Source organism: Bradyrhizobium sp. 61 (assembly GCF_023073075.1).
Lineage (GTDB): Bacteria > Pseudomonadota > Alphaproteobacteria > Rhizobiales > Xanthobacteraceae > Bradyrhizobium > Bradyrhizobium barranii.
On the sequence record NZ_JADPIU010000084.1, the window covers coordinates 286,671 to 344,341 of the forward strand.

The window sequence follows — 57,671 nt, forward strand, 5'->3', positions numbered from 1 at the left end:
CTCGCCGACTACAAGGTGCCCAAGCACATCGAGATTCGCACGAGCCTGCCGCGCGAAGACTCCGGAAAGATCTTCAAACGCCGCCTGCGCGATCCCTATTGGGAGCAGGCGGGGCGGAAGATTTGAAAGCCTTGTAGCCCGGATGGAGCGAAGCGCAATCCGGGGCGGTGCTCGCGTCAGAAAGACCCCGGATTTCGCTTCGCTCCATCCGGGCTACGAACACAGGAACGAATGATCATGACCGACGCCGCAAACGAAGTCCTCTATGAGGTCGCCGACCACACCGCGGTGATCACGCTGAATGCGCCGGAGCGCATGAACACGATCTCCGGCCCAATGCTGAACGATCTGGCGCGGCTGCTGACCGAGGCCAATGAGGACCGCAACGTCCGGGTCGTGATCCTCACCGGCAAGGGGCGGGCATTCTGCGCCGGCCTCGATTTGCGTCGGGAGCGCGACGGCAATGGCCTCAGTGCCGCGTCTTCGCCGACCACGATCAATCTGCGCAACACGCCGCCGACCGTGCTTCAGGCGATGGACAAGCCGACCATCTGCGCCGTCAACGGCGGCGCCGCCGGTTACGGCATGGACACCGCGCTCGGCTGCGATATCCGCATCATGGCGGAGTCCTCGAAGCTTGCGGCGGCCTTCGTCAAGCGCGGCGTCGTGCCGGAATCCGGCGGCACCTGGCTGCTGCCTCGGATGCTCGGCTGGGCCAAGGCTTCCGAGCTGATCTTCACCGGCCGGACGCTCAGCGCCCGCGAGTGTCTGGAATGGGGCCTCGCCAACGAGGTCGTGCCGGATCCCGACTTGATGGGCCGCGCCCGCGCCATCGCCCGCGAAATCGCAGCCAACGCGCCGCTCGCGGTGCAGGCCTCGAAGCGCATGATGCGGATGGGCCTCAACGAGAACTTCTCCGATCACGTTCACCACGTCTATCTCCAGCTCCTGCCGCTGTTCAAGACACAGGACATGGCCGAAGGCATGAAGGCGTTCATGGAGAAGCGCGAGCCGAAATTCGAGGGACGGTAGGCGCCGCCTGATCGCGCACGCTGGAGTAGCAATCAGTAATCGGCTCGGCTAGGTTGACGTTCCCACGCCAACCGCTTGCGATCGCCGATGCCCTCATACCGCGCCAGCTTCTTCGAAGTTCCTCATGCGGCCCTTTACGCGCTGATGACGGTGACCGTCCTGGCGTCGGGATTCTGCTTCATCCAGGCAGGCAGTCCGGCGGCGCCGGCAGAGTTGCTGTATCGCTATGGCGGCATGTATTCGGGCGCAATCGCGCGGCATGAATACTGGCGCCTGCTCGCCTATGGCTTCCTGCATGTCAACTTCGTCCACCTCACCATGAACATGTTGTGCCTCGTGCTGTGGGGCGGACATCTCGAGCGGCGAGTGGGACCGGCCTATTTCCTCATCATCTATCTCTGCGCGATGGTGTTCGGCGCCGTCATCGGCAATGGCATCCATTCCACGCCCTATTTGACCGTCGGCGCGTCCGGCGCCACGTCGGGCATTTTGGGTGCGCTGCTCTGCCTGTGGATCCTCGGCAAGCTCGACGTCAGGTTCGACTTCTTCGCCATCAACATCGGATTGAACATCGCGTTTGCGCTCGGCAATTCGCGGATCGACTGGGGCGTCCATCTCGGCGGCTTTGCGGCCGGATTGATCGCCTGCGCATTGCTGGACCTCATCGAGAAGGCGAATCCTTACGCGCTTCGTTGCAAATTTCCCGAAGCCGTGAAGGTCAATCTCACTCTGTTGGCCTGTGTTGCTGCTGCGTGGGCTTGGAGCGGTCAGGCCATCGCCGCCGGGATTTCCGGATGGGGCCTGGCCATCGTTGTCGTGGTCGCATGCTGTGCGGTCGTGAAGGTGGTTGATCTCGTCCTCTCCATGAAGAAGGGTCTTGCGATCGTCGTGGTCGCCCTGGCTGGAGCGAATGCTGTCACCATCCTGCTGTGCGGTTTGGCTCTGGCATCTTCTTGCAGTCCGCGCTGGCCAACCGGGTCCGTTCCACTCGATAATCTTCTCGTCATATTCTGTCCCAATCCTGTTCTGATCTCGGGGCTGGCCGCGATCGGTGCCGCCGCGGTGACGCTGTGGCTCTGCGCAAGGGAAATTTCGCGCGGGATCGAGGATGTCGGATTTGTCGGCACATCGCTGCGTGCCGAACGCAGCCGGCGTCATGGACTATGACCGCGGAGGTCGTGCTATAAGAGGGCTCATTGACCCCGGATCATCCCAAGGTTCCTAAATCTAATGGCCCCCGTTTCCATTCTGCTCAACGTGATCTGGATTCTCATCGGCGGTGCCTGGATGGCATTCGGCTGGCTGGTGGCTTCCGTCATCATGGCCATTACCATCATCGGCCTTCCCTGGGCGCGGGCGGCGTTCAACATCGCGGTCTACGCCCTGCTGCCGTTCGGCTCGCGCGCGGTCAACCGCGACGAGGTCACCGGTATGGGCGATATCGGCACCGGCCCGCTCGGGGTGATCGGGAACATTATCTGGTTCGTGCTGGCCGGCTGGTGGCTGGCACTCGGCCACGTGCTGACAGCCGTGATCTTCGCCGTCACCATCATCGGCATTCCCTTTGCCTGGGCCCATCTGAAGCTCGCGGGGATCGCGCTCTGGCCGATCGGCAAGGTGATCGTGCCGGCCTAGCCGCAAGGAGTGATCGTCCCTTTCAGTGTGCGCCGCCCCCAACTTCATCTTGCGCTGCGGCAAAAAACTTGCACACTCGGCTGAGCCGGGCAGCGAAGCGAGCTCGAACAAGGAAGCGAGCCATGTCCCTCCAGACCGTGCCACCCGACACCATTGACAACCGCGCGAACCGCGCTGAGGACGCCCAGGCGCTGGAGGCAGATGCGCGGCTGCGTGACGACATCCGCCTGCTTGGACGCATCCTGGGCGACACGGTGCGCGACCAGGAAGGCGCGGAATTGTTCGACCTGGTCGAGCGCATCCGCCAGACCTCGATCCGGTTCCACCGCGACGAGGACCGGCTCGCCCGCCGCGAGCTCGAGCAGATCCTCGACAGCATGTCGACCTCCGAGACGGTGCGGATCGTCCGCGCCTTCAGCTATTTCTCCCACCTCGCCAACATCGCCGAGGACCAGAACAACATTCGCCAGATGCGCGCCCGCAGTGCCGCCCAGAGCACCGGTTCCGGCGTGCTGGCGGAGACGCTGGCCCACGCCAGGGACGCCGGGATCAGCTCCGATATGCTGCGCAATTTCTTCAAGACCGCGCTGGTCAGCCCGGTCCTGACCGCGCATCCGACTGAGGTTCGCCGCAAGAGCACCATGGATCGCGAGATGGAGGTCGCTAGCCTGCTGGACCGCCGCGAGCGCGTTGCGCTGACCGCGGACGAGGCCGCCGCCAGCGACGAGCAGCTTCGCCGCGAGGTGCTGACGCTGTGGCAGACCAATCTCTTGCGCCGGACCAAGCTCACGGTGCTCGACGAGGTCGCCAATGGCCTGTCGTTCTACGACTACACCTTCCTGCGCGAGGTACCGCGGCTGGTCAACGTGCTCGAAGACCGGCTGGAGGAGGCTGGCGAGGCGGCTGCAAGCGAGCTCGCCTCGTTCCTGCGCATGGGCAGCTGGATCGGCGGCGACCGCGACGGCAATCCCTTCGTCACCGCCGATGTGATGCGCGGGACGCTGCGGCTGCAGTCGAGCCGGGTGATGCAATTCTATCTCAACGAGCTGCACGTGCTCGGCTCGGAGCTGTCGATCGCGGCGCACCTCGCCGACGTCTCCGAGGAGCTGCGGACGCTGGCGGAACGCTCGCCCGACACCTCGCCGCACCGGAGCGGCGAGCCTTATCGTCTCGCGGTCTCCGGCATCTATGCGCGCCTGACGGCGACGGCCGAAAAGCTCGAGGTCGAGATCACGCGCCGGCCGGTCGGCAAGGGCAGGCCTTACGAGACCGTCAAGGAGTTGCAGGCCGATCTCGACGTGCTGCACCGTTCGCTGATCTCCAACAATGCCCGCGTGATCGCCCGCGGCCGGCTGCGGCTGCTGCGGCGCGCGGTGGATTGCTTCGGCTTCCATCTGGCGCGGCTCGACATCCGTCAGAACTCGGCCGTGCACGAACGTACCATTGCCGAGCTGATGGATGCCGCGAACCCCGGCATGTCCTATCTCGCGCTCGGCGAGGACGCGCGCATCTCGCTGCTCACCAACGAGCTGCGCAGCACGCGCTCGCTGGTCTCGCCATTCGTCAAATACAGCGACGAGACCATGGGCGAGCTCAACGTCTTCCATTCCGCCGCGGAGGCGCATGCGAAGTTCGGCTCGGACGCCATTCCCCAATGCATCATCTCGATGTGCAAGGGCATGTCCGACATGCTCGAAGTGGCCGTGCTGCTCAAGGAGGTCGGCCTCGTCCATCCCTCCGGGCGCAGCGCCATCAACATCGTGCCGCTGTTCGAGACCATCGAGGATTTGCAGGCCTCCAGCAGCATCATGGATCGCATGCTGTCGCTGCACGATTACCGCCGCCTCGTCGACAGCCGCGGCAGCGTGCAGGAGGTCATGCTCGGCTATTCCGACTCGAACAAGGATGGCGGCTTCGTCACCTCGGGCTGGGAACTCTACAAGGCCGAGATCGGCCTCGTCGACGTGTTCGAGCGTCACAGCGTGCGCTTGCGCCTGTTCCACGGCCGCGGCGGCTCGGTCGGCCGCGGTGGCGGTCCGAGCTATGACGCCATCATCGCCCAGCCGGGCGGCGCGGTGAACGGGCAGATCCGCATCACCGAGCAGGGCGAGATCATCTCGTCGAAATATTCCAACGCCGAAGTCGGCCGCAACAATCTGGAGATCCTCGCCGCCGCGACGCTGGAGGCGAGCCTGCTGCATCCGCGCCAGAGCGCGCCGCGCCGCGAATATCTCACCGCGATGGACGAACTTTCAAATTTGGCTTTCAAGGCCTATCGCGGCCTCGTCTACGAGACCGACGGTTTCGTCGATTACTTCTGGGCCTCCACCGTCATCAACGAGATCGCGACGCTGAACATCGGCAGCCGTCCGGCCTCGCGCAAGAAGACCCGCGCGATCGAGGATCTGCGCGCCATTCCCTGGGTGTTCTCCTGGGCGCAGTGCCGCCTGATGCTGCCGGGCTGGTATGGCTTTGGCAGTGCGGTCGAGCAGTGGATCGCGGAGCATCCCGACAAGGGCATGCCGTTCCTGAAGGAGCTCTACAGGGAATGGCCGTTCTTCCGCATGCTGCTCTCGAACATGGATATGGTGCTGGCCAAGAGCTCGATCGCGATCGCCTCGCGCTATGCCGAGCTCGTGCCGGACGAGGCGCTGCGCGAAAAGATCTTCGGCCGCATCCGCCGCGAATGGCATTCCTGCATCGAGACGCTGCTCGACATCATGGGCCAGGACCGGCTGCTCCAGGGCAACCCGCTGCTGGAGCGCTCGGTGCGCCACCGCTTCCCTTATCTCGATCCGCTCAACCACGTGCAGGTCGAATTGCTGAAAGAGCATCGCGCGCAGAACCCGGACGAGCAGGTGCTGCGCGGGATTCAGCTGACGATCAACGGCATTTCGGCCGGATTGCGGAATACGGGGTAGTAGGGCGAGTAGCGAACAGAAGGCGTGCCGCTGCCGACTATTCGCTACTCACCATTCGCTATTCGTTGATGTTCACGGCTTTAGTGCGCCCTGCACACCGGTGTACACAGCATAGAGCGATGTCGAGCCACAGATATAGAGTCTGTTTCGCTGCTGCCCGCCGAAGCTCAGGTTGGCGACGGTTTCCGGGATGTGAATTTTGCCAAGCAGTTGGCCGTTGGCCGTATAGCAGCGCACGCCGTCTTCGTTCGGATCGCCCCAGCCCACCGAACACCAGACCCGTCCTTCGGTGTCACAGCGGACGCCGTCGGTGATGCTTGGCTTTGGCATCTCGGCGAAGACCTTGCTGTTCGACACTTTCCCCGCCGCCACGTCGAGGTCGAACACGCGGATATGCGATGGGTTGTCCGGTCCGTCCGTGAATCCGGTCTCGCAGATGTAGAGCTTCTTCTCGTCGGGCGAGATGGTGATCCCGTTGGGCTCCACAAAATCGTCGATGACGACCTTGACGTCGCCGGTTTTCGGGTCGACGCGGTAGACGTTCTTCTTCTCCTGCTCGGGGTCGGCCTTGATGCCCTCATAGAAGCCACCGATGCCGTAGGCCGGATCGGTGAACCAGATCGCGCCATCGGCGGTAACGACCGCATCGTTCGGCGAGTTCAGTCGTTTGCCATTGAATTTGTCGGCAATGATGGTGATCGAGCCGTCGAGTTCGGTGCGCGTCACACGCCGCCCGCTATGCTCGCACGTGATCAGGCGTCCTTCGCGATCGATCGTGTTGCCGTTCGAGTTCATCGAGGGTTGACGGTAGACGCTGGTATGACCGTCATCCTCCGAGAAGCGCATGATGCGATTGTTGGGGATGTCGCTGAACAGCAGATATCGTCCGGCTGCAAAATACACGGGACCTTCGGCCCATCGGAAGCCAGTTGCAACACGCTCGACCGCCATGGTGCCGGCGAAGGCCGGGAAGTCGGCAGGCCCGAACGTTGGCGGCCCCTTCTTCGCGGATTCCAGACGGGAGTCCGGGTAGCGGCTGCCGGGAAGCGGTCCCAAGGGCAACGGGGCCGTCGATATCGTCGGAGTGCCGGTCTGGCCGAACGGCGTGACGGAGGCCGCCAGGGCTGCGTTCATGGTGACGCCCGTCGCGGCTACTGCAGCCGCCGCGCCCTTCAAGAGGGTGCGGCGCCCGAGGCAAGGCTCGTCAGTATCGGCAGAATTGGTCAGTGATTTTGTCATAGTCGCCTCCCATTTTTTGTTGGAAGGAAACCATTCGCCCGCAATCGGGCGTAATGCGGGCGATCTCCAGTCGGACAACCGGAGATCGCAATGCAACAATTGCTGGGAAAACGGCTAGACGGGATCCCAGGGGAAGATGTCGGCGGAACGGTCGAGCTTGTAGAACGAGCCCTTCAGTGCCGGCATGCCGTGTTCCGCGATCGTTTGCGGCGTCCAGCCCTCGCTGCGATGAACCGAGCGCAACGGGCGGTTCTGGCTGAACAGGAACAGCTCGTTCATGCGCGCGCCGAAGATCTGCCCGGAGACGTCCTTGGCGGCATCGGAGAGCAGATAGGCGCAGATCGGCGCGATCTTCTCCGGGCCCATCTGCTTGATCTTCTCGACGCGCGCCTTCTCGGCTTCGGTCTCGGTCGGGATGGTGCCGATCATGCGGGTCCAGGCAAACGGCGAGACGCAGTTGGAGCGGACGTTGAAGCGGCCCATGTCGAGCGCGATCGACTTCGACAGCCCGATGATGCCGAGCTTGGCCGCGGCGTAGTTGGCCTGGCCAAAATTGCCGATCAGGCCCGAGGTCGAGGTGAAGTGCACGAAGGAGCCGCTCTCCTGCTCGCGAAAGATCCGCGCCGCGGCGTGGCTGACGTAGAACGAGCCCATCAGGTGAACCTTGATGACGGCCTCGAACGCTTCCACGCTCATCTTGTGGAAGATCATGTCGCGCAGGATGCCGGCATTGTTGACGACGCCGTCGAGCTTGCCGAAATGATCGGTCGCGGTCTTCACGATCTTGCTGGCGGGGACAGCTTCCGCCACCGACTCGAAATTGGGCACCGCGATGCCGCCGCGCTTCTTGATCTCGTCGACCACCTCCTCGGCAGGCGAAGCGCTGGAACCGGCACCGTCGGCGGCAACACCGGGGTCGTTGACGACGACCTTGGCGCCCTCCGCCGCGCAGAGCAGCGCGATCTCGCGCCCGATGCCGCGGCCTGCGCCGGTGACGATGATGACCTTGTCTTGCAGTGATTTTGTCATGTGAGTTCTCCGCTAGCCGTTCCAAATTCCGCCGTCATTCCGGGGCGCGCCACTTGGCGCAGGCCCGGAATCCATACTCCCGATCGTGGTTATGGATTCCGGGCTCGTCGCTGACGCGACGCCCCGGAATGACAGTCGTTACCTCTCGTTCGTAAACACGATCGTGCCACTTGCCGCGAACATGCCGCCGACGCCGTGGCACACCGAAATCTTCGCATTCGGCACCTGGGCCGGCGCAATCCCGCGCATCTGGCGCACGCTCTCCTGGAGCGCGTACATGCCGTACATGCCCGAATGCATGTAGGACAGGCCGCCGCCATTGGTGTTGAGCGGCAGCTTGCCGCCGGGGCGCGTGTTGCCATCCGCGATGAATTGGCCGGTTTCCTCGTGCGGCATGAAGCCGAGGTCGCCAAGGCCGAACAACGGCAGATGCGCAAACGCATCGTAGATCATGAGATGGTCGACATCCCGGTGCGCGATGCCGGCTTCCTTAAAGGCGAGGGGGCCGGCAGTCTTGAACGCGCGCGAGGAATTGAACGTTTCCATCTGGCTGACCATCGGCGTTTCCACGCTCTCGCCAGTGCCCATGATGTAGACGGGTTTTCTCGGAAAATCCTTGGCGCGGTCGGCCGAGGTCATGATCAGCGCGCCGCCGCCGTCGGTGACGAGGCAGCACTGGAGCAGCCGGAACGGATAAGCGATCATGCGCGAGTGGAGCACGTCGGCGACCGTGATCGGGTCCTTCATCATCGCGCGGGGATTTTTGGCAGCCCATTCCCGCTGCACGACCGCCACCGAGGCGAGCTGCTCATGCGTGATGCCGTAGGTCTTCATGAAGCGCAGCACGGGGATCGGGAACATGCTGGGTGGCCCGTAGACGCCGAACGGCGCTTCGAACTGCCCTTGCAGGCTGTCGGCGGGGATCGAGCGCGGCGCCTTGCCGATCATCGACTTGCCGCTCTCGGCATGCGTGATCAGCACGGTCTTGCAGAGACCTGCCTCGATCGCCGCCGCCGCATGGCGAACGTGCAGCATGAACGAGCAGCCGCCGACCGAAGTGCCGTCCACCCAGGTCGGCTTGATGCCGAGGTAATGGCAGACCTGCTGCGGCGTTTCGACCGCGGTGGCAAAGCCGTCGATGTCGGAGAGTTTCAGCCCGGCATCCGCGATGGCGTTGAGCGCCGCATCCGCGTGGAGCTGGAGCTGCGACATATTGGGGATGACACCGAGTTCGGTGGTCTCGGCCGCGCCGACGACGGCAACCTGGTTGCTGCGCATGGCCTATCCCTTCGCCGGACGGAACACGGGGAGGGTGATCTTGTCGTCGAGCGCCTGGAAGGCGACTTCGAGCTTCATGTCGAGCTCGAGCGCCTCCGGCGTCTGCGGACAGTCGATGATGTTGCTCATCATCCGCGGTCCTTCGGCAAGCTCGACCACCGCGATCGCATAAGGCGGCGTGAAGCCGGGAGCGGCGGGACGATGATTGATCACGTAGCTGTAGAGGAAACCCTTGCCGCTCGCCTTGAAGATGCTGACCTTGCGCGAGGCGCAGGACGGGCAGAACGGGCGCGGCGGGAAATAGACATGCGCGCAGGCGTCGCAGCGCTGCAAACGCAATTCGCCCGCTTTCGTGCCGTCCCAGAAATGCTGGGTCTCCGGCGTCGGTTTCGGGCGCGCGCGCTGCGGTTCGGCCATGTCGGAAAACCCTCCCAAAGGCAATTCTTGAAAAGGCCTGGGCTTCGCGCCTGCCTGTTTCGATCTTGATGCGACAATCGACCATGGCGCGTCAACGGTCCAGCAATGCGCATGCATGCCATCATGCGCACAATGCTTGTGTCGAACCGAGGCGGCGCTATAGATTGCGCGCGCAATATTCCGTGAGACAGACATGCCCGATTTTCCGACACTGGCGAAACTCGCCGACGACCTCGAAAGCGGCCGCACGACCTCCCGCAAGCTGGTCGAGGCATGCCTCGCCAGGATCGCCGACCCGGCCGGCGAGGGGCAGCGCACATTCATCCACGTCGACAAGGACGCCGCGCTCGCAACCGCGGATGCGATGGACGGCTTGCGCAAGGTCAAGGCGGCGCCGTCGCGCTATGCCGGTATCCCGGTCTCGATCAAGGATCTCTTCGACATCAAGGGCCAGGTCACCCGCGCCGGCTCCCGCGCGCTCGACGATTCTGCGCCGGCCGATCAGGACGCCGCGACGGTGGCGCGGCTGCGCAAGGCCGGCTTCGTCGTGATCGGGCGGACCAACATGACCGAGTTCGCCTATTCCGGCATCGGCATCAATCCGCATTACGGCACGCCGAAGGGCGCCTGGAACCGGGCCGAGGGACACGTGCCCGGCGGCTCGTCCTCGGGCGCCGCGGTGTCCGTGCTCGACGGCATGGCGCATGCCGCGCTCGGCACCGACACCGGCGGCTCCTGCCGGATTCCGGCCGCCTTCAACGGCATCGTCGGCTACAAGCCGACGCAGCGCCGCGTGCCGCTGGACGGCTCCGTGCCGCTGTCCTTCTCGCTCGACAGCATCGGGCCGCTGGCGCGGTCGGTCAGCTGCTGTGCCATTCTCGATGCCGTGCTCGCGAACGAGCCGATCGTCCCGCTGAAGCCGCGTCCGGTAAAGGGCATGCGGCTCGCAGTGCCGACCACGATTGCGCTCGACGATCTCGATGCGGACGTGGCCTCGACGTTCGAGCGCGCGCTCAAGAGCCTCGCCGATCACGGTGCGATCATCGAGCGGATCGAGATGGCCGAATTTCACGACATCGGCCCGATGAACGCCAAGGGCGGCTTTGCGGCGTCCGAAAGCTATGCCTGGCATCGCTACCTCATCACGGCCAAGGGCGACGTCTACGACCCCAGGGTCTCCGTGCGCATCATGCGCGGCGAGGCGCAGAGCGCTGCCGATTACATCGATCTCCTCAACGAGCGCCGCTCGCTGATCGCGCGCGTCAATGCGCGCGTCGCGCCCTATGACGCGCTGGTGCTGCCCACCACCGCCAACACGCCGCCGAAGATTTCCGATCTCGCCGATGACAAGGCGTTCACCAGGGAAAACCTGCGGGCGCTGCGCAATTGCACCCTCATCAACATGATCGACGGCTGCGCCATCTCGCTGCCCGCGCATCGCGAGGGTGACGTTCCCGTCGGCCTGATGCTGGCGGGCGCGGGCGGATCTGACCGTCGTATTTTCGAGCTTGCTGCCGGCATGGAGGCCGTAATTCGTGTTTGACCTGACTTTCACCGTTGACGCCCAGGACACCACCACGCCGCTGACATTGGCGATCGACCAGATGGTCATTGCGGGCTGGACCGGCCGCGATCCCGTCGCGCGCGACAAGCACATCGCCGAGCTGCAAGAGATGGGCATCGCCCCGCCGGCCTCGACGCCGATCTACTACCGCGCCTCGGCGCGCCGGCTGACCCAGGAAGACGGCATCGAATGCTGTGGCGGCGATTCCTCCGGCGAGGTCGAATTCGTGCTGATCGGCTGGCAGGGCCGCATCTTCGTCGGCTGCGGCTCCGACCATACCGACCGCAAGGTCGAGGCCTACAACGTCACGGTCTCCAAGCAGATGTGCGACAAGCCGGTCGCATCCACGCTCTGGGAGCTCGAGGACGTCATCGGTCATTGGGACAGGATGATCCTGCGCTCCTACGCCACCATCAAGGGCGAGCGCGTGCTCTACCAGGAGGGTACGCTCGAAGCGATGCTGCCGGTCGCCGACCTGATCGCGCGCGGCTTTGAGAGTGGCAAGTTCCCCGACGGCTGCGCCATGTTCGGCGGCACCTTTGCTGCCAAGGGCGGCATCCGCCCGGCGGACCGGTTCGAGTTCGAGCTCGAGGATCCGGTGCTGAAACGGACGATCAAGCACGGGTATGACGTGACGACGCTGCCGGTGCGGGGCTGAGGCGCCTCCCCACCGTCATTGCGAGCGCAGCGAAGCAATCCAGGCTGGTTCCGCGGAGGCAGTCTGGATTGCTTCGTCGCAAGGGCTCCTCGCAATGACGGGGAGATAATCGGGAATCGGGTGGCGGCGGGCGGATCGATCTTGCGAAAGTCGTAGCTATGACAGCAACAGCACGCAAATCGCCTCAATCGCCTCATAAGTCGGCCGTCGACCTCGCCGCCCACGTCGATGCCCTCGACTGGCCTCAAATCACCAGCGAGCTCGACACCCAGGGCTGCGCCGTCCTCAAGGGCCTGCTGACGCCGGACCAGTGCAACGCCGTCGCCGAACTCTACCCGGACGACGCGAATTTCCGCAGCCGCATCGTCATGGGCCGCCACGGGTTTGGCCGTGGCGAGTACAAATATTTCTCCTACCCGCTGCCCGATCTGATCGCGGAGCTCCGCCCGGCGCTCTATGCCCATCTTCAGGGCGTTGCCAATCGTTGGAACGAGGCGATGGGGATCGATATCCGTTATCCCGCCGCGCACGCGGCGTTCCTCAAGCGCTGCCACGAGGCAGGCCAGGCGCGGCCGACGCCGCTGCTGCTGCAATACGAGACGGGCGATTTCAACTGCCTGCATCAGGACCTCTATGGCGAGCACGTGTTTCCGCTCCAGGTCGCTATCCTCTTGACCGAGCCGGGACGCGATTTTACCGGCGGTGAGTTCGTGCTGACCGAGCAGCGCCCGCGCATGCAGTCGCGCGCCGAGGTCGTGCCGCTGATGCAGGGCGATGCGGTCGCTTTCGCCGTGCATCACCGCCCGGTGCAGGGGACACGCGGCACCTACCGCGTTAATCTCCGCCACGGCGTCAGCCGGATCAGGTCCGGCCAGCGCCACACGCTGGGTGTGATCTTCCATGATGCCAAGTGAGCGCTGCGATTGACGGGTGATCTGTTCGACACGGCCGCCGAGGCGCAGCCGTCGCGCGAGGAGATCGCCGACGGTGCCGTCTTGCTGCGCGGGTTCGTCAGGCCGATCGAGAGCGAGTTGATCGCCGCCGTGCGCGCGATCGTGACGCAGTCGCCGTTCCGCCGCATGACCACGCCGGGCGGCCACCTGATGTCGGTGGCGATGACCAATTGCGGCGAGCGCGGCTGGATCACCGATCACACCGGCTATCGCTACGATCCCATTGATCCGCGAACCGGCGCGCCCTGGCCCGCGATGCCGCCGGTGTTGCGCGATTTGGCCCGGCGCGCGGCGGAGCAGGGCGGGTTCACCGGCTTTGCGCCCGACGCCTGCCTCGTCAATCGCTACGAGCCCGGCACGCGGCTATCGCTGCATCAGGACAAGGACGAGCTGGATTATTCGGCGCCGATCGTCTCGGTCTCGCTCGGGCTGCCCGCGACCTTCCTGTTCGGCGGCCTGGCGCGCAGCGACAAGCCACGCCGCTTCCGGCTCGTCCATGGCGACGTCGTCGTCTGGGGCGGGCCCAGCAGGCTCGCCTATCACGGCGTCGCGCCGCTCGCCGATGGCGAGCACGCGCTGCTCGGGCGGAAGCGGATCAATTTGACGTTTCGCCGGACGCGCTGACCTTCCTTCTCCCCTTGTGGGAGAAGGTGGATCGCTGACGCGAAGCGGCAGCGAGACGGATGAGGGGTTTGTCTCCGCGGATAGAGACCCCTCATCCGCCTTCCCTTCGGGAAGGCACCTTCTCCCACAAGGGGAGAAGGGAAGAGTCTCGGTGCGACGATGCTTCGTTTACGGCTTCGGCGGATGAATGAACGCCCAGGGGCTGACTTCCGAATCCCGCGTCACTTCCACCGAAATCAGATATGGCCCGTCATGGGCCAGCGCCTTTTCCATCGCTGTCTTGAACTGGTCCGGCGCGGTGACGCGTGTGGCGGCAACGCCGAAGGACTCCGCGAGCTTGACGAAATCCGGGTTGACCAGATCGGACGCCACCACGCGGCCGTTAAAGCGCTCGCGCTGGTCGCGGCGGACATTGCCATAGGCGTTGTTGTTGAACACCAGCGTCACCACACCGATGTTGAACTGCACGGCGGTGGCAAGCTCCTGCACGCCGAACATGAAGCCGCCGTCGCCGGTGATCGCCACCACCGGCTTGTCGGGATTGGCGACCTTGGCGCCGAGCGCGGTCGGGAAGCCCGAGCCGAGCGTGCCCTGATAGCCCGACGTGATGAAGGTGCGCGGCTCGTAGATCGGAAAGCCGTACCAGGAGGCGAAGCCGAATTGCGACAATTCATCGGTGACGATCGCGTTGGCCGGCAGCACCTCGCGCAGGATGTTGAGATACGCCATCTGCGGCTGGATGCTCTGGATCTCTGCCAGCGCGGTCGCGGTGGCCTCGCGGATCGCGGCGCGGCGGCCGGCGGACTTGCTGTAGCCGGCCTTGCTGACCGCTTGGATCAGATCGGCGGTCGCGGTCTTGGCATCGGCGACGATGGCGGTGTCGGAGATGAAGCGCCGCATCTCGACGGGATCGATGTCGATGCGGATGCTCTTCAACCCGTCGGGCCGATACGGCCAGCGCGACATGGTCGGCAGCTCCAGCCGCGAGCCGATGCCGATCATGAGATCGGTCTTCGGCCATAGCTTGTAGGCGGCAGCCATCGTGAGCCCCAGCTCATGCGCGTTGGAGACGATGCCGCGCCCGCTGCGGAAGGCGACGACGGGTGCATCGATCATCTCGGCGAGCTCGAGGATTTCGTCGCGCGCCTCGATCGCGCCGCTGCCGACAAAGATCATCGGCGCCTTGCTGCTCCTGATCACCGCGGCCGCCTGGGTGATCAGATCAGGATCGGGCAGTGGCGCGGGCAGCGGCTCCAGCACCTTTGCGGCACAGGTGTCCGCGCGCTGGGTGAAGACGTCCCAGGGCATCTCGACCGAGGCGGGGCCACGACGGCCGGACGTCATTTCCTGGAAGGCGCGCGATACGGTCGTCGGCGCGTTGCCGGGCGTTTCGATGCGGTCGGCCCATTTGACATAGGTGCGCAAGGTGGCGAGCTGGTCCGGCATCTCGTGCAGATGGCCGCGGCCCTTGCCGAGAAACTGCGTCGGCACCTGGCCGGTGACGCATAGCACCGGCTCGTTGCAGCCGTAGGCGGTCAGCAGCGCCGCGCTGGCGTTGAGCACGCCGGGGCCGGGCACCACGCTGAACACGCCGGGCTTGCCGCTGGAGCGCGCATAGCCGAACGCCATGTAGCCGCAGGCTTGCTCGTGCCGCGCGCCGATCACCTTGAGCTGGGCCTGGTGGAAGGCGTCGAACAGGCCGTAGACCTGCGCGCCGGGCAGGCCGAACACGGTGTCGACGCCGTGGGCGACAAGGCCGCTTACGATCGCTTCGCCGCCGGTGAGGGTGGTCATTGCACTATTCCATTTCGATTGTTGTCAGGCTTCGTCGACGACGCCATTTCGTAGCATGCCGATGCCTTCGGCTTCGACCTCGATGACATCGCCAGGCGTCAGATAGCGCGGCGGATCGAACCGCGCACCGGCACCGGTCGGCGTGCCCGTCACAATGATGTCACCGGGGACGAGCGTTGCGAAGGTCGAGATATAGCTGATGAGATAGCGGAACGGGAACATCAGCCGGCTGGTGCGGTCGTCCTGCCTGAGCTCGCCGTTGACATGCGTGGTGAGCCTGATGTCGGCGATCTGCGCTTCCCTGGTGTAGGGCACCAGCCACGGGCCGAGGCTGCCGCTGGAATCAAAGTTTTTGCCCTGCGTGACGTTGAACTTGGCATGGCGCAGCCAGTCGCGCACCGAGCCTTCGTTGCAGAGCGTGAGCGCCGCGATGTGATCGAGCGCGGCACTTTCCGCAATGTGCCGGCCGGGCTTGCCGATCACCAGCACGATCTCGCCTTCGTAGTCGAGCTGCGCTGACGCGCGCGGGCGCACCAGCGGTGTGTCGTGGCCGACGAAGGAGCGGGGAGAGCGCATGAACATGCTCGGATATTTCGGTGCCTCCTGGCCGTCCTTGTACTCGGCATTGCGGTCGGGATAGTTGACGCCGATGCAGATGATCTTTTCCGGCGCGGGCACCGGCGGCAGCCATGTGATATCGCCGAGCGCATGATCCGGCGCGCGACTGGCGGCCTCTTCGGCAAGGCTCACGAGCTTTCCGGCCGCGATCACCTCGCGCAGCGTCGAATAGTCTTTTGCGTGGCGTGCGGAGAGATCGACGATGCCGCCCTCAAGGACGGCGCCGTACCTGGTTTCACCCTTGACGGAATAGGTGGCGAGGCGAGGGAGCTTCATAGGCAATCTATCTCTCTTGTCGTCCCTGCGAAAGCAGGGACCCATACCGCGTGATCTATCGATAGCGTGCGATGACAATCCCGAACGACCAACCTTCGCCAAACTCCTCCCTGTGGTTATGGGTCCCTGCTTTCGCAGGGACGACGGGGAGAGTTATTTTGCTTGTCACCGGCATCAATCCGCCACCAGCACGTCGGCGACGAACTTCGGCTCACGCACGGCTTGCCCGCTGAACGGCGAGCCCTGCTCGAACCAGGACCGCGGCGCCGGCGCGCCCCATAGCGTCTGGCGGCGTGGATCGCGCAGCGACCAGCGCAGCGGCTCGTGGTCGTGATCGCCGGTGAAGTAGTCGCTGGTGTAGAGTTCGAGGCGGTGCCCGTCAGGGTCGCGCACGTAGAGGAAGAACGCATTCGAGATGCCGTGGCGTCCCGGGCCGCGCTCGATGTTCTTGACGAAGCCTTGCGAGGCCATCACGTCGCAGAGATGGATGATGTTCATCGCTGTCGGCGTCCAGTACGCAAAATGGTGCAGGCGAGGGCCCTTGCCGTTGGTGATCGCAAAATCGTGGACATTGCCCTTGCGATGCATCCAGGCAGCCGCAATGCGCCCGTTCGGTCCATCCTCCTCGGCGTATTCGGTGAGACGGAAGCCGAGCCGCGCGTAGAACTCAACGGTGTCCTGCACCTCGGCGGCGAAGACGTTGAAATGGTCGAGCCGCTGCGGATGACATCCCCTGTAGAGATCGTAGCGGCGAAGCAGATGCGGGCGGCGGTCCATCGCGGCGTAGAGCTCGATCTGGAAGCCGAAGGGGTCGGTGAATTGCAGCGTGCGGCCCTGGAAAGGCTGGTCGACGAAGGCGTAAGAGAGACCGTTCTCCGAAAGGAAGGAGGCGGCCTTGTCGAGGTCTTTGTCGTTGCCGACCTTGAAGCCGAGCCGGGCGCAGGCGGGCACCGCCGCCTTGCGCAACACCAGCGAGTGATGCTGGTGCTCCTCGGCTGCGCGCAGGTAGACGACCTTGTCGTCGGCATCCTCGACATGCAGGCCGACGGTGGTCTCGTAGAATTCGCGGCTCAGCTTCAGGTCGGTCACGTCGAGCACGACGTGGCTGGAGCGGATGATGTTGAACGGCGGTTCGAAGATGTGTTGCGGTACGGGCATCGGCGTTTCCCCTCGGCTCGACGAGCGTCAGATTCCCAATTTCTGAATCTTGTGCGTGCCCCGCGCCAGCGAGACGTGCTTGGTTTCCATATAGAAGTCGAACGAGTAGTCGCCGCCGTCGCGGCCGATGCCTGAGGCCTTCATGCCGCCGAACGGCGTCGGCAGATGGCGGACGTTTTCCGAGTTCAGCCAGATCATGCCGGCCTCCAGCGCGTCGGCAACGCGCAGTGCGCGGCCGACGTCGTTGGTCCAGACATAGCCGGTCAGGCCGTAGCGGGTGTCGTTAGCGATCTCGATGGCGTCGGCCTCGTCCTTGAAGAGCAGCACGGTGAGGAAGGGGCCGAACACCTCCTCCTGCGCCACGCGCATCTTGCCGTTCGCGCCGGTCACCAAGGTCGGCTCGACGTAGTGTCCGCCGCCGGGGCCGTCATAAGCCTTGCCGCCGACCGCAATCGTGGCGCCGTCCTGCCGCGCGACGTCGAAATAGGAGCAGACTTTGGCCAGGTGCCGTTCGTGGATCAGCGGCCCGATCTCGGTGGCGGGATCGAGGGGATGGCCGACCCTCAGCGCTTTCACGCGCGCGGTCAGCTTCTCGATGAATGTCTCGGCAATGTCTTGCTGGATCAGCAGACGGCTCGACGACGTGCAGCGCTCGCCGTTGAGCGAGTAGATCATGAACACGACGGCATCGAGCGCGCGGTCGAGATCGGCGTCGTCGAACACGATCACCGGGTTCTTGCCGCCGAGCTCGAAATGCACGCGCTTCAAGGTCGGCGCGCCCTGAACCATGATCGCCGATCCCGTCGCGCTCTCGCCGACGAAGCCGATCGCCTTGATGGCGGGATGCTCGGTCAGGGCCTTGCCGGCCTCCTCGCCAAAACCGTGCACGGTGTTGAGCACGCCGTCGGGAACGCCGGCTTCCTTGACGAGCCTTGCGAGAATAGCGGCTGTCACCGGCGACCATTCGGCCGGCTTGTGCACGACGGTGCAGCCCGCCGCCAGAGCAGGGGCAATCTTCCAGGTCGAGAGCATGAACGGCGTGTTCCACGGCGTGATCACCCCGACGGGGCCGATCGGCACGCGGGTCGAGACGTTCCAGTGCTCGTCGCTCGGCGTGTTCTGGCCATCGCGCGCCTCGGCACATTTGTCGGCGAAGAAGCGAAAATTCTCGGCAGCGCGGATCGCGGCCTTGGCCATGAAGCGATAGGCCTGGCCGGTGTCGATGCATTCGAGCACGGCGATGTCGTCGGCATTGTCCTCGATCGCGTCGGCGACGCGGTGCAGCAGCTTCTTCCGCATCGCCGGCCCCATGTCGCGCCAGGACTTGAAGGCCAGCGCAGCGGCGGTGGCTGCGGCGTCGATGTCCTCGGCGTTGCCGCGCGCGACGCTCGCAAGCGTAGCGCCGTCAACCGGCGACTTCGTCTCGAATGTCTCACCGGAGATCGAGGCGACGATCTTGCCGTCGATCATGTGGCCGATGCCGTCGGCCCGCAGCTTCTTCAGCAGCGGCGCGGCGCGGTCGCGGTTGGCTTGGAATACATCGGCTTTCGGCGTGGGCTTATCCATGGGCAGCCTCCACTTTCAGGGCGTCGTGGATGTTGTTGCGCTTCCAGCTGGTGTCCTTGTCGTTGATCTGCATGTCGAACGACAGGGCGAACTTGCTGGCGGCGAAGACGGGATCGAGATGTTTTGAAAGCGCCTGGAAGACGTGCTCGCCGGCTTTCTGACGCGTGGGAAGGTCGCGGCCTTCGCCGATGCGCAGCACCATGTCGAGAAAGCCGTAGTCCTGTCGCGCGTCCGCGATCGCATAGTGCTCGCACCTGACAGCGCGGACGCGGATGCCGCCGAGCGGGAAGATGCCGGTCTCGACCGCCGCCTTCCGCACCACCTCGCAGACCGCGCCGATGTCGAGGCGGCCATCGAGATTGGCCGAATATTCGATGGTGAAATGCGGCATCGCGGTTTCACTCCCTGTTTTTTTGTTGGTCTAAGCGAAGTAGCAGCTCACCGAGCCGTAGGCGCCATAATCGGCCTGAATTGTGTCGCCCTTGCGGGTCTCGATCGGACGGATGAAGGAGCCGGCGAGCACGATCTGCCCGGGCTCCAGCGCAAGGCCGAGCGGCGCGATCTTGTTGGCGAGCCAGGCAACGGAAGTGGCGGGATGATTGAGCACGCCCGCGGCAAGGCCCGTCTCCTCGAGCTGGCCGTTCCTGAAGCAGAGCGCGCCGATCCAGCGCAGGTCCGCGTCCAGCGGGCGGATCGGCCGTCCACCGAGCACGATGCCGGCATTCGCCGCGTTGTCGGCGATGGTGTCGAAAATTTTTCGCGTGGCTTTGGTGCTAGGGTCGACGCGTTCGATGCGCGTGTCCAGGATCTCCAGCGCCGGCACGACGAAATCGGTGGCGTTGAGCACGTCGAACATCGTGCAGTCCGGCCCCGCGAGGCGCCTGCTCATGACGAAGGCGAGCTCGGCCTCGACGCGCGTGGCGATGAAGCGCTCGGTCGGGACGAGGCCGCCATCGGCAAAGAACATGTCGTCGAGCAGCACGCCGGAATCCGGCTCGTCGATATTGAGCGCGCTCTGCATCGCCTTCGAGGTCAAGCCGATCTTGTGGCCCTTGACGGTGCGGCCTTCCGCGAGCTTGAGGTCGACCCAGGCCTTCTGAATCGCGTAGGCGTCAGCGATGGTAATGCCCGGAAAATCCTGCGAGAGCTGCCGGATCTGGGTGCGGGTCTTCTCCGCCTGGTGCAGACGGTTCGCGCAAGCTTGGATATCGTCGTTGGAAAGCGCCATCTGTGATCTTACAAATCGTGGTGCCCGGCGATACTTAACATGTTAAGTGAATGCGTCAAACACAATTTGGGTTTGCTGCACTGCAAACATTTTGCGGCTTGAAAGGACGACATGGCGAAGAGACCGGCTGATCCCGCGAACGGAAGCGAGCCCGCCGCACGGCAGGTGCCGATGCGCGACTTCTCGCGCTCGCTGCCGATGTCGCTGCTCAGGGCACGTGAAGCGGTGATGCGGCAATTTCGTCCCAAGCTGCGCGAGCACGGCCTGACCGAGCAGCAATGGCGCATCCTCCGCGCATTGGCAGCCATCGAGGCCGCGGAGGTGACCGAGCTTGCGCGCACGGCATTTCTCCTTGGCCCGAGCCTGTCGCGCATCCTGCGCGATCTCGAGGCGCGCAATCTGATCGAGCGCAAGACCGCCAAGGCGGACCAGCGCCGCAGCATGGTCTCGATCTCGAAGGAGGGCGTGAAGCTGATGGCCGCGGTCGCCCCATCGTCGGAAGCGATCTACGCCGAGATCACGCAACGCTTCGGCGCGCGCAAGCTCGCCGAACTGCAGGAGATGCTCGGTCAGTTGGAATCGTGTCTCGCTTCCACGGGCGCGAGTGACGTCACGGATGAAACGTAACGGCAAATTTGCATGATCACTTTCCAACTACGCATGACTGTCATCATTGCATAATGCGTGGGCAGCGCGATCGCCGCGAAATGCGTGAAAAATGCCGTGAGAAATCGCCGAGAATAGACAGCCGTCGCGGGTGTTGATCACTATTGGGTGCGCGCTCTGCGCAGTTAGTCGATGTTGGCGCAATATCAATTTACTCGTATCGGCAGAATTCGTAAGTAGCATCCGGTTCTGTATTCAGCGATAGAGCCAAGACCAAGAAGGGCCGACAAGGATGCCCGGCCCCAGGGAGGAATGAATGAGACTGACGAGACGCGACTTCGCGGCCGGAATTGCTGCCGGCATTGCCGCGCCATACCTCATCAAGAGCGCGCATGCGCAAGGCGCCACCATCAAGATCGGCATGTGCGCGCCCGTCACCGGTCCCGCCGCTGAATCCGGCGGTTACGCCATCAAGGGCGCCAAGCTCGCGCTCGAAGCTGTGAACAAAGCCGGCGGTATCCTGGGAAAACAAGGCGAGTTGATCGTCGAGGACGACCAGACCACCAATCCCGGCATCGTGCTCGCTTTCTCCAAGCTCGCCGCGCAGTCCGACATCGTCGGGTTCCTCGGCTCGATCCGTTCGACCCAGGTGCACGCGATGGCGCCCGACGTGATCAAGCTTGGCAAGCCCGTGATGATCGGCGGCACCGATCCGAACCTCACCCACATGGGCAATCAGTGGCTGTTCCGCTGCCGCCCCAATGACAGCTATTCCGGTCGCGTCATCGCCGAATACGGCGTCAATACGCTCGGCAAGAAAAAGTGGGCCGTGCTGCACTCGACCGACGCTTTTGGCACCGCCGGCGGCAAGGCGTTGACCGCCGCGCTCGAAAAGCTCGGTGCCCCCTCGGTGCTCGACCAAGGCTACGCCAACCAGAGCCAGGACTTCACCCCGGTCGTGCTCGCGATCAAGCAGTCGGGTGCCGACATTCTCGGCTCATACTTCACCTTCGAGAACGATCTCGGCATCTTCGCCCGGCAGCTCCGTCAGCTCGGCGTGAACATTCCCTGGGTCGGCTCGCCCTCGATCGTCAACATCACCGCGCTGAAACTCGCGGGTCCCGCGCTGTACAATACATATGGCGTTGCCGATTATGCCGAGAATTCCAGCGAAGGCTCGAAGGCGTTCGGCAAGATCTACCGTGATGCGGTCAAGGTCGCGCCCGACAACCAGAGCTCCTGGACCTTCGACGCCATCAGCGTCTTGTCGGCGGCCATCAACAAGGCCGGCACGACCGATTCGGCCAAGGTCCGCGAAGCCATCCTCGCGATCAAGAAGTTCCCGGGTGCCGAGGGCGAATACAATTTCGACCAGAACGGCGATGGTCTCCACGGCTACAACATCGTGAAGAACGAGAAGGGCAACATCGTCTTCGACAAGCACATCGAGTTCAACGACTGACGTTGAAGCGGCCTCCCCGATTTCGATCGGGGAGGTCGAACCGTCTTTCGGCGAACGCATCCGACCTCCAACAGAAGCTTGTCATGGATCTCGCCCTACAACTCCTTTTTACCGGCATCGGTATCGGCGCCGTCTACGCGCTCGTCGCGCTCGGCTTCGTGCTGATCTTCCGTGCCACCAATGTGGTGAATTTTGCCCAGGGCGAATTCTCCATGGTCGCGGCCTATCTGATGGTCGTCGCGGTCGAAGCCGGTCTGCCCTATTGGGCGGCCTTCATCGTCGCGCTGCTCGGCATGGCGCTGCTCGGTGTCATCTTCAATCTCGGCGTCTATTATCCGCTGCGCCACCGCACCTATCTGCCTGTGATCATCGCCACCATCGGCGCCTCGATCCTGCTCGCCAATTCCGTGCTCGCGATCTACGGCCCGCAGCCGCAGGTGCTGGAAGGCTGGTTTGAGACGCCGGGCATTCAGGTCGGCCCGGTCTATCTCGACAGCCAGTATCTGCTGATCATCGGCGTCACCATCTGTCTCGTGATCTTCAATTTCTGGTTCTTCGAGAAGACGCTGCTCGGCAAGAAGCTGCAGGCGACCTCGCAGGACAAGGAAATGGCCTCGCTGCTCGGCATTTCCGTCTCCACCATGATCATGATCACTTTCATCTATTCGGCGGTGCTTGGCGGACTTGCCGGCATCCTCGTCGCGCCCGTGCTGTTCGTCTCGATCCAGATGGGCTCGACGATCGCGCTGAAGGCGTTCGCGGCCACCATCATCGGCGGCTTCGGCGACGTTGCCGGCGCCATCATCGGCGGTCTCGCGCTCGGCGTGATCGAGACCTTTGGTGCGGCCTATATCTCGGTGCCCTACAAGGACGGCTTCGCCTTCCTGGTGCTGGTCGCCTTCCTGATCTTCCGGCCGCAAGGCATCTTCGGCGAACGCGTGGCGGAAAAGGCATGAGCGCACCCAGCGACAACATGCCGATCCCGGCGCCCGCCATCCGTTCGAAACCGCTCGTGATCCGGCACCTGCCGTACTTCATCGGCGCGGCGATCCTGGTCGCGCTCGCGGCCAACATGCGCTTCGACGGATACGTCCATAACATCCTGCTGCAGGCCACCACGTTCTCGATCGCGGTGTTCGGCCTCTCGGTCGTGCTCGGCCTGTGCGGCCAGATCAATCTGGCGCAGGCGGCGTTCTTCGGGCTCGGCGCCTATGCGGTCGGCATGGGCACGACGGATCTGCAGCTCAGCTTCTGGCTGTGTCTCGTCGGCGGCTGCGTGATCTCGCTGCTCGCGGGCGCGTTCCTCGGCATGTCCACGCTGCGGCTCGGCGGTCATTATCTTGCGATGGTGACGATCTCGTTCCAGCAGATCGTCACGCTGGTGATGATCAACGCGATCTGGCTCACGCGCGGTCCCGACGGCGTCCCCAACATCAAGCGTCCCGACCTGTTCCAGTCGTCGCAGAGCTATCTCGCCTTCTGCGTCGCGATGCTGGCGATCGTCGGCTACCTGGTCTGGCATCTCTCCGACACCAAGCTCGGCCGCGCCATGCGCGCCGTGCGCGACAACGAGCTTGCGGCCGGCGTCAACGGCATCGACGTCTTCCGCACCAAGATCTACGCCTTCGCGCTCTGCGCGGTGCTCGGCGGGCTCGCGGGCGGCCTGTTCGCCGGCGGCTTCGCCTATGTCAGCCCCGATCAGTTCTCCTTCGCGGAATCGATCGTGTTCCTGACCATGTCGCTGCTCGGCGGCGTGGCCTCGCCGATCGGTTCTGCCATCGGCACGGGTCTCTTGATCCTGATCCCGGAATGGCTGCGCTTCCTCAAGAGCGTGCCGGGCCTGTATCTCGCGATCTACGGCCTGTTCGTGATCCTGATCATCCGCTTCATGCCTGACGGCATATGGGGCTTTGTTGCGGACGCCTTCACGCGCTGGCGCGCCAAGATCAAGGCGCCGCCGGCAGCGGCTGCCCTGCAATTGAAGCCGGCGACGATCGGCGGCGAAACGGTGCTGGAAGTCACCGGCCTGTCGAAGCATTTCGGTGGCCTGAAGGCGGTCGACGGTGTCGACATCGCTGTGAAGCGCGGCGGTGTGCATGCGCTGATCGGGCCGAACGGCTCGGGCAAGACCACGACGCTCAACGTGCTCTCGGGTCTCTATGAAGCGACAGCCGGCAAGATCGTGCTCGATGGCACCGACATCACCCACATGCCGCCGCATCAGCGCACGGCTTCTGGTCTCGGCCGCACGTTCCAGAACATTCGCCTGTTCCGTTCGATGACGGCGCTGGAGAATGTCGAGATCGGCGCCGAGCGGCCCGGCAACACCATGGTCGGGAAGGGCGACGACGCCCTGACCGAGCGGGCGATGGAGGCGCTGACCTTCGTCGGCCTCGGCAGCCGCGCCAACGAGCTGATCTCGAGCTTCTCCTACGGCCATCAGCGGCTGATCGAGATTGCCCGTGCGCTGGCCTCGAACCCGACGCTGCTGCTGCTCGACGAACCGGCTGCCGGCCTCAACTCGACCGAGAAGCTGGAACTGCACGAGCTGCTCAAGCGCATCGCGGCGCAGGGCCTGACCATCCTGATCATCGATCACGACATGACGCTGGTCTCGGAAGCGGCCCAGCACATCACCGTGCTCAACTTCGGACGCCGTATCGCGGACGGCGAATCCCTGGCCGTGCTGCGTCATCCCGACGTCGTCTCCGCCTATCTCGGGAGCGAATGATGCCGTTGCTCGAAATCCGCAATCTGGTGGTGCGCTACGGCGAGATCGAAGCGCTGCGCGGGGTGACCTGCGCGGTGGAGCAGGGTCAGGTGGTGACGCTGCTCGGGGCCAACGGCGCCGGCAAGTCCACGACCTTGCGCGCCATCTCCGGCCTCGCCAAGCCGACCTCCGGCGACATCCTGTTCGACGGCAAGTCGATCGCAGGTCTTGGTCCGGAAGCGATCGTCCGCATGGGCATCTCGCACGTGCCGGAAGGCCGTAGGGTATTCCCGGGTCTCACCGTGAAAGAGAACATCATGCTCGGCGCGTCCAATCGCCGGGCGCCGACTTCGGAGATCTCACGGGAGGCGGACGCGATGTTCGACCTGTTCCCTGACATCCGGAAGTTCACCAACGCGCTCGGCTGGACGCTGTCCGGCGGCCAGTTGCAGATGGTGGCGGTTGCGCGCGGCTTGATGGCCAAGCCGCGGCTGTTGTTGCTCGACGAGCCCTCGCTTGGTCTTGCGCCCGTCATCGTGCAGGCCGTGTTCAAGATCATCTCGGAGATCCGGCGCAACACGACGGTGCTGCTCGTCGAGCAGAATGCGCGCATGGGCCTGTCGGTGGCCGATTACGGCTATGTGCTCGAAACCGGCCGCATCGTGCTGGGTGGCAAGCCCGACGCGCTCTGGGGCAACGAAGCGATCCGCGCCGCCTATCTCGGCGGCCATGCCAAGGTGAATGCTTAGGGCATGATCCGGACCCGGAGGGCCGCGTTAGCGCAAAGTGTGCAGCGGTTTTCCGAGAAGATCATGCCCAAACAATAGCCGGGGAGTTTGTCCATGGTCACGATCCAGGTCCAGAACCTCATCGACTTCGTCGGCGAGGTGTTTGGTCACGCAGACTCCTCTCCGGAGGAGGCCAAGCGGATCGCGACCTATCTCACCACGGCCAATCTCACCGGCCATGACAGCCATGGCGTGATCCGCGTGCCCGTCTACATCCGCTGGCTGAAGACCGGCTTCGTGGTCCCGAACCAGACGGCGGAGGTCGTGGTCGACACGCCCTCGCTCGCGGTGGTCGACGGCAAGTTCGGCTACGGCCAGACCGTGACGCCGCAGGCGGTCAGGATCGGCATCGAGAAATGCAAGAAGGCGGGCCTTGCCGCTGTTGCGCTGCGCAATGCCGGCCATATCGGCCGCGTCGGCGACTGGGCCGAGATGGCCGCCGCCGAAGGGTTGGTCTCCGTGCATTTCGTCAATGCCGCCGGCTCGCTGCTGGTGGCGCCGTTCGGCGGCGTCGAGAAGCGGCTCTCCACCGCGCCTTACTGCGTCGGCATCCCGCGTGAGGGGCGGGATCCGATCGTGCTGGATTTTGCCACCTCGGTCGTCGCCGAAGGCAAGGTGCTGGTCGCAAGCCGCGGCGGCAAGAAGCTGCCGAAGGGCGCGCTGGTCGATGCCGACGGGACCCTGAGCGAGGACCCGACCGTGCTCTACGGTCCCTTCACGCCGGAAGGCCCGCGCGATCACACCAAGGGCACCGGTGCCATCCGCGCCTTCGGCGATCACAAGGGCTCGGGCCTTGCGTTCATGTGCGAGCTGCTCGGCGGCGCGCTGACCGGAACCGGGGCCACCTCGGGCGGCCGCCGCTTCGCCAACGGCATGCTGGCGTTCTATGTCGATCCGAAGGTGATCGATACCTCCCATGTGTTCGACGCAGAGGTATCGCGCTATACGGACTTCATCCGTGCCACCAAGCCGATGGCGGGGGTCGATCAAGTGCTGATTCCCGGCGATCCCGAGCGGAAAACCCGGGCCGAGCGCACCAAGAACGGCATCCCCTTGCCGGATGGCACCTGGGCGGCAATAGTGAACACCGCCCGCGAGGTCGGCGTCAGCGAAGTCAGCATCCAGCGGGCGACCGCATAGGTCTTGCGTCATTGCGAGCGTAGCGCGGAGCCCCGGTTCGCGGTAACAGCAGAGCCGTGCTGTCGCGGCGCTCGTCATGGTGACGAAGGTCCAAACAACGGTCCAAGCAACAAAAGAAGGAAGGCAACGTGGCGAACAAGGTCAAGGAAATCTGGAAGTCGGGCAAGGCCGTGGTCAACGCGTGGCTCGCGATTCCCTCCGGCTTCTCGGCCGAGATGATCGCGCAATGCGGCTTCGACAGCGTCACCGTCGACATGCAGCACGGCGTGCAGGACTATCTCTCGATGGTGCAGTGCTTCCAGGCGATGGACAAGCATCCCGTGACCCCGATGGTCCGCGTGCCCTGGAACGAGCCCGGCATCATCGGCAAGGTGCTCGACGGCGGCGCCTACGGCGTGATCTGCCCGATGGTGAACACGGCGCAGGAAGCGAAAAACCTCGTGTCGTATTCCAAGTATCCGCCGCAGGGCGTCCGCTCCAACGGCCCGATCCGCGCCGGCATGTACGGCACCGCGGGCTCCTACCAGAAGACCGCGAATGCCGACACCATCCTGCTGCCGATGATGGAGACCAGGACCGCGGTCGAGAACATGGAAGCGATCCTCGACGTCGAGGGCATCGACGGCGTCTATATCGGCCCGTCCGACCTCGGCTTCTCCTACGGCCTCGAGCCGAAGCTCGACCGCAGCGAGCCCGAGATCCTCGCGATCTACGACAAGATCATCAAGGAATGCGCCAAGCGCGGCCTCAACCCGGGCATCCATTGCAGCGGCGCGGAAGGCGCGGCGCGTGCGATCAACATGGGCTTCAAGCTGGTGACGTTGTCCAACGAAGTCGGCCTGATGACGACCTACGCCAAGATGCAGGTCAACGCGACCCGCAAGGATTCGGCCGGGAAGGCCTGATCTCGTGTCCCGGACGCGATGCGGCGCCTAGCGCCGCTTCGCAGAGCCGGGACCCAGTTGCTTGCGAAAGAAACGACACATGGGGCCCCGGCTCAGCAGCGCACCGTTTCACGCTGCGCTGTGTCCGGGGCACGATAGTTTTGATACAGGAGACCTGCCATGACCATCAGCCCCGTCATTCGCCTCCATCCCGATGATGGCGTGCTGATCGCGCGCGCGAGCCTGCCGCCGGGAACATTGGTTGCCGACGGCGTGACCACGGTCGAGCGCATTCCCTCCGGCCACAAGGTCGCGATCAAGGCGATCGCAGTGGGCGAGCCGGTCAGGCGCTACGGCCAGATCATCGGCTTTGCGACGGTGCCGATCGCGCCGGGCCAGCACGTGCATACGCAGAACTGCGGCATGGGCGATTTTTCCAAGGACTATGCCTATTGCGCCGACGTCAAGCCGACGCCGAACTTCGATCTGCCGGCAACCTTCGAGGGCATCCGCCGCCCGGATGGCCGCGTCGCCACGCGCAACTATATCGGCATCCTCACCTCGGTGAATTGCAGCGCGCATGTCGCAAGCCTCGTCGCCGACGTCTTCAAGAAGAATCCGTTCACCGGCGACAATCCGCTCGCTGACTTCCCCAATGTCGACGGCGTGGTCGCGCTGACCCACAAGACCGGCTGCGGCATGACGCAGAACGAGCCCTTGGCGCTGCTCCGCCGCACGCTCGGCGGCTATGCGCGTCACGTCAATTTCTCCCACGTCATCGTGCTCGGGCTGGGCTGCGAGGTGAACCAGATCGGCGGCCTGATGGAGGAGCAGAAGCTCGCCGGCCGCCTGCGCGCGATGGACATCCAGGAGGTCGGCGGCACCCGCAAGACGGTCGAAGCGGGTATTGCCTTCGTGCGTGAAGCTCTCGCGGACTCCAACAAGGTCAAGCGCGAGACTGTCGCCGCGAGCGAATTGACCGTGGCCCTGCAATGCGGCGGCTCGGACGGCTATTCCGGCGTATCCGCAAATCCGGCGCTTGGGGCTGCCAGCGATCTCATCGTCCGTCACGGCGGCACCGTGATCCTGTCCGAGACGCCGGAGACCTACGGCGCCGAGCATCTGCTCACGCGCCGCGCCGTCAGCCGCGAGGTCGGCGAGAAGCTGGTCGATCTCATGCGCTGGTGGGACGCATACACCGAGCGCGAGGGCGCCGAGATGAACGCCAATCCGAGCCCCGGCAACAAGGCCGGCGGCCTGACCACCATTTTGGAGAAATCGCTCGGCGCGATGGCCAAGGCCGGCACCACCAATCTCGTCGATGTGCTGCGCTATGCCGAGCCCATCACCAAGAAGGGTTTTATCTTCATGGACACGCCCGGCTACGATCCGGTCGCGGCGACCGGCCAGGTCGCCGGCGGTGCCAATCTGGTCTGCTTCACCACCGGCCGCGGCAGCGTGTTCGGCTGCAAGCCGGCGCCCTCGATCAAGCTCGCCACCAACACGCCCATGTACAAGCGCATGGAAGAGGACATGGACGTCAATTGCGGCACCATCCTCGAAGGCGAGGAGAGCGTTCAGCAATGCGGCCAGCGCATCTTCGAACTCATCCTGAAGACGGCGTCCGGACAGCCGACCAAGAGCGAAAGCTTCGATTTCGGCGGTGCCGAATTCGCGCCCTGGGTGCTAGGGGCGACGATGTGAGGCTACGCGGCAGTTACGGAATGGTGACCGACAACGCCCGGAAGTAGCTTGCCGGAACATGGTCGCGCACGAAGCCGGGCAGTACGTTAGATTGGTCGAGCGTCCGCGGGTCGATGTCGCTGAGTTCCTCGATGCTTGGGATCTTCAGGTGGAAATTGCCTCCGGTAAGAAGGGTACCAAGCCCGACTAGGTTGAAGCTGGGGTCGTTTCCCTCTTTCGACGCCGGCACCTGACCTGCGAAGGTCGAGCCAGACGCGCAACGCAGCATTCGGCCGACGTGGCGGAAGTTGCCTCGCAGGCTGGGTGGAACGGCCGGGACGATGTCGTTACCGTTGACGAGCCGGAACGTGCTTTCGCTGAGAGGCTCGTAGGCTTCAAAGAAATCCTGACCGCCGGTTCGCGGCCCGCCAAACGTGTAAATGGCGGTTGCCCGTAGGCCAGCATCCAACGCCCGCAGTGCTGCGATATTTGCCAAGGCGCCGCCCATGCTGTGTCCAGTAAAGAAGAGCGGCTGTCCGGCGCCGCCACTCCTGATCGCGACTTCGATGTCTGATCGGACTGCATCGACGGCTTCGGCAAATCCCTTGTGAAGAACATTTTGACTTGGTGCGAGGGTGAAGTCGGTGATCCAATCCTTGATACTGAGCGGATCGGTGCCGGAGAGTGTGACGAAAGTCGTGCCGCGTCCGACGGCGACAATGAAGCGGGCTTTTGGCGGCACCAAACCTGTAGCGGGAGTGTCGGCACCGAAGCCGCGCATCTCTAGCCCCAGTGCCTTCAGGATATCGTCTACCTTGTCGCGGTCGTCGGTCTCGTAGGCGAGCTGCGACAACCACATCATGGCTTGCGCGTTTCCCGGTGTGAAACCTGGCGTGACCGTGAAACCATCGAGCGCGTCGGCGCGATAGGAAGCCCGCGGGAATCTGACCAGAAAGCTCATCGGACACATCTCCTCTTTCAGGCCGCGCCACGCGTCGATACGTTGCGCGGCAACCATTACGAACGGGAGAGTCCATCATGCGCAAAGCGGCGCGTCGGGCGCGGCTTGTGCAGGCAATGGTTCATTCGATCATAGGTAGATCACTTCGGCAAGTGTAACTCGCAGATCAGCCCGCGGCGTAGGCAACCCGTGCCCGTTGTTAGTGCTTGATCCCACCCGGAACCGGTGTTCTGCTCAAAAAAGCTGCTGGAGCACCGCACCCCGTGTCGATCTACGTCGCACTACACCACGTCACGCACTACAAATACGACCGCCCGATCGATCTTGGCCCGCAGACCATCCGGCTGCGGCCGGCGCCGCATACGCGCACGCCGGTTCTGAGCTATTCGCTCAAGGTCACTCCGGCCAATCATTTCGTGAACTGGCAGCAGGACCCGCAAGGCAATTGGCTGGCGCGCTACGTCTTTCCGGAGAAGACGACCGAGCTGAAATTCGAGGTCGATTTCACGGCGCAGATGACCGTGGTCAACCCGTTCGACTTCTTCGTCGAGCCCTATGCCGACAGCTTTCCGTTCGAATATTCGAAGGATCTGAAGACCGAGCTCGCGCCTTATCTCGAGACCATCAAGCCCGATCGCCTGTTCGCGAAATTTCTCGACACGATCCCGCACGAAGCCCCGAACACCGTCAACTTCCTGGTCGATCTCAATCGTGAGCTTCAGAAGCACGTCCGTTACATCATCCGCATGGAGCCCGGCGTGCAGACGCCGGAGGAGACGCTCTCCTCCGGTGCCGGATCGTGCCGCGACTCCGCCTGGCTCCTGATCCAGACCTTCCGTCATCTCGGTCTCGCGGCCCGTTTCGTCTCCGGTTATCTCATTCAGATACGCCCCGACATCGATCCGATCGAGGGACCGCCAGAGGTCGAGAACGATTTTACCGACCTGCATGCCTGGGCCGAAGTCTATTTGCCCGGCGCGGGCTGGATCGGCTTCGACGCGACCTCGGGTATGCTCGCGGGCGAGGGGCACATCCCGGTTGCGGCCACGCCGCATTATCGTTCGGCGGCGCCGATCTCCGGCGGCGCCGGCTTTGCCGAGGTCGAGTTCGAGTTCGACATGAGCGTGAAGCGCATCCGCGAGGCGCCGCGCATTACAAAGCCGTTCTCCGACGAATCCTGGACGCGGCTCAATGACCTCGGCGAGCAGGTCGACGGCGATCTCGCCGCGCAGGATGTCCGGCTGACCATGGGCGGCGAGCCGACCTTCGTCTCCGTCGACGATCTGGAAGCGGCGGAATGGAACACCGAGGCCGTCGGCCCGACCAAGCGCGCGCTCGCCGACGATCTGATCCGCCGCTTGCACACGCGCTTCGGGCCGGGTGGCCTGCTGCACTTCGGCGAGGGCAAATGGTATCCCGGTGAAAGCCTGCCGCGCTGGGCCTTTGGCCTGTACTGGCGCAAGGACGGCGTACCGATCTGGAAGAATGCCGATCTGATCGCCAGGATCGAGAATCCGCGGCGCGCCGAGGTCAAGGACGCCCAGGAATTCGTGGAGGGCGCGGCGGCGCGGCTCGGACTTGATCCCGGCTACGTCATCCCAGCCTATGAGGACACCGCGTACTGGCTCCAGAAGGAAGCCGAGCTTCCCCTCAACGTCGATCCGTCCGACTCCAAATTATCCGATCCCGAAGCCCGCGCGCGGATGGCGCGCGTGTTCGACGAGGGCCTCAACACGCCGCGTGGCTTCGTGCTGCCGGTGCAACGCTGGAACGCGCCGCCGCGCTGGCGCAGCGAGCGCTGGCAACTCCGGCGCAATCATCTGTTCCTGATGCCGGGCGATTCACCGCTGGGCTTGCGCCTGCCGATCGGCTCGCTCGGCTACATCCCGCCCAACCAATATCCTTACATCGTCGAGCAGGATCCGTTGGAGCCGCGGGGCAAGCTGCCGGTGTTCACGCTCGCCGCGCGCCCGGAATCGCCGCCGCAGGTCGCGCCCGAGCATCTCAACACGTCCGTCCCCGTCCGCACCGCGATGTCGGTCGAAGTCCGCGACGGCGTGCTCTGCGCCTTCATGCCGCCGGTGGAGCGCATCGAGGATTATCTCGAGCTGGTCGCGGCCCTCGAAGCGACCGCCGAGGAGATGCAGATCCAGGTTCACGTCGAAGGCTATCCGCCGCCGTTCGATCCGCGCATCGAGGTGATCAAGGTGACGCCCGACCCTGGTGTCATCGAGGTCAACATCCAGCCGGCCAAGAGCTGGCGCGAGGCGGTCGACATCACCGTCGGGCTCTATGAGGACGCCGGCAAGACACGCCTCGGCGCCAACCGCTTCCTGGTCGACGGCCGCCACACTGGCACCGGTGGCGGCAACCACGTCGTGGTCGGCGGCTCCAGCCCGCAGGACTCGCCGTTCCTGCGCCGGCCTGATCTCTTGAAGAGCCTCGTGCTGTACTGGCAGCGGCATCCGTCACTGTCCTATTTCTTCTCCGGCCTGTTCATCGGCCCGACCAGCCAGGCGCCGCGGATCGACGAAGCGCGCCACGACAGCATCTACGAGCTCGAGATCGCGCTCTCGCATGTGCCGCCGCCGGGCTACCAGACGCCGCTGTGGCTGGTGGACCGGCTGTTCCGCCATCTGCTCGTCGACATCACCGGCAACACCCATCGCGCCGAGATCTGCATCGACAAGCTCTATTCGCCGGATGGCTCCACAGGCCGGCTCGGCCTCGTCGAATTCCGCGCGCTCGAAATGCCGCCCGATCCGCGCATGTCGCTGGCGCAGCAGTTGCTGATCCGCGCGCTGATCGCAAAATTCTGGCGCGAGCCGCAACAAGGCAAGTTCGTGCGCTGGGGCACTGCGCTGCATGATCGCTTCATGCTGCCTCACTTCATCTGGCAGGATTTTCTTGACGTGCTTTCTGAGTTGAAGCAGTCCGGCTATCCCTTTGAGCCGGAATGGTATCTGGCCCAGCTCGAATTCCGTTTCCCCGCCTTCGGCCGCGTCCATCATGGCGGCGTGACGCTGGAATTGCGTCAGGCGCTGGAGCCCTGGCACGTGCTGGGCGAGGAGGGCTCGGCCGGCGGCACGGTGCGCTACGTCGACAGTTCGGTCGAACGACTTCAAGTGAAAGCTGAGGGCTTTGTCGAGGGCCGCCACATCGTGACCTGCAACGGCCGCCGCCTGCCGATGAACTCGACCGGCCGCTCAGGCGAGGCCGTGGCCGGTGTCCGCTTCAAGGCCTGGCAGCCGGCCTCCGGCCTGCACCCGACCATCCCCGTTCATGCGCCCCTGACCTTCGACCTGATCGACACCTGGAACGGCCGCTCGCTGGGTGGCTGCGTCTATCACGTCGCCCATCCCGGCGGCCGCAGCTACGACACCAAGCCCGTCAACACCTACGAGGCCGAGGCGCGGCGGCTGGCGCGCTTCCAGGACCACGGCCATACGCCGGGTCCGATGCAGCCCCCGCCCGAGGAACGCACAAATGAGTTTCCGCTGACCCTCGACTTGCGGACCCCGCTCCTGCAATGAGAATGATGGTGGGGCAGGGAGAGGCGCATGGGCGAGGGCGCAGCCGAGCAGGGCGACAAGACGGGTAAGGCGCAAGGTCAGCGCGAAGGCCAGCGCCGCCTCGCGCAATGGGTCCGCGACTATAGCCGCCTGCCCGGCATCCCCGACGAGTTCCTGGGGCCCGACGGCGCTCCCCGCGCGGTCTGGAGCCGCTTCTTCGACGCCTTCGGCGCGCTCGCGCCGGACGAGATCGAACGGCGGTTCGGCATGGCCGACCGCCATTTGCGCGAGGCCGGCGTCACCTACCGTGCGCCCGGCGACAGCGCCGACCGGCCGTGGTCGATCAGTCATCTGCCGCTGCTGATCGACGAGGCCGACTGGAAGCAGTTGTCCGCCGGCATCACCCAGCGCGCCGAGCTGCTCGAGCTCGTGCTGCGCGACATCTATGGCGAGGGGCGGCTGGTCGCGGAAGGCGCGCTGCCGGCCGCCGCGATCGCCGGCAGTCCCGAATATCTCCGTCCCGTCTGCGGCGTGCCGCCGCCGGGCGGGCGCTATCTCTCGCTCTATGCGGCCGATGTCGGCCGCGGGCCCGACGGGCGCTGGTGGGTGCTCGGCGACCGCACGCAGGCGCCCTCAGGCGCGGGCTATGCGCTGGAGAACCGCCTGGTGCTCTCGCGCGCCTTCTCCGATCTCTACAAGTCGATGAACGTGCCGCGCGTCGCGCCGTTCTTCGAGGCGTTTCGCGACAGCCTGCGCGCGCGCGCCGATCGCGACGAGCCGCGCATCGGCGTGCTCACGCCGGGCAGCTTCAGCGAGACCTATTTCGAGCACGCGACGCTGGCGCGCTATCTCGGCTTCCTGCTGGTCGAGGGCGACGATCTCGCCGTCAGCGACAACCGCATCCACATCCGCACCGTCGCCGGCCTCAAGCGGCTCGACGTGCTCTTGCGCCGGGTCGATTCCAACTCGCTCGATCCGCTCGAGCTCGATGCGTCCTCGCATCTCGGCGTGGCCGGCCTGATCGACGTGCTGCGCAAGGACGGCGTCGTCGTCGCCAACATGCCGGGCTCGGGCGTGCTGGAGGCGCGCGCGCTGCTCGGCTTCCTGCCGGCCCTGAGCCGCCGCCTGCTCGGGCAAGAGCTGAAGATGCCGCATATCGCGACCTGGTGGTGCGGCCAGCGCATCGCGCGTGATGAAGTGCTGTCACGGCTCGACGAGGTCGCGATCGAGGGCGCCTACCGCCGTGGCGTTCCCGGCTTCGACAGCAATGGCCCGGTGCTCGCGAGCGAGCTCGACGCCGCCGGGCGCCAGCGTCTCGTCGACGCCATCAGCGCGCGCGGCATGGACTATGTCGGCCAGGAGATGGTGCGGCTTTCGACCATGCCGGTGTGGGAGCAGGGCCAGCTCACGCCGCGTCCCTTCGTGCTGCGCGTGTTCGCGGCCGCGACGCCCGACGGCTGGGCCATCATGCCCGGCGGCTTCTGCCGGATCGCCGAGCAGGCGGATGCGCGCGCGGTGTCGATGGGCGACGGCGCCCGCGCCGCCGACGTCTGGGTGGTCTCGGACAAGAAGGTCTCGATCGCGACGCTGCTGCCCGCGACCGACAAGGTGCGGATCCGCCGCATCGCCGGCGTACTGCCGAGCCGCGCCGCGGACAATCTGTTCTGGCTCGGCCGCTATCTCGAACGCGCGGAGGCAACGCTGCGGCTGGTGCGCGCGCTGGGTTCGCCGAGCGGGCCCAACAAGGGCACCGCGGCCTCGCTGCAATCGGCCGACCGCATCCAGCGCCTGCTGGTGGCCTGGGGCGCGATCTCGCAGGCCTCGCGCACTGCGCCGGGGCGCATCGTCGCCGAAGCGCTGCAGAGCCCGGAGCGTTTCGGCTCGGCGCTGTCGCTGGTACGCGCAGCGCAACGCACGGCGACATCCTTGCGCGAGCGGCTGTCGCCCGACGCCTGGCAGGTCATCACCGAGATGGCCGATCGCCTCGCCTACGAGGTCGAGGACGACGACGATGTGCTGAGCGCGGCCGAGCTGACCTTGCAGGAGCTTGCGAGCCTTGCGGGGCTGGCGCAGGAGAACATGAACCGCGCCGCCGGCTGGCGCTTCCTCGATATCGGCCGCCGCACCGAGCGCGCCATCAACACCACGCGCTTCGCGCGCCAGTTCGCCTATGACGAGGCCTGCGACGAGGATCTCGATATCCTGCTGACACTGGTGGATTCCCAGATCACCTACCGCTCGCGCTATCTGCTGGCGCCGATCCTGGCGCCGGTGCGCGACCTCGCGGTGCTCGACAGCTACAATCCGCGTTCGGTCGCATTCCAGGTGACGACGCTGAACGAGCACATCGCTTCGCTCCCGAGTCTGAAGGAGCACGGCCTGATCGAGCAGCCGCAGCGGCTCGCGGTGGCGGTGCAGTCCATGCTGGCCACCGCGGAAGCCGAGAAGCTCGAGGTCAAGACCCTGTTCTCGCTGGAACAGGACCTGCTCAGCCTCGCCGAGGCGATCGGGCTGCACTACTTCCCGCACGGCCCCAATGCGAGCCGGCCGGAAAAGCTGACGGGGCTGGCGTGATCTACGACATCCGTCACGTCACGACTTACGAATACGAGAGTCCGGTCAGCTTCGCCCGCTGCACGCTGCGGCTGGAGCCGAAGAACGGCGACGGTCAGGAGCCGATCTCGCACAGGGTCGAGATCCGGCCACGCCCGTCCGAGCGCCACGTCCGCCGCGACTTCTTCGGCACGCTCACCGAGAGCGTGGTGATCGAAACCGCGCACCGAAACTTGCGCATCGACTCGCGCTCGCGCGTGTCCGTCTCGCGCAAACCGCCGGCGCGCGATGCCGTCAGCCCGCCCTGGGAGAGCATCCGCGACATCGCGTTTGAAGCGACGAGCCTCGGGCCGTCCTCGCCGGTCGGCTATGTCTTTGCGAGCCCGCTGGTGCCGGTGCTGCACCCCGTCAGCGCCTATGCGGCCACGAGCTTTGCGCCCGGCGCAGGGATCCTCGCCGGCGCGACCGATCTCATGCATCGCATCCGCACCGAATTCCGCTACGATCCGAAGGCGACGGTGATCTCGACGCCGCTTGGCGAGGTCTTCGACAAGCGCCACGGCGTTTGTCAGGACTTTGCCCATGTGATGATCGCAGGGCTGCGCGGGCTCGGCCTTCCGGCAGCCTATGTCAGCGGCTATCTCCGTACCATTCCGCCGCCGGGCCAGCCGCGTTTGCAGGGCGCCGATGCCACCCATGCCTGGGTGTCGCTGTGGTGCGGGGCTGAGCTTGGCTGGGTCGATTTCGATCCGACCAATGATTTGCTGGTCGCCAACGATCACATCGTGCTCGCGGTCGGGCGCGACTTTTCCGACGTCTCGCCGGTCGACGGCATCATCGTCGGCTCGCCGAAGCAGAAGCTTGGCGTCGCCGTGGACGTGCTGCTGGTGGAATAAAAGCGGTCTCGCGGGGCCCGGCCAGGCTGTGTCGCGCCCCGACCGCAACCGTGATGTCGCAGGGCACAACAGCAACATATTTCCGTAAATTCGTCCCGGCGTTTGGTCACTTGGCCCAAGATGGGCTATGCTGGCCGTTGCGTTGAGGACACGAATAAGACGTCGGGAGCTGGCGTGGGACACCACCGACAAGCGGGGCTGCATCCATGATGACGTTACCGAGACTGGCGGCTGAATCCCTGGAGAAGTTGCTGGGCTCGTTCATGCGTCGCAGGTACGACGATTCCTATGCCAGGGTGGTGGAGGCCTCGACGCGCACCGCGATGGAATGCATCGGCAACAGCGACGCGCTCTATCACAATATCGAGCATACGATGCTGGTGACGCTGGCGGCCCAGGCGATCATGCTTGGCCGCAATCTGCACACGCACCTCGATGCCGAGGACTACATCCATATCCTGATCGCCTGCCTTGCGCACGACATCGGCTATGTTCGTGGGCTGTTTCCGGAGGACGACGAAGACGGTTTCGTGGTCGACGAGGCCGGCACCAAGGTGTCGCTGCCGCGCGGCGCGTCGGATGCCAGTCTGATGATGTATCACGTTGATCGTTCGATGCTTTTCGTGCGGCGGCGGCTGCCACCGATCCGCGGTATCGACAGTGAGCGCGTCGCCCGCGCCATCGAGGGCACCCGCTTCCCGGCCCGTGAAGGCCAGGAGTATGACGACGAAGCCTCGATCCTGCGCGCCGCCGACTTCATCGGCCAGCTCGGCGATCCCAACTATCTGCGCAAGGCCAACGCGCTCTATTACGAGTTCGAAGAGGTCGGCATCAACCGCCAGCTCGGCTACGACTCGCCGGCCGACATCGTGAACCGCTATCCACAATTCTACTGGAACAGCGTCGCACCGCACATCCAGACCGAGATCAGCTATCTCAACAAGACCGAGATCGGCCGGCAGTGGATCGCCAATCTCTACAGCAATGTGTTCCGCGCCGAACGCGAGATCTCGCTGTCAGGCCCGCAGAAATAGCCCCCGAAGCCCGCATGGAGCGAAGCGGAATGCGGGGACGCCTGCATCCGCGATCCCGGATTGCGCTGCGCTCCATCCAGGCTACCGCCTCTCAACTCCGTGAGTAAATCATGAAACAAAAAACCATCACCACGGATATGCTCGACATCGCCTATCTCGAATACGGCGCGCCGAATGGCTGGCCCTGCATCATGGGTCACGGCTTTCCCTATGATGTGACCGCCTATGCCGAAACCGCGCCTCTGATCGCGGACGCGGGCGCGCGGGTGCTTGTGCCGTGGCTGCGCGGCTACGGGCCGACGCGGTTCCGATCCGCCGCGACGCTGCGCTCCGGTGAGCAGGCGGCGCTCGGCGCCGATCTGCTGGCCTTCATGGATGCGCTTCGCATCGAACGCGCGGTCCTCGGCGGTTACGATTGGGGCGGGCGCGCCGCCTGCGTGGTCTCGGTGCTGCATCCCGAGCGCGTGATCGCCCTTGTCTCCGGCAATTCCTACAACATCCAGAACATCGCGCGCGCGATGGAGCCGGCTTCGCCACCGGAGGAAGCGGCGCTCTGGTATCAATATCTCTTCCACAACGAGCGTGGCCGGCGTGCGCTGGAGCGCAACCGGCGCGGCTTTGCGCGCCAGCTCTGGGCGATGTGGTCGCCGAAATGGGGCTTCGACGACGCGATGTTCGAGAAAAGTGCGGTGTCGTTCGACAATCCTGATTTTGTCGATGTCGTGATCCATTCCTACCGTCATCGCTATGGGCTGGTCGAAGGCGATCCCGCCTATGCCGCGATCGAGGCCAAGCTCGCCGCGCAGCCGCCGATCCGTGTCCCGACGATCGCGGTCGACGGCGACAGCGATGGCGTCAATCCCGGCACCGCCCATCATGCGCCCAGGTTCGAAGCCTTCTTCGAACGGCGTGTCTTCACTGGAGCCGGCCACAACCTGCCGCAGGAGCGGCCCGCCGAATGGGCGCAAGCCGTGCTCGACGTGCGGAAAGCAGCCTCGTAAAGCCCGGCTTTCCCGCCCTGCCGCCCGGGGCGCCCGATTTTTCGCGACTTCGGGAACCTTTTCCGATTGCAGCCGTCCAAGCTGAGGGACCGCCAGATGTGCGCGGCTCATTGCAGGGAGGCTATTGATGAATTCACATGCGCGCAGGTTGGAGGGCGTCGCGGTGGCGCAGCTGCCAGGCGAACGGCCTGGCAGGGCCGAGGTCGAGCAGGCGGTCCGGACCATGATCCGCTGGGCGGGCGACGATCCCGCGCGCGACGGTCTGCACGACACGCCGGACCGGGTTGCGCGCGCCTTCGAAGAGTATTTTTCCGGCTATGCGCAGGATCCGACCGAAATCCTGCAAAAGACCTTTGAGGAGATCGAAGGCTATGACGAGATGATCGTCCTGCGCGGCGTTCGCTTCGAAAGCCATTGCGAGCACCACATGGCGCCGATCGTGGGCCGCGCCTGGGTGGCCTATATCCCGCAGGGTCGCGTCGTCGGCATCAGCAAGCTTGCGCGGGTGGTGGACATCTACGCAAAACGCCTCCAGATCCAGGAGAAGATGACCGCGCAGATCGCCAATACGATCAACGATGTGCTGAAGCCGGAAGGCGTCGGCGTCATCATCAAGGCGACGCATCACTGCATGACCACGCGTGGCGCGCACAAGCCTGGAACCGATCTCGTCACCAGCCGCATGCTGGGTGTGTTCCGTGACAACGCGCTGACACGTCAGGAGCTGTTGGGGCTGGCCAATTCGGACGCGTGATCCGCGCGGGCCGAGCTGAAGGAGACGACACCATGACCGAGCACAAGACGCCGAGCGGGCCGGACCTCACCAGGGGCGTGTTGCTGACCGCGTTCGAGGACGGTAAGCTGCTCGGCCATGTCGGCGAGGAAGACGTCTTGCTGGTGCAGGCCGGCAGCGAAATCTTCGCGATCGAGCCGTCCTGCAGCCACTATCACGGTCCGCTCGCCGAAGGGCTGGTCGTCGGCGACACGATCCGCTGCCCCTGGCATCACGCCTGCTTCTCCTTGCGCACGGGCGAGGCCACCCGCCCGCCGGCGCTGAACGCGCTGGCGGTCTGGGAGGTCACGCGCGACCAGGACAGGATCTCGGTTCAGCGCAAGCGCGAGATGCCGCAGCCTGCAGCGTCACATCGCAGCGCGCCGACGCCGGAAAAATTCGTCATCGTCGGCGGCGGCGCGGCCGGCTTTGCGGCCGCCGAGACGCTTCGGCGCGAGGGCTTTGCCGGCGCCATCACCATGCTCAGCGATGACGGCGCGATGCCGGTCGACCGGCCGAACCTCTCCAAGGATTACCTCGCCGGCAGTGCACCCGAGGATTGGCTGCCGCTGCGGGGCGAGGACTATTATCAGGACGCGGGCATCGATCTCAGGCTCAACACCAATGTTGCAGCGATCGATCCGAAGGCGCGCATCATCACGCTCGGCAATGGCGACAAGCTGCCGTTCGACCGGCTGCTGCTCGCGACCGGCGCCGAGCCGGTCAAATTGCAGATTCCGGGCGCGGACCAGGCACACGTGCACACCTTGCGCACCGTTGCCGACAGCCGCGCCATCATCAAGGCGGCGGGTAGCGCGAAGCGCGCGCTGGTGATCGGCGCCAGCTTCATTGGCCTCGAAGTCGCGGCCTCCTTGCGGGCGCGCAAGCTGGAGGTGCATTTGGTTGCCCCCGAGCAGCGGCCGATGCAGCGCGTGCTCGGCCCCGAGATGGGCGATTTCGTCCGCGCGCTGCATGAAGAGAGCGGCGTCCACTTTCACCTCGAGGACACCGTGGAAAAGCTCGACGGCAAACGCGCCACGCTGAAGAGCGGCAGCGTGATCGAGGCCGATCTGGTCGTGGTCGGGATCGGCGTCAAGCCGCGCCTTGCGCTCGCCGAGCAGGCGGGGCTCGCCATCGATCGCGGCATCAGCGTGAACGAGTATCTCGAGACCAGCGCATCAGGCATCTTCGCCGCCGGCGACATCGCGCGCTGGCCCGATCCGCATTCGGGCCAGAACATCCGCGTCGAGCACTGGGTGGTGGCGGAGCGGCAGGGCCAGGCCGCGGCGCGCAACATGCTCGGCAGGCGCGAACGTTTCGACGCCGTGCCGTTCTTCTGGTCCCAGCATTACGATGTCCCGATCAACTATGTCGGCCATGCCGAGAGCTTCGATGACATCGCCATCGACGGCAGCATCGACGGCAGGGACTGCCTGCTGAAGTATCGCAAGGGCGGGCGCGTGCTGGCGGTTGCTTCGATCTATCGCGATCTCGATAGTCTCAAGGCCGAGCTCGACATGGAGCGCTCGCGCGCGTGAGGCGCCCCGTCCGCTCTTGACTTAAGTCAATGGGGGCTCCCGCGGGGGCTGCTCTACTGGCTGTTGTCCCGGCGCGGCTCGTGCTATCCTGAGATGTGCCTTGGGACTTCGCATGCAGGAGTAGCCGTCATGACAAGTGCTTCGGATACGTCTCCAAACTTGGGTCTTGGGTCCGGCATTGCTGCGCTGCACGCCAAGTGGGGCTGGATCGTCGCCCTCGGCGTCGTCTATCTCATCACCGGCTTCATCGCGCTCGGCAGCATGATGATGGCGACGGTGGCGAGCGTGCTCGTGGTTGGTGTGATGATGATCATCGCCGGGGTCACCGAGGTGATCGGCGCGTTCCAGATGAAGAGCTGGGGCAAGTTCCTGATCTGGGCCTTGCTCGGCGTGCTCTATATCGTCGCGGGCTTCCTGACCTTCGAGAACCCGTTGTTCGCCGCGGTGCTGCTCACCTTGTTCCTCGGCGCGTCGCTGCTGGCCTCGGGCGCCGTCAGGCTGTTTCTCGCCTTCAGCATGAAAAGGGAAAGCCCGTGGGTGTGGGTGGCGCTGTCTGCGGTCATCACCCTGCTGCTCGGGCTCTTGATCCTGGCGCGCTGGCCGGTCAACAGCGTCTATATCCTCGGCCTGTTCCTCGGCATCGACCTGATCATGGCCGGCGCCGGCTGGGTCAGTCTGGGCTTTAGCCTGCGGCGGCGCCATTAAGGCTTGATCCGGAGAAGGACCGTGGTCGCCCAAGAGCGCGATGACGGTTCATCCAGATTTCATCGCGCGTCGGGCGACGCTGAGGGATTGTCATGCGCTGGTTTCATCTCGCCGTGATCGTGTTTTTCGCCGCAGCGACCATCGTCTTCGCTGTGCAGAATCTCGACACGGTCACGATCTCCTTCTTCAAGATGAATCTCAGTCTGCCGCTCGCGCTCCAAACCCTCGTTGTCTATCTCGTTGGAGCCGCGACCGGCGGCAGCCTGTTCGCCCTGCTGCGGCGTTCATACGCAGGTTCGAAACGAGACGTCGAATGAACCAGCAACTCGACGCAAGACCATCTTGCGGAACTCCGCTGATCTGACGTGCTGGCAAAAAGCAGCACGCCGCGCGGTCGCCTCGCGTGGACGATCATCACCGGGGAGAAACCATGAGAGCCGCTTTGGTCCTGGCCGCAGCGCTGGCTGCCGCCTGCCTGTCCACGCCCGTCTCCGCGCAAAAGTCCTACGGTCCTGGTGTCAGTGACACCGAGATCAAGATCGGCAACACCATGCCCTATAGCGGCCCCGCGTCGCCGCTCGGCATCACCGGCAGGGTCATTTCGGCCTATTTCGACGAGGTCAACGAGAAGGGCGGGGTCAACGGCCGCAAGCTGAACCTCTTGTCGCTCGATGACGCCTTCTCGCCGCCGAAGACCATGGAAGCCGCGCGACGCCTGGTCGAGGGCGACGGCGTCGCCTTCATCTTCGCGACCATGGGCACGGCGCCGAGCTCGGCGATCGCAAAATACCTCAACAGCAACAAGGTGCCGCAGTTGTTCCTGATCAGCTCGGCCTCGAAGTGGAACGATCCCGCCAACATGCCGTGGTCGATGGCGCTGCCCTGGGCGCCGAACTACACCAGCGAGGCCGCGATCGATGTCGCCTATGCCCGCGCCAAGAACCCGAACGCGCGCTTTGCGGTGCTCTATCAGAACGACGACGCCGGCAAGGAGTATTTTCGCGGCGTCAAGGAAGCGCTTGGTGCCGACGCCGACAAGGCACTCGCGATGGCCTCGAGCTTCGAGGTCACCGATCCCACCGTCGATTCACAGGTGCTGACACTGGCCAACACCAAGGCCGATGTCTTCATGATCTATTCGGTGACGCCGCGCGCCTGCGCGCAGGCGATCCGCAAGGCCCATGAGGTCGGCTGGCAGCCGACGCGCTTCCTCGCCAGCGGCTGCGCCAACAAGGCGACCGTCATGGTCCCTGCGGGTCTCGATGCCGGCAAGGGCGTGCTGTCGCTCGGCTCGCTCAAGCCGTTTGTCGAGCAGCCGAAGGACGACCCGTCGATGACGGCCTATATTGACTTCATGAAGAAGCGCCTGCCCAATGCCGACATCAACAACGTCGCCGGCCTCTACGGCTACACCGTCGCCGAGGCATTGGTGGTCCTGCTCAAGCAGTGCAAGGACAATTTGACGCGCGAGAACATCATGGCGCAGGCGGCGAACCTCAAGAACGTGCCGCTGTCGCTTCTGTTGCCCGGCATCACGCTAAACACCACACCGCAGGATTTCCGCCCCATCAAGGACGGCTACATGCTCCAGTTCGACGGCAACGACTGGATCGTGGCGAGCGAGCTGCTGCGCGGCACGTGAGGGGGCGTTCTCTCCGCGAACTCGGAATCGTAGGGTGGGCAAAGGCGCACTTGCGCCGTGCCCACCACCGATCCAACACCGAAACAGAAACGTGGGCACGCTTCGCTTTGCCCACCCTACGACACCGGTAGTAAAGCGGCCACAGAGACGGTGCACCCTCTCCCCTTGTGGGAGAGGGTGGATGCGCGAAGCGCAGCCGGGTGAGGGGTGTCTCTCCTCACGACTGCTTGTGCGAGTGGAGAGAACCCCTCATCCGGCGCTTCGCGCCACCTTCTCCCACAAGGGGAGAAGGGAAGAGCTAAGCGCAGCGAACAGGAGACCACCATGGACTTTCAACACTCCGCCCGTTCGCTGGAGCTGCAGGAGCGCGTTCGCCAGTTCATGCGGACGCATGTCGAGCCGGTCGAGGAGCTCTATTACGAGCAGGTCAAGCCGGAGGCCACACGCTACAAGACGCCGCAGGTCCTCCAGGACCTGAAGCGGTTGGCGCGGGAGCAGGGGCTCTGGAACCTGTTCCTGTCAGGCGAGCACGGCCAAGACCCTAACAATAGTGGCCTGACCAATCTCGAATATGCGCCGGTGAAGGAGATCATGGGCCGCATCCTCTGGGCGCCCGAAATCTTCAACTGCTCGGCCCCTGATGTCGGCAACATGGAGGTGCTGGCGAATTACGGCACGCCGGCGCAGCAGGAGCGCTGGCTGAAGCCGCTTCTGGAGGGGCGCATCCGCTCCGGCTTCTCGATGACGGAGCCGCAGGTCGCCTCCAGCGACGCCACCAACATCCAGTGCGAGATCAAGCGTGACGGCGGCGACTACGTCATCAACGGCCGCAAATGGTTCACGTCAGGCGCGATGAACGAGGATTGCGAGATCCTGATCGTGATGGGCAAGACCGCGCCCGATGATCCCGATCGCCATCGCCAGCAATCCATGATCCTGGTGCCGAAGGCGACGCCCGGCGTGCGCATCGTCCGCGACATGCTGACCTACGGCTACGATGACGCGCCGGTCGGCCATCCCGAAATCGTCTACGAGAATGTCCGTGTGCCGGCCGAGAACATCCTGCTCGGCGAGGGCCGCGGCTTCGAGATCGCGCAAGGCCGGCTCGGCCCCGGCCGCATCCACCATTGCATGCGGCTGATCGGCTGCGCCCAGCGCGCGCTCGAATTGATGTGCCAGCGATCCGTGTCGCGCACGGCCTTCGGCAAGCCGCTCGCAGACCAGGGTTCGGTGCGCGAGGACATTGCGCACTCCTTCTGCGAGATCGCGCAGGCGCGGCTGCTCACCTTGCAAGCTGCCGACAAGATGGACCGCGAAGGCAACAAGGCCGCGCGCGACCTGATCGCCGCGGCCAAGATCGTGGTGCCCAGCATGGCCGCCCGCGTCATCGACCGCGCCATCCAGATCCACGGCGCCGCCGGCGTCTCGCAGGACACCTTCCTCGCGCGAGCGTACGTCTATGCCCGCTTCATCCGCATCGGTGACGGGCCCGATCAGGTGCATCTCGCTGCCGTCGGCAAGGAGTTGATCAAGCGCGGCGGCGTGATGGGGTAGGGCCTGACCCTCTCCAGGGGCGCGTGTACCTTGACGTGGGATGAACGCTCATAACGGCGCGCAGGATGCCGCGCGCAACCCCGGCGTCTCGCCATTCGACCTGACATTTAACCATGAAACGGCACTGTTTCAGGTCGTTGCGGCATTGTTTCAGATCATTGTAGCACAATAGTAACGACTCTCGATTGAAAGTGGCGCCGAGTGCGCGCTGCGGCAGGTTCGCGCACGGGTGAGAGACTAGACCGCTTCCGTTCGAGGAGAGGGCCTTTGCCGGCGTCAAAAGAGGCGGTCACGCACCTGGCCATGTCAGGAAGCACGTTTAGCATGAGCTACCGCTGGATCATCGTGTCGGCGATCCTGCTGATGGCCTTGCTCGTCCAAATGCCTGTCGTTCTCAACGCGGATTTGAGCTGCCTGCTGACCGAAGGCGAGAAAGTTCTCGATGGCGGAAAGCTCGGTGTCGACGTCTTCGAACTGAATCCGCCGCTGTCGGTCTATTTGTACATGCCGGCGTTGCAGCTTGCGCGCATCACCGGCATTGCCCCCGAGATCATCGTGATCATCCTGGTGATGATCGAGATCGTTGCCGCACTCGTCATCATCGATCGTGCCGCTGCGGCGGCAAAGCTGGAAGCCGACGAGAGGAGCATTACGGCGTGCACGCTCGCATTCCTGTTCGCAATTTTTCCCAGCGCCGTATTCGGACAGCGTGAACACATCGCCGTCATTGCGATGACGCCTTTCGTCGCCATCGCTGCGATCCGCTGGCGCGGGCTTGCGCCCGGACCGGTTGCGATCCTGGCGGGACTGGGTGCCGGGTTGGCCATGAGCCTGAAGCCCTACCTTACCCTCGTGGTCGGCCTGCCGATCATCCTCTGCGTCCTCCGTCAACGTTCCATCAGACCCTTGTTCACCCCCGAAGCGTGTGCGGCCGCTGCTGTCGTCATCGGCTACGCAGCGGTGCTCGCCATCTTCTTTCCGGCTTATCTGTTGACCTTTGCCCCGATGGTCGCTGCCGCTTATGTGCCATTGAGGATGGATTTCAGCGATCTGCTTTTCTTCCCGGCCGTTATGCTGGTCGCTTCCGTCGGCCTCGTGCGCCTGTTGGCGCCGCAGGACTTCAAATGGGAAGGCGGCGCAACGCCGTGGCTGGCCGCAGCGGTTGGCGGAGCGGCGAGTTTCATCATCCAGGGCAAGGGCTGGACCTACACGGCATTTGCGCTTTGCATGTTTGCGAGTGCCGCGCCATTGCTGCAGGCTCGCACGAAGACGTTGCGCCTGCCTGTCATGATCTGCGCCCTTGCTGCGATTGTGTGCATCGGCTCCCGCTTGTCCCTTCAGGTGCGGCCGTTCCCGCCACTGGAGGGGCGTATCCTGGCCCTTGCAAAGCATCCGCGGCTGATCACGATCGGAGATCACGTCGCTCTCGGGCATCCGCTCGTCCGTCAGATCAATGCGACCTGGGCGGGCAACACGTGTGGGCAGGCGTTGGCGGCCGGCTCGATGCTCCAACAGAAGAGCTCGCAACTGCCTGAGAGTGAGCGAGCGAAACTGGACGGCATCATCAATTTCGAGCGGCGGCTGCTGTTGGCGGACCTGCGAGCCGGTCGTCCGAATGTGATTCTCGTGGATACCTATCTGCTGAGCTCAATGCCGTTCGATTGGCTGGCCTGGGCCAATTCGGATCCCGACCTCAAGGCGGAGTTGAGCCGTTATCGCGAAGTCGCGGATGCCGACGGCCGCGTTCGCATATTGGTCGATCCATCCAGCTCGGAATGATAGTCCCGTCTCGTTCGATGTGAGCTGTCGATGGCAGTGCTTGTCGGGCTGCAGTGGCTAATAGCCGCTTTCGCTTGCTTTGCCGCTTATTCGTGGTGGCCGACGTCACGTCCCTAAGGGGCCGATCCAACGCAATTCGGGTGTGCAATGGCGAGACTCATCACGCTTGCTGGTTTGCCGGGGGTCGGCAAGTCAAGCATTGCCCGGGTTCTGGCGCGGCGTACCGGAGCCGTCTGGCTGCGGATCGATTCGATGGATCAAGCGATCTGGGCATCCGGTACTGCACCGGCTGATCTGCTGGACTGGACCTATCGCGCCGCTCAGGCCGTCGCGACAGACAACCTCGCCCTCGGCCTGGACGTGATTGCCGACTGCGTCAATGATTGCGAGGAGGCGCGGGAAGGCTGGCAAATCGCCGCGCGAAAGGCTGGCGCCGAGATCGTCTGGATCGAGGTGGCGTGCAGCGATGCCGACGAGCACCGACGCAGGATTGAGACAAGATCGACCGACATTGCCGGGCTGTCGTTGCCCGGCTGGAATGCGGTCGTCGGCCGAGCCTACGCTCCGTGGGAGCGCGATCATCTTACGGTCGACACAGCACGGCGCAGTCTCGAGGAGTGCGTGGAAGAAGCGCTCGGCCTGCTTTACCGTCGGTAGCCGCTTCTGGCGCCTCCTTCCGCAAACACAAGTCTACTGAAGCTGACCCAGCTCATCCATGGCGATGATGAAGCCAACGAATGCAAGCAATCCCAGAAACAACACAATGGAATAGAGAAACTCTCGCGTGAACGTCGCGCGAAACATCGTCTCCAGGGAGAAAATTGACGCTCCGGGCCTGAGAGCCTTTCGGTACATTTGCTCCTGCAAGAAGGAGCCGTAAGCCACTGCCGCAAATGCGATTGCGGTCACAACAGCGATGATCCTGGCTCGTCCCTCTCCTGTGATCCCTAGGTAGGCAAAACACGAGAACAGGATGATCAGAACGACAATTTGGGCCTTCCGCATGTTGGGTTTCGCTGGCTCCGGGTCATCCAAATTTGACGATCGACTTTAGCGTGCGCAATTGAAGCCGCGCAGGTAACCCAGGCGTCCGGCTTCCATAACGCCAGCGCCGCCACGATGACATCATGCCAGTGTTTTGCCCGACGAGTCAAAGCGATTTCGTAAAATCAGCAATCGCCCGAGCGTGAAGCCAAGCCATTGATATCGCTGGCCCCGGTTACTGTGCATGGGGTTGTTTTTCAGTTTTTGGTTCTGGCAGGCCTGCCGCCGGCCTCATGGCGCCGGGGTGCGCCCGATCATTTCGCCTTCATCATCCGGCTTTGGCGATACGGCTGTCGGCCGCTCCCGAACGCAGGTTCTGGAAGAACTTTTCCACCTCGCGCGACAGCGTGTCCGCCGTCTCCGTCAGGCTGCTCGCCGCCGTCAGCACGGAGGCTGCCGCCGTGTCCGTCTCGCCGATGGCGTCGCGCAGCGAGGTGATGTTGGCGACCAGGGTCTCGTTGCCCTGCGCGGCCGATTGGGCGTTGGACGAGATCTCGCGCGTGGCGGCGTCCTGCTGGCCGATGGCGCCGGCGATGGCCGAGGTGACATCGTTGATCTCGCGCACGGCGCCGCCGATCTCGCGTACGGCATCGACCGCGTTGCGGGTGGACGCCTGGATCATCGAGACGTTCTCGCCGATCTCGGCGGTCGCCTTGGCGGTCTGACCCGCCAGCGCCTTCACTTCGTGCGCGACGACGGCAAAGCCGCGGCCAGCGTCACCGGCGCGCGCGGCTTCGATGGTGGCGTTGAGCGCGAGCAGATTGGTCTGCTCGGCGATCGCCTGGATCAGGTTGAGCACGCCGTCGATGCGCTGGGTGGCGGCCGCGAGGCTTTCGATCTCGGAGATCGATTTTTCGGTGCGCTGGCCGGTCTGCTCGACCGCGCTTGCGGACTGCCGGACCTGGCGGCCGATCTCCACCACCGACGCCGACAGCTCCTCGGCCGCACCTGCCACCGCGGTGACGTTGTGCGAGGCCTGCTCGGTAGCGCTCGCTGCAGTACCTGCGCGGCTGTTGGCATCCGCCGTGACGCGGGTGATGGTCTGTGCCGTCTCGCGCATGACGGAGGCGTTGTCGCTGAGGCCGCGCATGATCGCGCCGATCGCCTCGCGAAACGCGTCGACGGATTGCTCGATGTGGCGGGCGCGCTGCTCGCGCGCGGCGGAGTCCTGCGAGACCTGCGAGGCGAGATTGCGGTTGCGGCCCATCGCGTCCTGGAAGATCTGGATGGCGCGTGCCAGCGCGCCGATCTCGTCGGCGCGGTCAGAGTGCGGCACCACGACATTCTCGGCGCCGTCCGCGACCTGCTCGATGGTCGCGGTGATGGCGGAGAGGGGGCGGGCGATCGAGCGGGCGATGATGACGATGCCGATCACGACGAGCGCCAGCGCCACGCCGCCGAGGCAAGTCAGCACGAAGGAGAGGGTGCGATTGGTCTCGGTCTCGTGCGCGATCTGCCTGGCGCGCTCGGCATAGACCTTGGACAGCGCCTCGAGATCCTTGTTCAGCGCCGAGCGCACGGCGCGATTGGCGTCGTTGTCGCCCCATTCGCGGCCCGCGGCGGCATTGATCTCGACACCGCGGCGCACCAGCTCCTTGCGGAACTCGACGAACTGCTCGATGCGCTTCTTGAACGTGGCGAACTGCTCGGCATCGTCGGCTTTGACGATGGTCTCCCAGCGCTTCACGACATCGAGGATCTGGGCGTTGAACTTGAGCAGGCCTTCGCCGTATTTCTTCACGACGGCCGGTTCGGTCGACATGTAGACGCCGCGCGATTCCATCACGACCGCGTAGACCAGCGAGTTGACCCGCTCGACATTGAGCGCTGCGGCGTTCGCCGTCTCGATCGCGCTCGTCAACTCGGCGCTGCGGCGGCTGTTGTAGTCGGACAGCATCGCGATCGCCGCCGTGAGCAGCGCGAACAGCGCGAAGATCGCGTAGAGCTTGATCGCAAGCGTGAAACGGCCTGCCACCCCCGTGGCATTCCCAGAACGGTCGGTTGTCATGCTTTTCAGAGGCCCCAATGGCCGGTAGTGGCCGGAGAGCGCGGTCGTATAAAATTGATGCAAAACTATGCAGAATGAAGATGGACGCCGTCTTAACGCCGTGGCCCGGCTACTTCGTCCTTAGTCAAAAGAAAGGTAAGATATTTCAGTGTCTTGATCTGGGTATAATTTGGGATCGCGCTGATGTCGGCCACTGGCCGATGAACCCGGAGGGGCCTTTGGTCTACCGCCACACCATCGACGCCACGACCTACACGTTCCCGGACCTGCGCGACCTGCTCGCCAAGGCGACGCCGCCGCGCTCCGGCGACCGGCTGGCCGGGATTGCCGCGGCAAGCGCCGAGCAGATGATCGCGGCCCGGATGGCGCTCGCCGACGTCCCGCTCGGGCAGTTCTTGCAGGAAGCTGTCATCCCGTACGAAGCCGACGAGGTCACCCGCCTCGTCATCGACAGCCACGATGCCAGGGCATTCGCGCCGGTGGCTTCGCTGACGGTCGGCGCCTTTCGCGACTGGCTGCTGTCGGACGCGGCGACATCCGAGGTTTTGCGCAGGCTGGCAGGCGGCATCACCCCGGAAATGGCGGCCGCGGTCTCAAAGCTGATGCGCAACCAGGATTTGATCCTGGCGGCGCGGAAATGCGAGGTCACCACCGCCTTTCGCAACACCATCGGCCTGAAGGGGCGGATGAGCACGCGGCTTCAGCCCAACCATCCCTTCGACGACGCCAGGGGCATCACCGCCTCGATCCTCGACGGCATCCTGCTAGGGGCCGGCGATGCCTGCATCGGCATCAATCCGGCCAGCGACGATCCCGCTGTCATCGCGCAATTGCTGCGGCTGCTCGACGAGATCATCGCGCGGCTGAAGATCCCGACGCAAGCTTGCGTGCTGACCCATGTCACGACGACACTGTCGCTGATCGGGCAGGGCGTGCCGGTCGACCTCGTCTTCCAGTCGGTCGCCGGCACCGAGGCCGCCAACCGCAGCTTTGGCGTCGATCTCGCGCTTCTGAAGGAGGCGCAGCAGGCCGGCCTGTCGCAGAAGCGCGGCACGGTCGGCGAGAACGTGATGTATTTCGAGACCGGCCAGGGCTCGGCGCTGTCGGCGGGCGCCCATCACGGCGTCGACCAGCAGACCTGCGAGGCGCGGGCCTATGCGGTCGCCCGCGCCTTTGCGCCATTGCTGGTCAACAGCGTGGTCGGCTTCATCGGCCCGGAATATCTGTACGACGGCAAGGAAATCATCCGCGCCGGGCTGGAGGACCATTTTTGCGGCAAGCTGCTCGGCCTGCCGCTCGGGATCGACATCTGCTACACCAACCATGCCGAGGCGGACCAGGACGACATGGACAATCTGCTGACGCTGCTGGCGGCCGCCGGCGTCACCTTCATCATGGGTGTCCCCGGGGCCGACGACGTCATGCTGAACTACCAGTCGACGTCTTTTCACGACGCGCTCTATGTCCGCGACGTCTTCGGCCTGCGCCGCGCGCCGGAATTCGACGACTGGCTGGTGCAGTCGGGGATCACGGGCGCCGATTTCCGTCTTGCCGGCGACGCAGGCCTGCTGCCCGATTTTGCCTCACGGCTGATCGCGTGACGCGGCGGGAGCGCCCGGCGGCTTGAGGAAACCATTGGTCCCTCTCGGAATTATGGTCCTGCCACAATATTGAGAAATTCCGGCGACAGCATTACGCTATGTGTCTGGCTGGCAATTTCCGCAGCTATGTCGACCGTGGCGGGGGAGCTTTGATGCGAGCTGAAAGTAACGGTACGGCCCGGCGGATTCTGTGCGTGTTTCCCCGGTACACCTCGTCGTTCGGGACGTTCGAGCATTCCTATCCATTGACCGACGGCGTCTGCGCCTTCATGCCCCCGCAGGGGCTCTTGCTGCTCGCGGCCTATCTGCCCGAGGAGTGGGAGGTCAAGTTCGTCGACGAGAATCTCCGTCGCGCGACCAACGAAGAGTTCGCGTGGGCGGAGGCGGTCTTCGTCAGCGGCATGCACATCCAGCGCCAGCAGATGAACGACATCTGCCGCCGCGCCCATGAATTCGATCTCCCGGTCGCGCTCGGCGGTCCCTCCGTCAGCGCCTGCCCGGACTATTATCCGTCCTTCGACTATCTCCATGTCGGCGAACTCGGCGACGCCACCAATCAGCTGCTCGAGATCTTGGCGCGCGACACGTCGCGTCCCGGGAAGCAGGTGGTGCTCACCACCAAGGACCGCGTGCCGATGACGGAGTTTCCGATCCCGGCCTACGAACTCGCCGACGTGAAGAAATACTTCCTCGGCAGCATCCAATATTCAAGCGGCTGCCCCTATCAGTGCGAGTTCTGCGACATCCCCGGCCTCTACGGCCGCAATCCGCGCCTCAAGTCGCCCGAGCAGATCATCGCCGAGCTCGACCGCCTGCGCGAATGCGGGATGACCGACACGGTCTATTTCGTCGACGACAATTTCATCGGCAACCGCAAGGCGGCGATGGACCTGCTGCCGCATCTGATCGAATGGCAGAAGCGGACCGGCTATGTGGTGCGGCTCGCCTGCGAGGCGACGCTCAACATCGCCAAGCGGCCCGAGATCCTCGAAAAGATGCGCGAGGCCTATTTCATCACCATCTTCTGCGGCATCGAGACGCCCGATCCCGACGCGCTGAAGGCGATGCACAAGGACCACAACATGATGGTCCCGATCCTCGAGGGCGTGCAAACGATCAACTCCTACGGCATGGAGGTCGTGTCCGGCATCATCATGGGGCTCGACACCGACAAGCCGAACACCTCGGAGGCGCTGCTTGCCTTCGTCGAGGAGTCCCGGATTCCGCTGCTCACGATCAACCTGCTCCAGGCGCTGCCGAAGACGCCGCTGTGGGACCGTCTGGAGCGCGAGGGACGCTTGATCGAGGATGACGGCCGCGATTCCAACGTCGACTTCCTGTTGCCCTATGACGAGGTCGTCGCATCCTGGAAGCACGCCATGGGCGTCGCCTACGAGCCCGAGAAGGTCTACGCGCGCTTCCAGTATCAATGCGACAACGTCTATGTGCACCGCCTGAAGATGCCGACGCCGGACGAGATGAAGACCTGGCCCAACATCCGGCGCGGGCTCGTCATGCTGCGCAACATCTTCTGGAAGGTCGGTGTGCTCGGCGACTACAGGCGCGTGTTCTGGAAATTTGCGCTCGGGCGCATCAAGCGCGGCGACCTCGAGGGACTGATCGGCTGCACCTTGATCGCGCACCATCTCATCACCTTTGCGCGCGCGGCGTCCAGCGGCAGGCAAAACGCCTCGAACTATTCGATCCGCCTGCGCGAGGCCTCCGTTCCCGCCGAATGACGCGACATGTCTGATCCGGCCGTCCCGCGCCGCCCGACCCTCGATCTGCGGTCGCTCACGCCCGCGCGCGTCGCGCTCGGCCGCAGCGGCGCGAGCGTACCGACAAGGGCCTTGCTGGATTTCACGCTGGACCATGCCCGCGCCCGCGATGCCGTGCATGCAGTGTTCGACGCGCCGCGTCTGGTCGCAGATCTCCGCGCGCTTGGCCTTATCGTCACCGAGGCGCGGAGCCAGGCGGTCGACCGCGGGGATTATTTGCGGCGGCCGGATCTGGGACGACAGCTCGATGCCGGCTCGGTCGAATTGTTGGCACGACATGCCTCGGAACCGTGCCAGCTCGCGCTCGTGATCGGCGATGGCCTGTCGTCGGCCGCGGTCCACGCCCATGCGGTGGCGCTGGTGTCTCGCCTGCTGCCGCTGCTTGCGGAAGGGAACGACGTCGCGATTGGACATGTCGTTGTCGCCTCAGGCGCGCGCGTCGCGCTCGGCGACGAGATCGGCGCCATTCTCGGTGCGCGCATGGTGGTGACGCTGATCGGCGAGCGGCCGGGCCTGTCCGCGCCCGACAGCCTCGGCGCCTATCTGACCTTCGCACCGAAGCCGGGCCGCACCGATGCCGAGCGCAATTGCGTCTCGAACGTCCACAAGGCCGGGTTGAGCCATGACGAGGCCGCCTTCAAAATCGCTTGGCTTGTTCGCGAGGGGCTGGCGCGGGAGGCCACCGGCGTGGCGCTGAAAGACGAGAGCGGCGATCCTCCCGCTCGAATCGGGACGATCCGGCCGGAATGACCGGTATCAAGGGTCGAAATCGCCGCATGTTGATCCAATTTGTGCGCTTGCGCGCGCTTGCGAGAGGGCGTTTGGACCTGCTAAACCCCTCGCGGCGATTTTCCGCGCATTTTCAAAGGGCAAGCCTCCCATCTGTATGGCATTTTCAAGCCGTTCGCGGGACGCAATAAGCTCACAGACCCGAGCCGATTAGGAACTGGACAAGGCATGCTCGAAAAGCACCGCGAGAATGAGGTTCATGTCGACAAGGTCGAGCAGGGACCGACGTCCTCGATCGCCTTCGGGCTCGAGCGCATCGGGCTGATCGCCGTCCGGGCGCCGATCGTCTCCTGCATCGTTCTGCTCGCCCTGATCGTCGGTGCCGTGTTCGGCATTCACCGGATCAAGATCGACGATTCGCTGTCGCAGCTGTTCCGGTCCAACACGCCGGAATTCCGCCAGTATGAAGCGGTGACAAAGAAGTTCCCGGCCGAGGAATTCGACGTCCTCGTCGTGGTCGAGGGCAAGACCCTCCTGGCACGGAATAACCTCGAGAAGCTGCGCGACTTCGTCACCGACATGCAGCTGGTCGAAGGCACGCGTGGCCTGGTTTCGCTGTTCTCGGCGCGCCAGGCGCCGGCGCCGGGCAGGCTGCCGGCGGCGCTGTTCCCGCCCGAACTGCCCGAGGGCGCGGCCTATGACAAGTTCATCGAGACCGTCAAGAACAACGAGATCATCCGCGGCAAGCTGTTGTCGGACGACGGCACGCTGGCGCTGATCGTGCTGTCGCTCGATCCGGAGGTGGTCGCCTCCAGCAAGCTGACCAAGACCGTCGGCGACATCCGGGCGCTGATGAAGGAAGACCTCGGCAATACCGGCCTCAACGTGCAGCTCTCCGGCGTGCCGGTGATGCAGCTCGAGATCCGCAACGCGGTCGAGCGTGACGGGCTGACCTACAACATCCTCGGCATCCTCGCCGGCTGCGTTATCGCCATCATCTTCTTCCGCAAGATCTCGTTCATGGTCGCGGCGGCGTTCCCGCCGATGATTGCGATCCTGCTGGCGCTCGGTGCGCTCGGCTGGGCCAATTTCAATCTCAACATGTTCCTGAACGTGATGACGCCGCTCATCATGGTGATCAGCTTCTCGGACTCGATGCAGTTGACGTTCGCTGCGCGCGACCGGCTGATCGCAGGCCAGGACAAGTTCACCGCGTTCAAGAACGCCGTGCTGGTGGTGGGCCCAGCCTGCGTGCTGACGCACGGCACCGCCGGCATTTCCTTCATCGCGCTCCAGTTCTCCGACTCCGACCTGATCCGCAAGTTCGGCGAGGCGGGCTTGGCCGCCACCATCATCGCGCTGGTCGCGGTGTTGTCGCTGGTGCCGGTGTTCGGCGTGCTGTTGGTGCGCAACGAGAAAGTCTTTGCTTCCAAGTTCCAGAGCGCGGATGCCGGCGTCCAGGCGCTGCGTAATTTCTGCTACTGGATCGCGGTCCGCATGGTGGGTCGTCCCGGCCTGTTCAGCCTGATTGCGGTGTTGTTCGTCGCGGGCCTCGGCGTCATCTACGCCAATCTGGAGCCGCGCTACCGGCTCGCCGACCAGGTGCCGGACAAGCGCCAGGCGGTTGCCGCCAGCGACCGGCTCGATGCCAAGCTCACCGGCGCCAACCCTGTCAACGTGCTGGTCCAGTTCCCCAAGGGTGAGACGCTCTACTCGCCGGAGACGCTCCAGACCATCGCGGACGTGCATGCGACCGTCGAGAAAGCCGCCGGTGTCGGCAACGTCTGGTCGCTCGAGACCCTGCGTCGCTGGCTCGCGGACAAGGCCGGCAGCGCCGACGTCGCGACGCTGAAGGAATATGTCAACGTCATCCCCGAGCATCTGGTCCGGCGCTTCATCGACGCCGAGCAGGACGCCGTCGTGGTCGCAGGCCGCGTGCCGGACAAGGATTCCAGTCAGCTGCTACCGATCGTCGACAAGCTCGATTCCGAACTTGACGCCGTCCGCAAGAAGCATCCCGGCTACGAGATCGCGGTAACGGGTCTTGCCGCGATTGCCGCGCGCAACTCGGCCGGCATGATCGAGAAGCTCAACCGCGGGCTCACTGTCGAATTCGCGCTCGTCGCGATCTTCATCGGCCTTGCCTTCCGCTCCTGGGTCGTGATGTTCGCCTGTATCCTGCCGGGCATCTTCCCGGTGGTGATGTCGGGAACGGTGCTGTGGGCGATGGGCGAGGGGCTGCAATTTGCCAGTGTCGTCGCGCTGACCGTTTCGTTCGGCCTGGGCTTAAGCGCGACGATCCACTTCCTCAATCGCCTCAGGCTGGAGAGCAAGCCGGGCGTCGGTTCGGCGCTCGCGGTGGAGCGCGCGACCGTGCTGGTCGGCCCGGCATTGATCCTGACCACGCTGGTGCTGGCCTGCGGTCTCGTCGTCACCGTGTTCTCCGACCTGCCGTCGCTGCGGCTGTTCGGCTGGCTCAGCGCCTTCTCGATGGTGATGGCGCTCGTCGCCGATCTCTTCATCCTGCGGCCGACGGCGATGTGGCTGATCAACCTGCACGCCAAGCTGCAAGGCCCGGACAAGCCCGCGATCTGAGCGGGCGGCGGCATACGCCGCCCCTTGCTCACGCCTCGACCCGGACGATCCCGTACGGATTGAACTTGAAATCGTCCTCGGCGTAGTCCTGCTCCCGCGAGAGCATAAGCTTGCGGTCGCGTAGCGTCGCTTCGATGCCACTCTCGGCCATGGCGTTGGCAAGCTCCTCCATGAGCATCACCGCCGACCATTCGTTGCCGCGCGATTTCGCGACATAGATCTCCGGCAAGCCGACGAGGTGATAGCCGACGGTCTCGTAATAGCGATCGCCGCCGAGCGGACGCTTGGCGAAAGCAAGACGACACGCCTTGGCGACGGCGAGGGTCATGCCAAGCCCCTGACTGGTCTTTGCGCCCTTGCGTGCCTGATCGCCGAGACTGCGCCACCGCTCGAGGCCGTGGGCAACGCCGGCGCTTTCGCCCTTCACGGCGGTGGCACCGGCCTCGATCATCTCCTCGACGATGCGCAGGGCGGCTGCCGAAAAGGCGACTGCCTTCTGCTGCTCCAGCGGCGGGCTCAGCAGATAGAGCACCGCTTTGTGGCTGGCCACGGCCGCTTCGTCCGCGGCAGACCAGGCTTTCGGGAAGACGCGGTCCCAGCACACGCCGAACGACCGCTCCATGTGCGGATCGGGCTTGGCTTGCGAATAGGTGCGGTCGATCTCGAAGTTGAAATCCGCGATTGTCTTGGCTACCGCCTTCGGCGG

Annotated in this window: 49 protein-coding genes (2 of these 49 cut by a window edge); 35 read left to right on the top strand and 14 right to left on the bottom strand. The window is 64.6% G+C overall.

Annotated features, from left to right (window positions below; genetic code table 11):
- The 5 genes from IVB46_RS34825 to ppc all read left to right on the top strand — a co-directional run.
- Positions 1-126: the 3' end of an acyl-CoA synthetase gene (locus tag IVB46_RS34825; protein WP_247308173.1), read on the top strand. Its footprint begins 1,419 nt before the window's first position; 126 of the gene's 1,545 nt are visible here — the last part of the coding sequence; its start codon lies beyond the left edge, outside the window; it ends in the stop codon at positions 124-126.
- A gap of 111 nt (positions 127-237) precedes the next feature.
- A complete protein-coding gene (locus tag IVB46_RS34830; RefSeq protein WP_247308175.1) occupies positions 238-1,032 on the top strand; it encodes an enoyl-CoA hydratase/isomerase family protein in 795 nt (264 codons plus the stop codon).
- Positions 1,033-1,119: 87 nt separating this feature from the next.
- Complete coding sequence (locus IVB46_RS34835) at positions 1,120-2,199, top strand: rhomboid family intramembrane serine protease (protein WP_247308177.1); 1,080 nt, start codon at positions 1,120-1,122, stop codon at positions 2,197-2,199.
- Between the two features lie 63 nt (positions 2,200-2,262).
- Positions 2,263-2,667, top strand: coding sequence for a YccF domain-containing protein (locus IVB46_RS34840; protein WP_071915736.1), 405 nt, complete (start codon positions 2,263-2,265; stop codon positions 2,665-2,667).
- A 122-nt stretch (positions 2,668-2,789) separates the two neighbouring features.
- Positions 2,790-5,588: a phosphoenolpyruvate carboxylase gene (ppc, locus tag IVB46_RS34845; RefSeq protein ID WP_247308180.1), complete on the top strand. Its 2,799-nt coding sequence runs from the start codon at positions 2,790-2,792 to the stop codon at positions 5,586-5,588.
- 72 nt (positions 5,589-5,660) lie between these two features.
- On the opposite strand, the gene IVB46_RS34850 is transcribed toward ppc, so the two are convergent.
- The 4 genes from IVB46_RS34850 to IVB46_RS34865 all read right to left on the bottom strand — a co-directional run bounded on the left by IVB46_RS34850 (position 5,661) and on the right by IVB46_RS34865 (position 9,551).
- Positions 5,661-6,827, bottom strand: a complete 1,167-nt coding sequence (locus IVB46_RS34850) for an SMP-30/gluconolactonase/LRE family protein (RefSeq protein WP_085403921.1) — start codon at positions 6,825-6,827, stop codon at positions 5,661-5,663.
- A gap of 114 nt (positions 6,828-6,941) precedes the next feature.
- Positions 6,942-7,856, bottom strand: coding sequence for an SDR family oxidoreductase (locus IVB46_RS34855; RefSeq protein WP_014496864.1), 915 nt, complete (start codon positions 7,854-7,856; stop codon positions 6,942-6,944).
- A 138-nt stretch (positions 7,857-7,994) separates the two neighbouring features.
- On the bottom strand, positions 7,995-9,134 hold the full coding sequence (locus IVB46_RS34860; RefSeq protein ID WP_247308184.1) for a thiolase: 1,140 nt from the start codon (positions 9,132-9,134) through the stop codon (positions 7,995-7,997).
- Between the two features lie 3 nt (positions 9,135-9,137).
- Positions 9,138-9,551, bottom strand: a complete 414-nt coding sequence (locus IVB46_RS34865; RefSeq protein WP_038957112.1) for a Zn-ribbon domain-containing OB-fold protein — start codon at positions 9,549-9,551, stop codon at positions 9,138-9,140.
- Positions 9,552-9,744: 193 nt separating this feature from the next.
- Here IVB46_RS34865 and IVB46_RS34870 point away from each other — a divergent pair, with 193 nt between their 5' ends.
- From IVB46_RS34870 to alkB, 4 genes are all read left to right on the top strand, one after another.
- Positions 9,745-11,094, top strand: coding sequence for an amidase (locus IVB46_RS34870; RefSeq protein ID WP_247308186.1), 1,350 nt, complete (start codon positions 9,745-9,747; stop codon positions 11,092-11,094).
- Positions 11,087-11,773 (top strand): DUF2848 domain-containing protein, encoded by a 687-nt coding sequence (locus tag IVB46_RS34875; RefSeq protein WP_247308188.1) that lies wholly within the window; start codon positions 11,087-11,089, stop codon positions 11,771-11,773. The genes IVB46_RS34870 and IVB46_RS34875 overlap by 8 nt, the downstream gene beginning before the upstream one ends.
- 158 nt (positions 11,774-11,931) lie before the next feature.
- A complete protein-coding gene (locus IVB46_RS34880; RefSeq protein ID WP_247308190.1) occupies positions 11,932-12,687 on the top strand; it encodes a 2OG-Fe(II) oxygenase in 756 nt (251 codons plus the stop codon).
- A 9-nt stretch (positions 12,688-12,696) separates the two neighbouring features.
- Positions 12,697-13,350 carry a DNA oxidative demethylase AlkB gene (alkB, locus tag IVB46_RS34885; protein ID WP_247308192.1) on the top strand — a complete coding sequence of 218 codons (654 nt, stop codon included), beginning with the start codon at positions 12,697-12,699 and terminating at the stop codon, positions 13,348-13,350.
- 168 nt (positions 13,351-13,518) lie between these two features.
- Here alkB and IVB46_RS34890 read toward each other — a convergent pair whose 3' ends face one another.
- From IVB46_RS34890 to hpaH, 6 genes are all read right to left on the bottom strand, one after another.
- Complete coding sequence (locus IVB46_RS34890; protein WP_247308194.1) at positions 13,519-15,144, bottom strand: thiamine pyrophosphate-dependent enzyme; 1,626 nt, start codon at positions 15,142-15,144, stop codon at positions 13,519-13,521.
- A 24-nt stretch (positions 15,145-15,168) separates the two neighbouring features.
- Positions 15,169-16,038, bottom strand: coding sequence for a fumarylacetoacetate hydrolase family protein (locus tag IVB46_RS34895; RefSeq protein ID WP_247308196.1), 870 nt, complete (start codon positions 16,036-16,038; stop codon positions 15,169-15,171).
- 174 nt (positions 16,039-16,212) lie between these two features.
- Positions 16,213-17,196: a 3,4-dihydroxyphenylacetate 2,3-dioxygenase gene (gene hpaD / locus IVB46_RS34900; protein WP_085403911.1), complete on the bottom strand. Its 984-nt coding sequence runs from the start codon at positions 17,194-17,196 to the stop codon at positions 16,213-16,215.
- Between the two features lie 27 nt (positions 17,197-17,223).
- Positions 17,224-18,762 (bottom strand): 5-carboxymethyl-2-hydroxymuconate semialdehyde dehydrogenase, encoded by a 1,539-nt coding sequence (hpaE, locus tag IVB46_RS34905; protein ID WP_247308198.1) that lies wholly within the window; start codon positions 18,760-18,762, stop codon positions 17,224-17,226.
- Positions 18,755-19,153, bottom strand: a complete 399-nt coding sequence (locus IVB46_RS34910) for a 5-carboxymethyl-2-hydroxymuconate Delta-isomerase (RefSeq protein WP_028146923.1) — start codon at positions 19,151-19,153, stop codon at positions 18,755-18,757. Before IVB46_RS34910 ends, hpaE begins: the two co-directional genes overlap by 8 nt.
- A 30-nt stretch (positions 19,154-19,183) precedes the next feature.
- Positions 19,184-19,990: a 2-oxo-hept-4-ene-1,7-dioate hydratase gene (gene hpaH, locus IVB46_RS34915; RefSeq protein WP_247308201.1), complete on the bottom strand. Its 807-nt coding sequence runs from the start codon at positions 19,988-19,990 to the stop codon at positions 19,184-19,186.
- Positions 19,991-20,101: 111 nt separating this feature from the next.
- Between hpaH and hpaR the strand changes: the two genes are divergently transcribed.
- From hpaR to IVB46_RS34955, 8 genes are all read left to right on the top strand, one after another.
- Positions 20,102-20,617, top strand: a complete 516-nt coding sequence (gene hpaR, locus IVB46_RS34920; RefSeq protein WP_085403907.1) for a homoprotocatechuate degradation operon regulator HpaR — start codon at positions 20,102-20,104, stop codon at positions 20,615-20,617.
- Positions 20,618-20,912: 295 nt separating this feature from the next.
- Complete coding sequence (locus tag IVB46_RS34925) at positions 20,913-22,058, top strand: ABC transporter substrate-binding protein (protein WP_208085692.1); 1,146 nt, start codon at positions 20,913-20,915, stop codon at positions 22,056-22,058.
- A gap of 83 nt (positions 22,059-22,141) precedes the next feature.
- Positions 22,142-23,014, top strand: coding sequence for a branched-chain amino acid ABC transporter permease (locus IVB46_RS34930; RefSeq protein WP_071915720.1), 873 nt, complete (start codon positions 22,142-22,144; stop codon positions 23,012-23,014).
- Positions 23,011-24,789: a branched-chain amino acid ABC transporter ATP-binding protein/permease gene (locus IVB46_RS34935; protein ID WP_247344577.1), complete on the top strand. Its 1,779-nt coding sequence runs from the start codon at positions 23,011-23,013 to the stop codon at positions 24,787-24,789. The genes IVB46_RS34930 and IVB46_RS34935 overlap by 4 nt, the downstream gene beginning before the upstream one ends.
- Complete coding sequence (locus IVB46_RS34940) at positions 24,789-25,517, top strand: ABC transporter ATP-binding protein (RefSeq protein WP_063986556.1); 729 nt, start codon at positions 24,789-24,791, stop codon at positions 25,515-25,517. The genes IVB46_RS34935 and IVB46_RS34940 overlap by 1 nt, the downstream gene beginning before the upstream one ends.
- Before the next feature lie 93 nt (positions 25,518-25,610).
- The gene (locus IVB46_RS34945) at positions 25,611-26,696 is read left to right on the top strand and encodes a malate/lactate/ureidoglycolate dehydrogenase (protein WP_247344579.1); all 1,086 of its coding nucleotides are present in this window, start codon (positions 25,611-25,613) and stop codon (positions 26,694-26,696) included.
- Between the two features lie 128 nt (positions 26,697-26,824).
- The gene (locus IVB46_RS34950; protein WP_028146930.1) at positions 26,825-27,601 is read left to right on the top strand and encodes an aldolase/citrate lyase family protein; all 777 of its coding nucleotides are present in this window, start codon (positions 26,825-26,827) and stop codon (positions 27,599-27,601) included.
- 159 nt (positions 27,602-27,760) lie between these two features.
- Positions 27,761-29,284, top strand: coding sequence for an altronate dehydratase family protein (locus IVB46_RS34955; RefSeq protein WP_247308209.1), 1,524 nt, complete (start codon positions 27,761-27,763; stop codon positions 29,282-29,284).
- 13 nt (positions 29,285-29,297) lie between these two features.
- Here the strand turns inward: IVB46_RS34955 and IVB46_RS34960 are convergent, their stop codons facing one another.
- Positions 29,298-30,224 (bottom strand): lipase family protein, encoded by a 927-nt coding sequence (locus IVB46_RS34960; RefSeq protein WP_247344582.1) that lies wholly within the window; start codon positions 30,222-30,224, stop codon positions 29,298-29,300.
- Positions 30,225-30,487: 263 nt separating this feature from the next.
- Here IVB46_RS34960 and IVB46_RS34965 point away from each other — a divergent pair, with 263 nt between their 5' ends.
- The 14 genes from IVB46_RS34965 to IVB46_RS35025 all read left to right on the top strand — a co-directional run bounded on the left by IVB46_RS34965 (position 30,488) and on the right by IVB46_RS35025 (position 47,867).
- A complete protein-coding gene (locus IVB46_RS34965) occupies positions 30,488-33,757 on the top strand; it encodes a transglutaminase family protein (protein WP_247308217.1) in 3,270 nt (1,089 codons plus the stop codon).
- Between the two features lie 27 nt (positions 33,758-33,784).
- Positions 33,785-36,310 (top strand): circularly permuted type 2 ATP-grasp protein, encoded by a 2,526-nt coding sequence (locus IVB46_RS34970; RefSeq protein WP_247308221.1) that lies wholly within the window; start codon positions 33,785-33,787, stop codon positions 36,308-36,310.
- Positions 36,307-37,185: a transglutaminase family protein gene (locus IVB46_RS34975; protein ID WP_247308222.1), complete on the top strand. Its 879-nt coding sequence runs from the start codon at positions 36,307-36,309 to the stop codon at positions 37,183-37,185. The genes IVB46_RS34970 and IVB46_RS34975 overlap by 4 nt, the downstream gene beginning before the upstream one ends.
- A gap of 206 nt (positions 37,186-37,391) precedes the next feature.
- Positions 37,392-38,219: an HD domain-containing protein gene (locus IVB46_RS34980; protein WP_063984654.1), complete on the top strand. Its 828-nt coding sequence runs from the start codon at positions 37,392-37,394 to the stop codon at positions 38,217-38,219.
- A gap of 110 nt (positions 38,220-38,329) precedes the next feature.
- Positions 38,330-39,220, top strand: a complete 891-nt coding sequence (locus IVB46_RS34985; protein WP_247308225.1) for an alpha/beta hydrolase — start codon at positions 38,330-38,332, stop codon at positions 39,218-39,220.
- A gap of 127 nt (positions 39,221-39,347) precedes the next feature.
- A complete protein-coding gene (gene folE / locus IVB46_RS34990; protein ID WP_247308228.1) occupies positions 39,348-39,974 on the top strand; it encodes a GTP cyclohydrolase I FolE in 627 nt (208 codons plus the stop codon).
- 32 nt (positions 39,975-40,006) lie between these two features.
- Positions 40,007-41,530: an FAD-dependent oxidoreductase gene (locus IVB46_RS34995; RefSeq protein ID WP_247308231.1), complete on the top strand. Its 1,524-nt coding sequence runs from the start codon at positions 40,007-40,009 to the stop codon at positions 41,528-41,530.
- Between the two features lie 129 nt (positions 41,531-41,659).
- On the top strand, positions 41,660-42,235 hold the full coding sequence (locus IVB46_RS35000) for an HdeD family acid-resistance protein (protein WP_014496836.1): 576 nt from the start codon (positions 41,660-41,662) through the stop codon (positions 42,233-42,235).
- Positions 42,236-42,327: 92 nt separating this feature from the next.
- The gene (locus IVB46_RS35005; RefSeq protein ID WP_014496835.1) at positions 42,328-42,552 is read left to right on the top strand and encodes a hypothetical protein; all 225 of its coding nucleotides are present in this window, start codon (positions 42,328-42,330) and stop codon (positions 42,550-42,552) included.
- Between the two features lie 113 nt (positions 42,553-42,665).
- Positions 42,666-43,877 (top strand): ABC transporter substrate-binding protein, encoded by a 1,212-nt coding sequence (locus IVB46_RS35010; protein ID WP_166098840.1) that lies wholly within the window; start codon positions 42,666-42,668, stop codon positions 43,875-43,877.
- A 324-nt stretch (positions 43,878-44,201) separates the two neighbouring features.
- On the top strand, positions 44,202-45,431 hold the full coding sequence (locus IVB46_RS35015) for an acyl-CoA dehydrogenase family protein (RefSeq protein ID WP_247308235.1): 1,230 nt from the start codon (positions 44,202-44,204) through the stop codon (positions 45,429-45,431).
- A 40-nt stretch (positions 45,432-45,471) separates the two neighbouring features.
- Positions 45,472-45,603: a hypothetical protein gene (locus IVB46_RS44970; RefSeq protein WP_256468683.1), complete on the top strand. Its 132-nt coding sequence runs from the start codon at positions 45,472-45,474 to the stop codon at positions 45,601-45,603.
- Positions 45,604-45,698: 95 nt separating this feature from the next.
- Positions 45,699-47,210 carry a hypothetical protein gene (locus IVB46_RS35020; RefSeq protein WP_247344587.1) on the top strand — a complete coding sequence of 504 codons (1,512 nt, stop codon included), beginning with the start codon at positions 45,699-45,701 and terminating at the stop codon, positions 47,208-47,210.
- Positions 47,211-47,357: 147 nt separating this feature from the next.
- Positions 47,358-47,867: an AAA family ATPase gene (locus IVB46_RS35025; protein ID WP_247308246.1), complete on the top strand. Its 510-nt coding sequence runs from the start codon at positions 47,358-47,360 to the stop codon at positions 47,865-47,867.
- Between the two features lie 33 nt (positions 47,868-47,900).
- On the opposite strand, the gene IVB46_RS35030 is transcribed toward IVB46_RS35025, so the two are convergent.
- Both IVB46_RS35030 and IVB46_RS35035 read right to left on the bottom strand, forming a co-directional pair.
- A complete protein-coding gene (locus IVB46_RS35030) occupies positions 47,901-48,215 on the bottom strand; it encodes a hypothetical protein (protein ID WP_247308249.1) in 315 nt (104 codons plus the stop codon).
- Positions 48,216-48,522: 307 nt separating this feature from the next.
- Positions 48,523-50,262: a HAMP domain-containing methyl-accepting chemotaxis protein gene (locus tag IVB46_RS35035; RefSeq protein WP_247308253.1), complete on the bottom strand. Its 1,740-nt coding sequence runs from the start codon at positions 50,260-50,262 to the stop codon at positions 48,523-48,525.
- Positions 50,263-50,480: 218 nt separating this feature from the next.
- On the opposite strand from IVB46_RS35035, the gene IVB46_RS35040 reads away from it, so the two are divergent.
- The 4 genes from IVB46_RS35040 to IVB46_RS35055 all read left to right on the top strand — a co-directional run bounded on the left by IVB46_RS35040 (position 50,481) and on the right by IVB46_RS35055 (position 56,965).
- Complete coding sequence (locus IVB46_RS35040) at positions 50,481-51,863, top strand: ethanolamine ammonia-lyase subunit EutB (RefSeq protein WP_247308256.1); 1,383 nt, start codon at positions 50,481-50,483, stop codon at positions 51,861-51,863.
- 152 nt (positions 51,864-52,015) lie between these two features.
- On the top strand, positions 52,016-53,602 hold the full coding sequence (locus IVB46_RS35045) for a B12-binding domain-containing radical SAM protein (RefSeq protein ID WP_247308259.1): 1,587 nt from the start codon (positions 52,016-52,018) through the stop codon (positions 53,600-53,602).
- Positions 53,603-53,608: 6 nt separating this feature from the next.
- Entirely contained in the window at positions 53,609-54,391 is a 783-nt protein-coding gene (gene eutC, locus IVB46_RS35050) for an ethanolamine ammonia-lyase subunit EutC (protein ID WP_247344591.1), read from the top strand.
- A gap of 207 nt (positions 54,392-54,598) precedes the next feature.
- Complete coding sequence (locus tag IVB46_RS35055) at positions 54,599-56,965, top strand: MMPL family transporter (RefSeq protein ID WP_247308264.1); 2,367 nt, start codon at positions 54,599-54,601, stop codon at positions 56,963-56,965.
- Between the two features lie 28 nt (positions 56,966-56,993).
- On the opposite strand, the gene IVB46_RS35060 is transcribed toward IVB46_RS35055, so the two are convergent.
- Positions 56,994-57,671: the 3' portion of a hypothetical protein gene (locus IVB46_RS35060; protein WP_247308266.1), read on the bottom strand. It continues 156 nt past the right edge of the window; the window shows 678 of its 834 coding nt (coding positions 157-834); the start codon falls outside the window, past its right edge; its stop codon occupies positions 56,994-56,996.

What these genes read in the sequence shown, in the direction of transcription:
- IVB46_RS34830 (WP_247308175.1), top strand. Translation starts at nt 238, where the DNA reads ATGACCGACGCCGCAAACGAAGTCCTCTATGAGGTCGCCGACCACACC.
- IVB46_RS34835 (WP_247308177.1), top strand. Translation starts at nt 1,120, where the DNA reads ATGCCCTCATACCGCGCCAGCTTCTTCGAAGTTCCTCATGCGGCCCTT.
- IVB46_RS34840 (WP_071915736.1), top strand. Translation starts at nt 2,263, where the DNA reads ATGGCCCCCGTTTCCATTCTGCTCAACGTGATCTGGATTCTCATCGGC.
- ppc (WP_247308180.1), top strand. Translation starts at nt 2,790, where the DNA reads ATGTCCCTCCAGACCGTGCCACCCGACACCATTGACAACCGCGCGAAC.
- IVB46_RS34850 (WP_085403921.1), bottom strand. Translation starts at nt 6,827, where the DNA reads ATGACAAAATCACTGACCAATTCTGCCGATACTGACGAGCCTTGCCTC.
- IVB46_RS34855 (WP_014496864.1), bottom strand. Translation starts at nt 7,856, where the DNA reads ATGACAAAATCACTGCAAGACAAGGTCATCATCGTCACCGGCGCAGGC.
- IVB46_RS34860 (WP_247308184.1), bottom strand. Translation starts at nt 9,134, where the DNA reads ATGCGCAGCAACCAGGTTGCCGTCGTCGGCGCGGCCGAGACCACCGAA.
- IVB46_RS34865 (WP_038957112.1), bottom strand. Translation starts at nt 9,551, where the DNA reads ATGGCCGAACCGCAGCGCGCGCGCCCGAAACCGACGCCGGAGACCCAG.
- IVB46_RS34870 (WP_247308186.1), top strand. Translation starts at nt 9,745, where the DNA reads ATGCCCGATTTTCCGACACTGGCGAAACTCGCCGACGACCTCGAAAGC.
- IVB46_RS34880 (WP_247308190.1), top strand. Translation starts at nt 11,932, where the DNA reads ATGACAGCAACAGCACGCAAATCGCCTCAATCGCCTCATAAGTCGGCC.
- IVB46_RS34890 (WP_247308194.1), bottom strand. Translation starts at nt 15,144, where the DNA reads ATGACCACCCTCACCGGCGGCGAAGCGATCGTAAGCGGCCTTGTCGCC.
- IVB46_RS34895 (WP_247308196.1), bottom strand. Translation starts at nt 16,038, where the DNA reads ATGAAGCTCCCTCGCCTCGCCACCTATTCCGTCAAGGGTGAAACCAGG.
- hpaD (WP_085403911.1), bottom strand. Translation starts at nt 17,196, where the DNA reads ATGCCCGTACCGCAACACATCTTCGAACCGCCGTTCAACATCATCCGC.
- hpaE (WP_247308198.1), bottom strand. Translation starts at nt 18,762, where the DNA reads ATGGATAAGCCCACGCCGAAAGCCGATGTATTCCAAGCCAACCGCGAC.
- IVB46_RS34910 (WP_028146923.1), bottom strand. Translation starts at nt 19,153, where the DNA reads ATGCCGCATTTCACCATCGAATATTCGGCCAATCTCGATGGCCGCCTC.
- hpaH (WP_247308201.1), bottom strand. Translation starts at nt 19,990, where the DNA reads ATGGCGCTTTCCAACGACGATATCCAAGCTTGCGCGAACCGTCTGCAC.
- hpaR (WP_085403907.1), top strand. Translation starts at nt 20,102, where the DNA reads ATGGCGAAGAGACCGGCTGATCCCGCGAACGGAAGCGAGCCCGCCGCA.
- IVB46_RS34925 (WP_208085692.1), top strand. Translation starts at nt 20,913, where the DNA reads ATGAGACTGACGAGACGCGACTTCGCGGCCGGAATTGCTGCCGGCATT.
- IVB46_RS34930 (WP_071915720.1), top strand. Translation starts at nt 22,142, where the DNA reads ATGGATCTCGCCCTACAACTCCTTTTTACCGGCATCGGTATCGGCGCC.
- IVB46_RS34935 (WP_247344577.1), top strand. Translation starts at nt 23,011, where the DNA reads ATGAGCGCACCCAGCGACAACATGCCGATCCCGGCGCCCGCCATCCGT.
- IVB46_RS34940 (WP_063986556.1), top strand. Translation starts at nt 24,789, where the DNA reads ATGCCGTTGCTCGAAATCCGCAATCTGGTGGTGCGCTACGGCGAGATC.
- IVB46_RS34945 (WP_247344579.1), top strand. Translation starts at nt 25,611, where the DNA reads ATGGTCACGATCCAGGTCCAGAACCTCATCGACTTCGTCGGCGAGGTG.
- IVB46_RS34955 (WP_247308209.1), top strand. Translation starts at nt 27,761, where the DNA reads ATGACCATCAGCCCCGTCATTCGCCTCCATCCCGATGATGGCGTGCTG.
- IVB46_RS34960 (WP_247344582.1), bottom strand. Translation starts at nt 30,224, where the DNA reads ATGAGCTTTCTGGTCAGATTCCCGCGGGCTTCCTATCGCGCCGACGCG.
- IVB46_RS34970 (WP_247308221.1), top strand. Translation starts at nt 33,785, where the DNA reads ATGGGCGAGGGCGCAGCCGAGCAGGGCGACAAGACGGGTAAGGCGCAA.
- IVB46_RS34980 (WP_063984654.1), top strand. Translation starts at nt 37,392, where the DNA reads ATGATGACGTTACCGAGACTGGCGGCTGAATCCCTGGAGAAGTTGCTG.
- IVB46_RS34985 (WP_247308225.1), top strand. Translation starts at nt 38,330, where the DNA reads ATGAAACAAAAAACCATCACCACGGATATGCTCGACATCGCCTATCTC.
- folE (WP_247308228.1), top strand. Translation starts at nt 39,348, where the DNA reads ATGAATTCACATGCGCGCAGGTTGGAGGGCGTCGCGGTGGCGCAGCTG.
- IVB46_RS34995 (WP_247308231.1), top strand. Translation starts at nt 40,007, where the DNA reads ATGACCGAGCACAAGACGCCGAGCGGGCCGGACCTCACCAGGGGCGTG.
- IVB46_RS35000 (WP_014496836.1), top strand. Translation starts at nt 41,660, where the DNA reads ATGACAAGTGCTTCGGATACGTCTCCAAACTTGGGTCTTGGGTCCGGC.
- IVB46_RS35005 (WP_014496835.1), top strand. Translation starts at nt 42,328, where the DNA reads ATGCGCTGGTTTCATCTCGCCGTGATCGTGTTTTTCGCCGCAGCGACC.
- IVB46_RS35010 (WP_166098840.1), top strand. Translation starts at nt 42,666, where the DNA reads ATGAGAGCCGCTTTGGTCCTGGCCGCAGCGCTGGCTGCCGCCTGCCTG.
- IVB46_RS35015 (WP_247308235.1), top strand. Translation starts at nt 44,202, where the DNA reads ATGGACTTTCAACACTCCGCCCGTTCGCTGGAGCTGCAGGAGCGCGTT.
- IVB46_RS44970 (WP_256468683.1), top strand. Translation starts at nt 45,472, where the DNA reads ATGAACGCTCATAACGGCGCGCAGGATGCCGCGCGCAACCCCGGCGTC.
- IVB46_RS35025 (WP_247308246.1), top strand. Translation starts at nt 47,358, where the DNA reads ATGGCGAGACTCATCACGCTTGCTGGTTTGCCGGGGGTCGGCAAGTCA.
- IVB46_RS35030 (WP_247308249.1), bottom strand. Translation starts at nt 48,215, where the DNA reads ATGCGGAAGGCCCAAATTGTCGTTCTGATCATCCTGTTCTCGTGTTTT.
- IVB46_RS35035 (WP_247308253.1), bottom strand. Translation starts at nt 50,262, where the DNA reads ATGACAACCGACCGTTCTGGGAATGCCACGGGGGTGGCAGGCCGTTTC.
- IVB46_RS35045 (WP_247308259.1), top strand. Translation starts at nt 52,016, where the DNA reads ATGCGAGCTGAAAGTAACGGTACGGCCCGGCGGATTCTGTGCGTGTTT.
- eutC (WP_247344591.1), top strand. Translation starts at nt 53,609, where the DNA reads ATGTCTGATCCGGCCGTCCCGCGCCGCCCGACCCTCGATCTGCGGTCG.
- IVB46_RS35055 (WP_247308264.1), top strand. Translation starts at nt 54,599, where the DNA reads ATGCTCGAAAAGCACCGCGAGAATGAGGTTCATGTCGACAAGGTCGAG.